Annotated in this window: 53 protein-coding genes and 1 tRNA gene (1 of these 54 running past the window's edge); 25 read left to right on the top strand and 29 right to left on the bottom strand. The window is 58.6% G+C overall.

The features are described 5' to 3' along the window. Together selB and CKW38_RS16430 are read left to right on the top strand one after the other, a co-directional pair. Positions 1-602, top strand: partial view of a selenocysteine-specific translation elongation factor gene (selB, locus tag CKW38_RS16435; protein WP_095113274.1) — the 3' portion only. The gene continues 1,315 nt to the left of window position 1, outside the view; 602 of the gene's 1,917 nt are visible here — the last part of the coding sequence; its start codon lies off the left edge, out of view; its stop codon occupies positions 600-602. A gap of 6 nt (positions 603-608) precedes the next feature. Continuing rightward, positions 609-704 (top strand) — tRNA-Sec (locus tag CKW38_RS16430). 276 nt (positions 705-980) lie between these two features. Here the strand turns inward: CKW38_RS16430 and CKW38_RS16425 are convergent. The 3 genes from CKW38_RS16425 to CKW38_RS16415 all read right to left on the bottom strand — a co-directional run bounded on the left by CKW38_RS16425 (position 981) and on the right by CKW38_RS16415 (position 3,954). Beyond that, the gene (locus CKW38_RS16425; protein WP_095113273.1) at positions 981-1,340 is read right to left on the bottom strand and encodes a DUF6124 family protein; all 360 of its coding nucleotides are present in this window, start codon (positions 1,338-1,340) and stop codon (positions 981-983) included. 471 nt (positions 1,341-1,811) lie between these two features. Continuing rightward, positions 1,812-3,560 carry a phosphoethanolamine transferase CptA gene (locus tag CKW38_RS16420; protein ID WP_007914842.1) on the bottom strand — a complete coding sequence of 583 codons (1,749 nt, stop codon included), beginning with the start codon at positions 3,558-3,560 and terminating at the stop codon, positions 1,812-1,814. Between the two features lie 211 nt (positions 3,561-3,771). Further along, the gene (locus tag CKW38_RS16415; RefSeq protein ID WP_007914840.1) at positions 3,772-3,954 is read right to left on the bottom strand and encodes a DUF6026 family protein; all 183 of its coding nucleotides are present in this window, start codon (positions 3,952-3,954) and stop codon (positions 3,772-3,774) included. Between the two features lie 272 nt (positions 3,955-4,226). Here CKW38_RS16415 and gnd point away from each other — a divergent pair, with 272 nt between their 5' ends. Genes gnd through CKW38_RS16400 form a run of 3 tightly spaced genes read left to right on the top strand, consistent with a single transcriptional unit; the run spans position 4,227 to position 7,545 of the window. Continuing rightward, a complete protein-coding gene (gene gnd, locus CKW38_RS16410) occupies positions 4,227-5,207 on the top strand; it encodes a phosphogluconate dehydrogenase (NAD(+)-dependent, decarboxylating) (protein ID WP_007914838.1) in 981 nt (326 codons plus the stop codon). Further along, complete coding sequence (zwf, locus tag CKW38_RS16405; RefSeq protein ID WP_095113272.1) at positions 5,204-6,727, top strand: glucose-6-phosphate dehydrogenase; 1,524 nt, start codon at positions 5,204-5,206, stop codon at positions 6,725-6,727. The genes gnd and zwf overlap by 4 nt, the downstream gene beginning before the upstream one ends. Continuing rightward, a complete protein-coding gene (locus CKW38_RS16400) occupies positions 6,724-7,545 on the top strand; it encodes an HAD family hydrolase (protein WP_095113271.1) in 822 nt (273 codons plus the stop codon). Before zwf ends, CKW38_RS16400 begins: the two co-directional genes overlap by 4 nt. 124 nt (positions 7,546-7,669) lie before the next feature. On the opposite strand, the gene nhaB is transcribed toward CKW38_RS16400, so the two are convergent. The 4 genes from nhaB to CKW38_RS16380 form a co-directional block, all read right to left on the bottom strand. Further along, the gene (gene nhaB, locus CKW38_RS16395) at positions 7,670-9,172 is read right to left on the bottom strand and encodes a sodium/proton antiporter NhaB (protein ID WP_095113270.1); all 1,503 of its coding nucleotides are present in this window, start codon (positions 9,170-9,172) and stop codon (positions 7,670-7,672) included. Between the two features lie 173 nt (positions 9,173-9,345). Continuing rightward, positions 9,346-10,272, bottom strand: coding sequence for a hypothetical protein (locus tag CKW38_RS16390; RefSeq protein WP_095113269.1), 927 nt, complete (start codon positions 10,270-10,272; stop codon positions 9,346-9,348). A gap of 125 nt (positions 10,273-10,397) precedes the next feature. Beyond that, positions 10,398-11,699, bottom strand: a complete 1,302-nt coding sequence (locus tag CKW38_RS16385; RefSeq protein ID WP_007914822.1) for a hypothetical protein — start codon at positions 11,697-11,699, stop codon at positions 10,398-10,400. A 279-nt stretch (positions 11,700-11,978) separates the two neighbouring features. Continuing rightward, positions 11,979-12,245 (bottom strand): hypothetical protein, encoded by a 267-nt coding sequence (locus CKW38_RS16380; RefSeq protein ID WP_007914821.1) that lies wholly within the window; start codon positions 12,243-12,245, stop codon positions 11,979-11,981. 354 nt (positions 12,246-12,599) lie between these two features. Between CKW38_RS16380 and CKW38_RS16375 the strand changes: the two genes are divergently transcribed. After that, on the top strand, positions 12,600-13,925 hold the full coding sequence (locus CKW38_RS16375) for a sigma-54 dependent transcriptional regulator (RefSeq protein WP_007914820.1): 1,326 nt from the start codon (positions 12,600-12,602) through the stop codon (positions 13,923-13,925). A gap of 99 nt (positions 13,926-14,024) precedes the next feature. Here CKW38_RS16375 and CKW38_RS16370 read toward each other — a convergent pair whose 3' ends face one another. From CKW38_RS16370 to CKW38_RS16330, 9 genes are all read right to left on the bottom strand, one after another. Next, positions 14,025-15,329 carry a transporter gene (locus CKW38_RS16370; RefSeq protein WP_095113268.1) on the bottom strand — a complete coding sequence of 435 codons (1,305 nt, stop codon included), beginning with the start codon at positions 15,327-15,329 and terminating at the stop codon, positions 14,025-14,027. Positions 15,330-15,374: 45 nt separating this feature from the next. Beyond that, positions 15,375-16,124 carry a hypothetical protein gene (locus CKW38_RS16365; RefSeq protein ID WP_007914817.1) on the bottom strand — a complete coding sequence of 250 codons (750 nt, stop codon included), beginning with the start codon at positions 16,122-16,124 and terminating at the stop codon, positions 15,375-15,377. Positions 16,125-16,168: 44 nt separating this feature from the next. Further along, positions 16,169-16,849, bottom strand: a complete 681-nt coding sequence (locus tag CKW38_RS16360) for a C39 family peptidase (protein ID WP_007914815.1) — start codon at positions 16,847-16,849, stop codon at positions 16,169-16,171. Positions 16,850-16,912: 63 nt separating this feature from the next. Further along, positions 16,913-17,914, bottom strand: a complete 1,002-nt coding sequence (locus tag CKW38_RS16355; RefSeq protein ID WP_007914813.1) for a hypothetical protein — start codon at positions 17,912-17,914, stop codon at positions 16,913-16,915. A 74-nt stretch (positions 17,915-17,988) separates the two neighbouring features. Further along, on the bottom strand, positions 17,989-18,564 hold the full coding sequence (locus CKW38_RS16350; RefSeq protein WP_007914811.1) for a hypothetical protein: 576 nt from the start codon (positions 18,562-18,564) through the stop codon (positions 17,989-17,991). Position 18,565: 1 nt separating this feature from the next. Continuing rightward, a complete protein-coding gene (locus tag CKW38_RS16345; RefSeq protein ID WP_007914809.1) occupies positions 18,566-19,018 on the bottom strand; it encodes a hypothetical protein in 453 nt (150 codons plus the stop codon). Between the two features lie 357 nt (positions 19,019-19,375). Beyond that, positions 19,376-19,900: an AAA family ATPase gene (locus CKW38_RS16340; protein ID WP_095113267.1), complete on the bottom strand. Its 525-nt coding sequence runs from the start codon at positions 19,898-19,900 to the stop codon at positions 19,376-19,378. Continuing rightward, entirely contained in the window at positions 19,897-20,460 is a 564-nt protein-coding gene (gene pnuC, locus CKW38_RS16335) for a nicotinamide riboside transporter PnuC (protein WP_007914804.1), read from the bottom strand. The genes CKW38_RS16340 and pnuC overlap by 4 nt, the downstream gene beginning before the upstream one ends. Before the next feature lie 254 nt (positions 20,461-20,714). Continuing rightward, positions 20,715-22,349, bottom strand: a complete 1,635-nt coding sequence (locus CKW38_RS16330; protein ID WP_095113266.1) for a methyl-accepting chemotaxis protein — start codon at positions 22,347-22,349, stop codon at positions 20,715-20,717. A gap of 304 nt (positions 22,350-22,653) precedes the next feature. Here CKW38_RS16330 and CKW38_RS16325 point away from each other — a divergent pair, with 304 nt between their 5' ends. Both CKW38_RS16325 and CKW38_RS16320 read left to right on the top strand, forming a co-directional pair. Continuing rightward, positions 22,654-23,484, top strand: coding sequence for an undecaprenyl-diphosphate phosphatase (locus CKW38_RS16325; RefSeq protein WP_095113265.1), 831 nt, complete (start codon positions 22,654-22,656; stop codon positions 23,482-23,484). Continuing rightward, positions 23,481-23,909 carry a DUF1294 domain-containing protein gene (locus CKW38_RS16320; RefSeq protein WP_095113264.1) on the top strand — a complete coding sequence of 143 codons (429 nt, stop codon included), beginning with the start codon at positions 23,481-23,483 and terminating at the stop codon, positions 23,907-23,909. Before CKW38_RS16325 ends, CKW38_RS16320 begins: the two co-directional genes overlap by 4 nt. Positions 23,910-24,029: 120 nt before the next feature. Here CKW38_RS16320 and CKW38_RS16315 read toward each other — a convergent pair whose 3' ends face one another. Both CKW38_RS16315 and CKW38_RS16310 read right to left on the bottom strand, forming a co-directional pair. After that, positions 24,030-24,389 carry an MmcQ/YjbR family DNA-binding protein gene (locus tag CKW38_RS16315; RefSeq protein ID WP_007914790.1) on the bottom strand — a complete coding sequence of 120 codons (360 nt, stop codon included), beginning with the start codon at positions 24,387-24,389 and terminating at the stop codon, positions 24,030-24,032. Beyond that, the gene (locus CKW38_RS16310; protein WP_095113263.1) at positions 24,386-25,294 is read right to left on the bottom strand and encodes a LysR substrate-binding domain-containing protein; all 909 of its coding nucleotides are present in this window, start codon (positions 25,292-25,294) and stop codon (positions 24,386-24,388) included. Before CKW38_RS16310 ends, CKW38_RS16315 begins: the two co-directional genes overlap by 4 nt. 127 nt (positions 25,295-25,421) lie before the next feature. Here CKW38_RS16310 and CKW38_RS16305 point away from each other — a divergent pair, with 127 nt between their 5' ends. Together CKW38_RS16305 and CKW38_RS16300 are read left to right on the top strand one after the other, a co-directional pair. Then, positions 25,422-26,033 (top strand): FMN-dependent NADH-azoreductase, encoded by a 612-nt coding sequence (locus CKW38_RS16305; protein ID WP_007914786.1) that lies wholly within the window; start codon positions 25,422-25,424, stop codon positions 26,031-26,033. A 236-nt stretch (positions 26,034-26,269) separates the two neighbouring features. Next, on the top strand, positions 26,270-27,307 hold the full coding sequence (locus tag CKW38_RS16300) for a dienelactone hydrolase (RefSeq protein WP_095113262.1): 1,038 nt from the start codon (positions 26,270-26,272) through the stop codon (positions 27,305-27,307). Positions 27,308-27,427: 120 nt separating this feature from the next. On the opposite strand, the gene CKW38_RS16295 is transcribed toward CKW38_RS16300, so the two are convergent. Both CKW38_RS16295 and CKW38_RS16290 read right to left on the bottom strand, forming a co-directional pair. Beyond that, the gene (locus tag CKW38_RS16295; RefSeq protein WP_007914781.1) at positions 27,428-28,615 is read right to left on the bottom strand and encodes an MFS transporter; all 1,188 of its coding nucleotides are present in this window, start codon (positions 28,613-28,615) and stop codon (positions 27,428-27,430) included. Between the two features lie 261 nt (positions 28,616-28,876). Then, positions 28,877-30,463: an ABC-F family ATPase gene (locus tag CKW38_RS16290; protein WP_095113261.1), complete on the bottom strand. Its 1,587-nt coding sequence runs from the start codon at positions 30,461-30,463 to the stop codon at positions 28,877-28,879. A 378-nt stretch (positions 30,464-30,841) separates the two neighbouring features. On the opposite strand from CKW38_RS16290, the gene lpxO reads away from it, so the two are divergent. Continuing rightward, the gene (lpxO, locus tag CKW38_RS16285) at positions 30,842-31,741 is read left to right on the top strand and encodes a lipid A hydroxylase LpxO (protein ID WP_007914777.1); all 900 of its coding nucleotides are present in this window, start codon (positions 30,842-30,844) and stop codon (positions 31,739-31,741) included. 117 nt (positions 31,742-31,858) lie between these two features. Here the strand turns inward: lpxO and CKW38_RS16280 are convergent, their stop codons facing one another. After that, a complete protein-coding gene (locus tag CKW38_RS16280; protein ID WP_095113260.1) occupies positions 31,859-32,725 on the bottom strand; it encodes a Ku protein in 867 nt (288 codons plus the stop codon). Positions 32,726-32,914: 189 nt separating this feature from the next. On the opposite strand from CKW38_RS16280, the gene CKW38_RS16275 reads away from it, so the two are divergent. Next, positions 32,915-33,235 (top strand): hypothetical protein, encoded by a 321-nt coding sequence (locus CKW38_RS16275; protein ID WP_077572772.1) that lies wholly within the window; start codon positions 32,915-32,917, stop codon positions 33,233-33,235. Positions 33,236-33,287: 52 nt separating this feature from the next. Next, positions 33,288-34,442: a PQQ-dependent sugar dehydrogenase gene (locus CKW38_RS16270; protein WP_095113259.1), complete on the top strand. Its 1,155-nt coding sequence runs from the start codon at positions 33,288-33,290 to the stop codon at positions 34,440-34,442. A gap of 114 nt (positions 34,443-34,556) precedes the next feature. Here CKW38_RS16270 and CKW38_RS16265 read toward each other — a convergent pair whose 3' ends face one another. Further along, the gene (locus CKW38_RS16265; RefSeq protein ID WP_095113258.1) at positions 34,557-35,657 is read right to left on the bottom strand and encodes a peptidase C39 family protein; all 1,101 of its coding nucleotides are present in this window, start codon (positions 35,655-35,657) and stop codon (positions 34,557-34,559) included. A gap of 92 nt (positions 35,658-35,749) precedes the next feature. Between CKW38_RS16265 and CKW38_RS16260 the strand changes: the two genes are divergently transcribed. From CKW38_RS16260 to nudC, 4 genes are all read left to right on the top strand, one after another. Then, positions 35,750-37,324, top strand: a complete 1,575-nt coding sequence (locus CKW38_RS16260) for a RimK family protein (RefSeq protein WP_095113257.1) — start codon at positions 35,750-35,752, stop codon at positions 37,322-37,324. Positions 37,325-37,331: 7 nt separating this feature from the next. Then, positions 37,332-38,255 carry a magnesium transporter CorA family protein gene (locus CKW38_RS16255; protein ID WP_095113256.1) on the top strand — a complete coding sequence of 308 codons (924 nt, stop codon included), beginning with the start codon at positions 37,332-37,334 and terminating at the stop codon, positions 38,253-38,255. Positions 38,256-38,476: 221 nt separating this feature from the next. Continuing rightward, complete coding sequence (locus CKW38_RS16250; protein ID WP_007914761.1) at positions 38,477-39,289, top strand: crotonase/enoyl-CoA hydratase family protein; 813 nt, start codon at positions 38,477-38,479, stop codon at positions 39,287-39,289. Between the two features lie 6 nt (positions 39,290-39,295). Further along, the gene (nudC, locus tag CKW38_RS16245; protein ID WP_007914754.1) at positions 39,296-40,126 is read left to right on the top strand and encodes an NAD(+) diphosphatase; all 831 of its coding nucleotides are present in this window, start codon (positions 39,296-39,298) and stop codon (positions 40,124-40,126) included. Here the strand turns inward: nudC and CKW38_RS16240 are convergent. After that, positions 40,094-40,873, bottom strand: coding sequence for a TSUP family transporter (locus CKW38_RS16240; protein ID WP_007914752.1), 780 nt, complete (start codon positions 40,871-40,873; stop codon positions 40,094-40,096). The two genes, nudC and CKW38_RS16240, sit on opposite strands and share 33 nt — an antisense overlap. 360 nt (positions 40,874-41,233) lie before the next feature. Here CKW38_RS16240 and sfnG point away from each other — a divergent pair, with 360 nt between their 5' ends. After that, positions 41,234-42,316 (top strand): dimethylsulfone monooxygenase SfnG, encoded by a 1,083-nt coding sequence (gene sfnG, locus CKW38_RS16235; protein WP_007914750.1) that lies wholly within the window; start codon positions 41,234-41,236, stop codon positions 42,314-42,316. Between the two features lie 122 nt (positions 42,317-42,438). Here sfnG and CKW38_RS16230 read toward each other — a convergent pair whose 3' ends face one another. Next, entirely contained in the window at positions 42,439-42,918 is a 480-nt protein-coding gene (locus CKW38_RS16230) for a nuclear transport factor 2 family protein (RefSeq protein WP_007914738.1), read from the bottom strand. Positions 42,919-42,972: 54 nt separating this feature from the next. Then, positions 42,973-43,536: a TetR/AcrR family transcriptional regulator gene (locus CKW38_RS16225; protein WP_007914737.1), complete on the bottom strand. Its 564-nt coding sequence runs from the start codon at positions 43,534-43,536 to the stop codon at positions 42,973-42,975. A gap of 204 nt (positions 43,537-43,740) precedes the next feature. On the opposite strand from CKW38_RS16225, the gene pssA reads away from it, so the two are divergent. After that, positions 43,741-45,084, top strand: coding sequence for a CDP-diacylglycerol--serine O-phosphatidyltransferase (gene pssA, locus CKW38_RS16220; RefSeq protein WP_007949921.1), 1,344 nt, complete (start codon positions 43,741-43,743; stop codon positions 45,082-45,084). Between the two features lie 132 nt (positions 45,085-45,216). Here pssA and efeO (CKW38_RS16215) read toward each other — a convergent pair whose 3' ends face one another. From efeO (CKW38_RS16215) to efeU, 4 genes are read right to left on the bottom strand one after another with little or no spacing between them, the layout of a single operon-like run. Next, a complete protein-coding gene (gene efeO / locus CKW38_RS16215; RefSeq protein WP_095113255.1) occupies positions 45,217-46,041 on the bottom strand; it encodes an iron uptake system protein EfeO in 825 nt (274 codons plus the stop codon). A gap of 29 nt (positions 46,042-46,070) precedes the next feature. Continuing rightward, positions 46,071-47,369, bottom strand: a complete 1,299-nt coding sequence (efeB, locus tag CKW38_RS16210) for an iron uptake transporter deferrochelatase/peroxidase subunit (protein ID WP_095113254.1) — start codon at positions 47,367-47,369, stop codon at positions 46,071-46,073. Between the two features lie 18 nt (positions 47,370-47,387). Further along, positions 47,388-48,587 carry an iron uptake system protein EfeO gene (gene efeO / locus CKW38_RS16205; RefSeq protein WP_095113253.1) on the bottom strand — a complete coding sequence of 400 codons (1,200 nt, stop codon included), beginning with the start codon at positions 48,585-48,587 and terminating at the stop codon, positions 47,388-47,390. A gap of 8 nt (positions 48,588-48,595) precedes the next feature. Next, positions 48,596-49,435, bottom strand: coding sequence for an iron uptake transporter permease EfeU (gene efeU, locus CKW38_RS16200; RefSeq protein WP_007918853.1), 840 nt, complete (start codon positions 49,433-49,435; stop codon positions 48,596-48,598). A 290-nt stretch (positions 49,436-49,725) separates the two neighbouring features. Here efeU and CKW38_RS16195 point away from each other — a divergent pair, with 290 nt between their 5' ends. The 6 genes from CKW38_RS16195 to CKW38_RS16170 all read left to right on the top strand — a co-directional run bounded on the left by CKW38_RS16195 (position 49,726) and on the right by CKW38_RS16170 (position 56,711). Next, positions 49,726-50,742, top strand: coding sequence for an AraC family transcriptional regulator (locus CKW38_RS16195; protein ID WP_095113252.1), 1,017 nt, complete (start codon positions 49,726-49,728; stop codon positions 50,740-50,742). Between the two features lie 266 nt (positions 50,743-51,008). Continuing rightward, on the top strand, positions 51,009-52,673 hold the full coding sequence (locus tag CKW38_RS16190) for an AMP-binding protein (protein ID WP_095113251.1): 1,665 nt from the start codon (positions 51,009-51,011) through the stop codon (positions 52,671-52,673). 16 nt (positions 52,674-52,689) lie between these two features. Next, on the top strand, positions 52,690-53,451 hold the full coding sequence (locus CKW38_RS16185) for an SDR family NAD(P)-dependent oxidoreductase (RefSeq protein WP_095113250.1): 762 nt from the start codon (positions 52,690-52,692) through the stop codon (positions 53,449-53,451). Positions 53,452-53,463: 12 nt separating this feature from the next. Then, complete coding sequence (locus tag CKW38_RS16180; RefSeq protein WP_095113249.1) at positions 53,464-54,657, top strand: acetyl-CoA C-acyltransferase; 1,194 nt, start codon at positions 53,464-53,466, stop codon at positions 54,655-54,657. 137 nt (positions 54,658-54,794) lie between these two features. Continuing rightward, entirely contained in the window at positions 54,795-55,922 is a 1,128-nt protein-coding gene (locus tag CKW38_RS16175) for an acyl-CoA dehydrogenase (RefSeq protein WP_007918873.1), read from the top strand. Between the two features lie 15 nt (positions 55,923-55,937). Beyond that, entirely contained in the window at positions 55,938-56,711 is a 774-nt protein-coding gene (locus tag CKW38_RS16170) for an enoyl-CoA hydratase (protein WP_095113248.1), read from the top strand. Positions 56,712-57,149 lie beyond the last annotated feature (438 nt).

Here is a 57,149-nt window from a genome sequence, read left to right as displayed (position 1 = left end):
TCACTCTGCTGGAACAACTCGCGCAGTTCCATGAACTGGAGCCCGACCAGATGGGCCCGGATCGTGATCGCCTGCGCCGCTTCAGCGGTCTGGCACTGGAACGCTCGACGTTTGTCAGTTTGCTGGATGAATTGCTCACCGCCGGATCGATTCAGGCAAGCGGACCGTGGCTGCATTTGCCGGATCATCAGGTGCGCCTGAATGCCGAGGACGAAAACCTCTGGCTAGGAATGCAGCCGTTGTTCGAACAGGCCGGTTTCGACCCGCCATGGCTGCGCGACATCGCGAAAATGCTCGGTCAGGACGACGCCGTCGTACGCCTGCTGCTGCGCAAACTGGCGCGGCTCGGTCTGATGCATCAAGTGGTGCGCGACCTGTTCTTGAGTGACGTGCAACTGCGCCAAATGGCCAACGTGTTGCTCCAACTGGCCAGGGAAAATCCGCAGATCCAGGTGACAACCTTCCGTGATGCGCTAGGCTTGGGTCGCAAACGCTGCATTCAGTATCTGGAATATTTCGACCGCGTCGGCCTGACCCGACGCATAGGCGAATCCCGCCAGATCCGCCCCGACAACGCGCTGGCCCACGCCAACGCACAATGAGTTCAAGGAAGGCAATCGCGCCCGGTGGCGCGGCCGGGCTTCAAACCCGGTTGGGGACGGCATCCGTTCCCGGGCAGGTTCGACTCCGGCTGCCTTCCGCCAGTTTGCCAAGATCAAAAGATCGCAGCCTTCGGCAGCTCCTACATAGACCGGTGTAGGAGCTGCCGAAGGCTGCGATCTTTTGGTTCGGAATGCTTGAAAGACCTGGTCTGGCCCCGTTTAGTCACGATTCAAACGGGGCAACGGTTTTTATGTTGATCATTCCCACGCGCAGTAAAGGAATGCAGCCAGGGACGCTCTGCGTCCCATCCAGAGCCGAACGCGGAGCGTCCGTTGAGGCATTCCCACGCAGAGCGTGGGAACGATCATAGAGGCCCGCTACTGCGGCAACTGCAGATTATCCATCACTCGATTCACCGCCAGTTCACCCAGCATGATCAGTTGCGCGATACCCAGCAGCGTCCTGCGCTGTGACGCGGGTATGAGGTGGGCGAAGTCATGAGCGATGGTTCTGGCTGAGGCGAGTGTTTCGCTGGCATCGGCCAGCAGTTCCTCGTTTTTGAAGTCCGCAGTGACGGCGTACATCCGGCGGGTTTTGCGTGGCGGTGGGGTAGAGCCGGGTGGGCAGAGGTAGTGATCGAGCGCGCGTTCGGCGGCGTCGTTGAGCTTTTTTGAATCGAGGGATTCGTAGGGGGAGGCGAGGTCGGTTTCGGGTGGGTTGGGTGTTGGTTTAATCATCGGTAAAGCTCCTTGAGATATGGAGCCGTCATCCATCGCTGCTAAACGGATAGGGTGGCGGCTGTACGCGGGTTAGCAGACCAGGCTCAAGGATCCCGGCGCACCGAAGTGCCCCACGCATAGCCGCCATAACGTACTGGCGAAACTCGCGTGCCTTGAAAATTGCCGAGCTGCTAAACCCGATCGCTGATTCGTCAGCGACCGACCCACAATAGAACCCGCCCCCAAAGCGCACAAGCCGGCGGATTCTGGCGTAGCTGTAGGCAATGGCGCAAGGATGTGTAGCCTCGAAGGCGTGTCTGGAGGTGTCTTTTAAACACCGGAGTTTAAATGGCAACTACATCCAGCCATCGCTCAACCACATCACCGCCGTGTGGGCCAGTTGCTGCACATCGGCACCTTTGGTTTATGGCGATCAGTCCTTCGCTAGCAGTGGACATGAAAAAGGGACCGTTTCAGGCCCCTTCGGTGTTACTGCTCCGCCGCGTCGGCGACGGCGTTATCGGGTTTCTTCGGCTTCATCAGGCTGAAGTCGATCAGCGCGCGCTGCTCGGTCTGGTACGGGTCGCCGATCAGCAATGGCCGCGCCTTGAAGCTGTCGCTGACCAGACTCTTGCTGCGGTCGAGTTCATCGAAGCTCAAACCGGCCAGGTCGGCCCAGGTATGGATGAGGTGCGAGCTGCTGTACGGGCGATCCAGATCACCGGCAAAGTTCCAGTCGTGGCTGGCTTTCCACTTCGGCGAAGCCCAGGCCATGAACGGGATGGTGTACATCGGCGCGGTCGGTTTGTTTTCGTTGCGGCCCAAGGTCTTGTGGCCCACCGAGTCGAACACGTCTTCACCGTGGTCGGAGAGGTACAACAGGAAACCGTTCGGATCGGATTTGGCGTAATCCTTGATCAGACTCGAAACGACAAAGTCGTTGTACAGCACGGCGTTGTCGTAGCTGTTGTAGGTCGGTACCTGGTCGTCACGCACACCCGGTGGCACGCCGTTGCGATCCTGAAACTTGTCGAACGTTGGCGGATAGCGGTACTGGTAGCTCATGTGTGTGCCGAGCAAATGCACGACGATCAGCTTGCGCGGTGCCGCGTCAGCCAGCGCCTTGTTGAACGGCTCGATCACGTCGCCATCGTATTGCGCGGCGTTCTGGTTGCGGTTGTTGTTCAGGTACACCTGCTCGTCGGCCTGCTCGGAGAAGGTCGTGAGCATGGTGTTGCGCTTGGTCATGGTCTGCTGATTGGTGATCCAGAAGGTCTTGTAACCGGCCTGTTTCATCATGCTGACCAGCGACGGCGTCGACAGGTACAGATCCGGATGCTCTTCGTCAGCGAAGGTCAGCACCTGCTGCAACGCTTCGATGGTGTACGGGCGCGGGGTGACGACGTTGTCGAACACCGCCAGTTGATCCTTGAGCTTGTCCAGTTCCGGCGTGGTGTTGCGCTGATAGCCGTAGAGGCTCATGCGCTGACGGTTGGTCGATTCACCGATGACCAGTACCAGAGTCTTCGGCTGATCGGCCGAGGCGTCCTGAAGGTTTTTCAGTGGCGGGATCTTGCTCACGTTGTGCAGCATGCCCTGCATGTCGGCGAGGGTTTCCTGATAACGGTGATAAGCGACAACCATTTGCCAAGGCACTGCAGGCTCGATGCGGGTTTCGAATTTTTCGAAGCCTTGGGCGAAGGTGCCCATGCGCAGGGTCTGTTTGACCAGCGGGTAACCGACTACAGCGATCACGATCGCGGTTGCCGCCACCAGCGCACGACCTCGGGGCATGTACACCGGGCGCAGGCGTGTCCACAGGAAATAGGCGAACGCGGTATGGGCGAGGAACGCCGGCACCATCCACCAGGCAAAGTACTGGGTCATGTACTCGCCAGCTTCAGAGATGTTCGACTCGAACATGATGAAGATGACGCTCTGGGAGAATTCCTGCTCATAGATGAAGAAGTAGCCCAGGCTGGCCATCGAGCAGGCCCACAGCACCACGCCAATGATCGCGGCGAGCAGTTTGGTGCGTTTGGGGAACAGCAACATCGGCGCCAGCCAGATCGCGCTCATGACGAACGCCTGACGGAACCCGGTAAAGCCCGAGGTGCCAGTCAGCTGAATCAGCAGTTGGGTGATACCCGAGAAGTACCAGAAGAATACAAACAGCCAGAGAAAACCGGCCCAGTCGAAACCTGTCGCAGTCGTTTTGCTGCGTTTGAACAATGCCATTCGGCGCTCCAGCTCACTCGTTACAACCACCGCCGGAACATCCATGAAGCCGACGAACGGAAGCCGTACGCGCAGGTACGGCCAGAATGGGGCGGAGTATTACGAAGAGAATGTGAAAAGTTTGTGAGTTGCTGCCTTTGATCTATAGAGAAGCGGGCAGCGATGCATCATGTCGGGAACAGCGGCGGCCGTTCCCGAATCAGGCGGGGGATCAAGCGTGGGGATGACGCTGAACGACCGGCAAAGGTTGCGGTTGCACACCTTGGGTCAAGAGGCGCAGCTGCGCCAGCTCCTGCTTCAACTGGTCGCGTTCGTCTTTCAACTGACGCAATTCATCGCGACGGATTGTCACGTACAGGGTTTGTGGCGGCATTGCTGTGTGTACTGTGCCCATTGCTCACCTCGCAAATGGCGTGCATCAACTGTAGGTCGTCCCCATTTGGGGTACTGATCTACTATCGGCGCCGATTTTGATTTCTTTTGCCCGTGAATGGAACTTTTTTATTTTTCATGGTCGGTGTGTCTTCGCCACGTTTCGGGGCGTTATCAGTCTGATTCGGGCACAATGCCCGGAAACTTCATCGCAACGCTCTGGACTAACCTCCATCAGTCGCGTTGGGCTATAACCAATGACACACATTTATTTGTAGTAAGGAGCATCAGCACATGCAACTCGGGATTATTGGACTGGGCCGCATGGGCGGCAATATTGCGCGACGTCTGATGCTCAACGGTCACACCACCGTTGTTTACGACCGCAATACCGCTTTCATCGATAACCTGGTCGCCGAGGGCTCCACCGGCGTCGCCGACTTGCCGGCACTGGTTGCCGGCCTGGCCAAACCGCGTGCGGTCTGGGTCATGCTGCCGGCCGGCGCGCCAACCGAAGACACCATCAACACCCTGAGCACTTTGCTCGAAGCCGGCGATACCATCATCGACGGCGGCAACACCAACTATAAGGATGACATTCGTCGGGCCAAGACCCTGGCCGAAAAGGGCCTGCACTACATCGACGTCGGTACTTCCGGCGGCGTCTGGGGCCTGGAGCGCGGCTATTGCATGATGATCGGCGGCGACGCTGAAACCGTGCAGCGCCTCGACCCGTTGTTCGCCGCACTGGCGCCGGGCATGGGTGACATCCCGCGCACCAAGGATCGCAAGTCCGACGACCACCGCGCCGAACATGGCTACATTCATGCGGGGCCCGCCGGTGCTGGGCACTTTGTGAAGATGATTCACAACGGTATCGAGTACGGCATGATGGCCGCGTTCGCCGAGGGCTTCGACATCCTCAAGACCAAATCCAGCGAGCGCCTGCCGGAAGATCAGCGTTTTGATCTGAACGTGGCTGACATCGCCGAGGTCTGGCGTCGTGGCAGCGTGGTGTCCTCGTGGTTGCTCGACCTGACCGCTGATGCACTGGCCAGCGATCCGAAACTCGACGGCTTCTCCGGCTCTGTTGCCGACAGCGGCGAAGGTCAATGGACCATCGAAGCGGCCATGGAACAAGCGGTGCCGGTACCGGTGCTGTCGAACTCGCTGTTCTCGCGCTACCGCTCGCGCGGCCAGGGCACCTTTGGCGACAAGATTCTTTCGGCCCAGCGCTTCGGCTTCGGCGGCCACGTGGAGACACCGAAGAAATGACCCATACGATCCGCAGAAAATCCAAGGCAGAACCCGCACCACCGACCACGCTGTTTCTGTTCGGTGCCCACGGCGACCTGGTCAAGCGCTTGCTGATGCCGGCGCTGTACAACCTCAGTCGCGACGGCTTGCTTGACGAAAATCTGCGGATCGTTGGCGTTGACCACAACGCCATTACCGATGAGGCCTTCGCGCAGAAGCTCGAAGACTTCATCCGTACCGAAGTGGCGGCAAAAGTCGGCAAGGGCGATCAGATGCTGGATCCGGCCTTGTGGGCCAAGCTCGCCAAAGGTATCAGCTACGTCCAGGGCGACTTCCTGGACGACAGCACTTATTCCGCGCTGGCGGCGAAAATCGCCGACAGTGGCACCGGCAATGCGGTGTTCTACCTGGCCACCGCGCCGCGTTTCTTCAGTGAAGTAGTGCGCCGACTGGGCGCCGCGAAACTGCTCGAAGAAACCCCCGAAGCGTTCAGAAGAGTGGTGATCGAGAAGCCCTTCGGCTCCGATCTGCAAACTGCCGAAGCGTTGAACGCCTGTTTGCTCAAGGTGATGTCCGAGAAGCAGATCTATCGGATCGACCATTATCTGGGCAAGGAAACCGTGCAGAACATTCTGGTCAGCCGGTTCTCCAACAGCCTCTTCGAAGCCTTCTGGAACAATCACTACATCGACCACGTGCAGATCACTGCAGCTGAAACCGTCGGTGTCGAAACCCGTGGCAGCTTTTACGAGCACACCGGCGCCCTGCGTGACATGGTGCCCAATCACCTGTTCCAGTTGCTCGCCATGGTAGCCATGGAGCCGCCGGCGGCATTCGGCGCCGACGCGGTTCGCGGTGAGAAGGCCAAAGTGGTTGGCGCGATTCGTCCCTGGACAACTGAAGAGGCACGGGCCAACTCGGTTCGTGGCCAGTACAGCGCCGGCGAAGTCGATGGCAAGTCGCTGAACGGCTATCGCCAGGAGGCCAACGTTTCGCCTGACAGCAACACAGAAACCTACGTCGCACTCAAGGTGATGATCGACAACTGGCGCTGGGTCGGCGTGCCGTTCTACCTGCGCACCGGCAAACGCATGAGCGTGCGCGACACCGAGATCGTCATCTGCTTCAAACCGGCGCCGTACGCGCAATTCCGTGACACCGAAGTCGACGAATTACAGCCGACCTACCTGCGTATTCAGATCCAGCCGAACGAAGGCATGTGGTTCGACCTGCTGGCTAAACGGCCGGGGCCGGCGTTGAACATGGCCAACATCGAACTGGGTTTTGCCTACAAGGACTTTTTCGAGATGCAGCCGTCGACCGGTTACGAAACGCTGATCTACGACTGCCTGACCGGCGATCAGACGCTGTTCCAGCGTGCTGACAACATCGAGAATGGCTGGCGTGCGGTGCAACCGTTCCTTGATGCCTGGCAGCAGGATGCAAGTGTGCAGACCTACGCCGCCGGTGAAGACGGCCCGCAGGCTGCCGAAGATCTGCTGACTCGCGATGGTCGCGTCTGGCATGGCCTGGGATGAGTGAATTGCCGAAACAACCTGTCCGTTTTCTGCTCAGCGACATGGACGGCACACTGTTGCTGCCCGATCACAGTTTGAGTCAGCGCACCATTGACGCGGTGCGCTCGCTGCGCGAGGCCGGCGTGTTGTTCAGCCTCGCCACGGGCAGACCACCGAAGGCCATGTTGCAGCAGATCGAAGCCCTGGGCGTTGATCTGCCGACAGCGGCGTTCAACGGTGGAACCATCGTCAATCCGGATGGCAGTTTGCTGGTTGCGCATTACCTGCCGGCGACGACGGCGCTGATTGCCCTGGCAACGTTCGCCGATCAGCCTGATGTCGAAATCTGGGTGTTCAGCGGCGGTGACTGGCTGCTCAAGGATCCGCACGGGCCGATGGTGCCGCGCGAACAGCATGGCCTCGGTTATCCGCCGGTGGTGGTGGAGAGTTTCGAGCCCTATCTGGAGCGTATCGACAAGATTGTCGCGACCAGTAACAACACTGAACTGTTGATTGAACTGGAGGCGCGCCTGTTGCCCAAAGTCAATGGCATGGCACAAGTGTCACGCTCGCAACCGGTGTATCTCGATGTCACGGCGCTGGAGGCCAACAAAGGCACCGCACTGGCGACCCTGGCCGCGCATCTCGGGATTCCACTGGAACAGACAGCGGCCATCGGTGATGGCGGCAACGACCCGGCGATGTTTCATTGCGCGGGATTGTCGATTGCCATGGGGCAGGCGGAGGAGGCGGTAAAGCGTCAGGCTGACGTGGTCACCGCGCCGAACACCGAAGACGGCGTCGCCCAGGCCATCGAGAAATACATCCTCCCTCACTGAAAGCACGCAAAACCAAATGTAGGAGTGAGCCTGCTCGCGATAGCAATGCATCAGTCACCATTTCCTGGGCTGACACACCGCTATCGCGAGCAGGCTCACTCCTACAGTTTTTACGCGGTGTTGATCAGAGCCAGTAGCTCACCGCGTACCAGCCCAACAGGCCCATGACGAACGTGTACGGCAACGCCATCCACACCATCCGCCCGTACGACAAACGCACCAGCGGCGCAATCGCCGAGGTCAGCAGAAACAGGAATGCAGCCTGACCATTTGGCGTCGCCACGCTCGGCAGATTGGTACCGGTATTGATCGCGATCGCCAATGTCTCGAAATGCTCACGGCTCATGTGCCCGGCGAGGAACGCCTGTTTCACTTCGGTGATGTAGATCGTCGCGACAAACACGTTGTCACTGATCGCCGACAACAGGCCGTTGGCGATAAACAACATGCCCGGTTGTTGTTCGACCGGCAGCGCCAGCACCCACTGAATCAGCGGCGCAAACAACTGTTGATCGTGAATGACCGCCACCACCGCAAAAAACACCACCAGCAACGCCGTGAATGGCATGGCGTCCTTGAATGCGCTGCCCAGACGATGCTCGTCGGTGATACCGGTAAACGCGGTGATCAACACAATCACCATCAACCCGATCAAGCCGACTTCTGCGATGTGAAAGGCCAGGCAACCGATCAGGATCAGTGCGGCTGCACCTTGCACCAGCAGCGCAGCGCGTTGGCGAGCTGTGCGTTCGGCATTGTCTTCGGCGGCGTAGTTGGCCAGCACTGTGCGAACGTTGTCCGGCAGCAGTGTGCCGTAACCGAACCAGCGCAGTTTCTCCAGCAGCACGCAGGTGACCAGACCCGCCGCCAGCACTGGCAGCGAAACCGGGGCGACCTTCTGGAAGAACTCACCGAAGTGCCAACCCATTTCGTGGCCGATCAGCAGGTTCTGCGGTTCGCCCACCAGCGTGCAGACGCCGCCCAATGCCGTACCGACCGCACCGTGCATCAGCAGGCTGCGCAGGAAGGCGCGGAATTGTTCCAGATCGTCGTGATGCAGTTTTGGCAGGTTCTGGTCGTCAGCGAACTCACTGTCCTGGCGCGGATCATTGCCGGAGGCGACGCGGTGATAGACGGAATAGAAACCGACCGCTGCACTGATGATTACCGCGGTCACCGTCAGAGCATCGAGAAACGCCGAGAGAAACGCCGAAAGAAAGCAGAACATCAAGGCCAGTGCCGCTTTTGACCGCACGCCCAACAGCAGCCGCGAGAACAGAAACAGCAATAGATCCTTCATGAAATAGATGCCGGCCACCATAAACATCAGCAGCAGGATCACCGGGAAGTTGTGCACCAGCTCATCGTAAAGCGCCTGTGGCGTGGTCATCTTCAGCAGCAGTGCTTCGATCAACAACAAGCCACCAGGCATCAGCGGATAGCACTTGAGCGCCATCGCCAGGGTGAAGATGAATTCGATCACCAACAGCCAGCCGGCCGCTACCGGGCCAACCGTGAACAGCACCAGCGCATTGAGGATCAGAAAACCGACGATGGTCGCCTTGTACCAGCGTGGCGATTGCCCGAGAAAATTGTGCGCGAACGCCTGGGCCATTGAACCGGACATCGGTTGCTCCTTGTCTTTTAGAAGCGCGCAAGTTGCCGGATGTGGCGGGCAAGTTCAAGGTGTTACCGGATTTGACCGATGTCTTTTTTGCAAGCCTGGCATGTTTCACCCTGGAATGACAAAGGCCCACCGAGTCACGACTCGACGGGCCCTTGTCTGTCGCCGGAAAGCGTTTATCGCAATTTCGACGAAATCACCCTGATTGCCCACGGCGCCGAGAGCCGCCCTAGGTCGGATCGGAGTCTGAAGGTGTGAACCAAGTTTTCTTTCAGGTCTTCGATTTTTGCGGAGTAAACACCGTGTTCATTTGCAGCGAAGGGCACCAAGTCACGGTGATAGTCGACAATCCAGCCTGTTTCACCGGGGGTTGCCGTACCCACCAATGTCACTGATCGATCGGTTGTGGTTTCTTGATTGCCGATCAATTGGAAACTTTCATTGCCCAAGACAAATTGGATGCTGATCGGTGCAGGTTGCTTTATCAGGACCCGCCATGACGAGGAATGCTGCCCATTGGTTTCCCGAGCGATGAAGTTTTGGGTGCCTGTCTTGAGATCCTTGATGTTGGCGCTCCAATGCCCGTCTGTTCCGACATTCAGGAGGCTTAGCACTGTGCCGTTATTCACCAACTCCACTACTTTGCCAGGCGCGCCCTTGCCAATAAAATTCAGTTCATTTTGAAATGTAGTCTCACCGTTTCCGACGTGCCTACCGGCAGCATCGTAAACCGAGTCGATTGAGACCTTTTCGCTGACATCCACTTCAACAGTCCACGTCGCTGACACTTGACCATCGGAGGTTGCCACGCTGTATGCGTGAATACCCCGTGCCTGATCAAGCAGCAGGGCGCTGAAATCACCACGTTCGTCAACAGTCACGAGGTGGTGTGCGGGAATCCCATTGTCCAGCATCACTGCTAACTGATTCGGCTCCGCCGAACCGAAAAAAGACAGATTGCCGTTCGTGGTAGTGCCGTCAGGTGGGATGGAGATATCGTCACCATTGGTGATTGAGAGAATCCTCGGCGCTACAAGCTCGGTGCTTCCTGAGGACAGTTCAACCGATGTGCGATGTTTGGAAGGTGTCACTAGATCGTTCATATCAAAATTCCTTTTTCGGGTAGAGCACGCAATGTTCTGCGCGCCCTGCTATCTGATGCCCGATCAAGGTTGACGTCTACTGTCAGAAATTACAGGTACAAGGCCATTCCCGACGTACGGCTCGCCTATGAATTTAGATACCGCGCCACCATCGCCCGATAGTTGCCATCCAGCGAATAACCGCCGACAAGGATCGCGTCATCCGCTTGCACAGCCAGCGAATTGGCTGTGTCCAGGCTGCGCCCCAAGCGCGTGCGCAGCCAGCCTTTGCCGTCGCCAAAACTGTGATCCAGGCCGCCATCACTCGAGTAACGGGCGACGATAAAGTCCGCTTCGATTCCACCAATGGTTGCGCCGACCGCGATGATGCGGCCGTCCGCCATGCGTTGGGCGGCGCTCCATTGGCAGCCGCTGGGGCCGATCTCCAATAATTGTGGCTGGCCGCCATGGTTGTGCAGGTTAGGGCGACCGTTTGTGTGCGGGCTGAATGCCAGGCAGCGAATCGGGTCGCGACTGCTGCCGAAACAGTGCAGTGCCTCTGAGGTTTCGATCACCTGACTGACCTGAGCACTTTTACCGTGCGCCTTGAAGGCCATGAAGCCGTCCACGGCGAAACGCTCGTCGAGGCGGCCGTCGGGCAGGTAGCGCGCCAACAGACCTTCCTGCGGAAAATCGATGGAACCTGCCACCACAATCCGCCCGTCCCTTTGCAGTAGCAGGCTGCTGAGCCAGGTATTGAGCAGCAAGTGGCGAACCATAACGAAGCCACGGCCATTAAAGGTTTCATCCAGGCGGCCGTCGGGTTTGAGGCGAATCAGCATGCCGGCATGGTCGGCGAGTTCGAAGTGGTGATTGGCGATGAGCAGGATATGGCCATCGTCCTGAACGACGAAATCGCTGGCTTCGGCCCCCGGCACACCTGGCGGCAACCAGCTGTCACGGCTGCCCATGGACAAATCGCCCGGCAGGCGCACCACCTGGCGACCGTTGTCACCGAAGCGCACATCCGGTTTGCCCTGGGCATCGAACATAGCGAGGGCGGGCAGGGTGCGATAAGCGTTTTCATAATGCAGCCCGGCCAGCAGGATGCGCCCGTCGGGTAGCGTCTGAACTTTGCCGGCCGTGGCTTCAAAACCCGGGGCAAAGGTGTCGATCACGCTGCCGTTATCACCGAAGGTCAGATCGGCCGAGCCATCGGCCAGCATCCGCGCCAGGCCGAATCGGCTGCCGGTAGCGACGCCGACCTTTGCTGCGACCAGAACGCGCCCCTGCGCATCGAGGGCAATGTCCTCGGTCAGGCTGGAGACGCTGCCAGTGAAATACACTTGAGCGACGCCGGTGGCGGCAAATGTTCTGTCGAGTTGACCGGCTCGGCTCAATAAAGACGTCGATACCGCCGGCAGCGCAAAAGTGTTCAGAGTGGACATGCACGCATCTCCTTGCGAGTTGACCTGGACCGGAAACCGGATGGGTAACTGCATGAGCGGAACATTCAATCCCTGAACCGGGAGAAGTACAACTGTAAGAACTAACAGGTGGAGGGTCGCACTGTGCCAGAACAGTGTCTTTTTGAACCAATAGCAAGCCGCCCAAGCAGTTAAGCCTGAACACGTTGCAAATAGTTGTACAAAAGTACCGAGCGTTAAAAAGACTGCAACTAAGGGAAGAGGGCGGATGACCTGAACGTCATCCGCATTACCCGGTTGTTAGTGTGGCATCGACCAGGATTGCAGCAAGTGACCTTCTTTGCTGAGTTCAGCGCGCGCCTGCTGCAGCAGTTGCTCGAGTTGCGCCGGATCAGAGTAGGCGCTGCTCGGGATCTGTTTGCGACCGATACTGTTATTGGTCCGGTCAATCACGGTCAGGCTCAGTTCGCCATTGCCGTCTTGTGGCGCCCAGGCCACGCACTGGAAAGGTTTGAACGCGTGGTTGGCAATCAGAAGAGCTTCGTTGATACGGAGCGGGGCGGTCATGGGTTTTTCTCTCTGTCGTGCCCAATCAAGTGATGTGCCGTCGGTTGGGCTTACCGTTCGGCTGGTACTTGTACTGATGCACCGAACCCGCAGGCGGGTCACACATGAAACAAAGAAATTTCAACTTTCTTTCATGGCGTTGCTTTACAGACAGGTTTTTGAAAGCTCACTGAAAGGTTAAGGCAGAAATTAGTAGATAGCTGACTAACAACTTCTGTTCTTATAACGTGTTTGCTTGTACACCTATAAGCAATCGATACAAGGCCCTGTCAAAATCTTGCTAATGTTACAGTCGTGTCTGCCAAATGACTGTTTTTACAATCATTTCTAATAATTTGGCGCCAAGGAACAGTCATGAGCGAAGCGCCAGCGTTACGACGTTTATTGGTGGTCGATCCCTGCGACGATTGCCACCGCTTATTGCCCGGATTACGCGCCGTAGGTTGGGATGTTGATAGCTGCACTCTGGAAAATGCCGCCGATCGAAGTTGTGATGTCGGCTTGTTGCGATTGCAGCCGTTTCACCTCGAACGACCTGAAGCCGTCAAGGAACTGATCAGTCGCAGCGGCACCGAATGGATCGCCGTGCTCAATCAGGAAGTCCTGCGTTTACAAAACGTCGGTGACTTCGTCTGTGAATGGTTTTTCGATTTTCACACCTTGCCGTTCGACGTGTCGCGGGTGCAGGTTACCCTCGGCCGGGCATTCGGCATGGCGCGTTTGCGCGGGCAGGGCACGATTCATGTGGATCAGCCCGAACACGAATTGCTTGGCGACAGCAAACCGATCCGCGAACTGCGCAAATTGCTCAGCAAACTGGCGCCGACCGAATCGCCGGTATTGATCCGCGGTGAAAGCGGCACGGGTAAAGAACTGGTTGCACGCACGCTGCATCGGCAATCCCAGCGTCACAACAAACCGTTTGTGGCAATCAATTGCGGGGCAATTCCCGAGCACCTGATTCAGTCCGAGCTGTTCGGCCACGAGAAAGGTGCGTTTACCGGCGCCCATCAGCGCAAGATCGGGCGTATTGAAGCGGCCAATGGCGGCACATTGTTTTTGGATGAGATCGGTGATCTGCCGCTGGAACTGCAAGCCAATCTGTTGCGCTTCCTGCAGGAACGGCACATCGAACGTGTCGGAGGCAGTCAGCCGATCCCGGTGGATGTGCGCGTTCTGGCAGCGACCCACGTCGACCTAGAGGCGGCCATCGAGAAAAAGCGATTTCGTGAAGATCTGTATTACCGGCTCAACGTGTTGCAAGTGGTCACCGCGCCGCTGCGTGAACGTCACGGTGATCTGTCGATGCTGGCCAACCATTTTTCGCACTTCTACAGCCATGAAACCGGCCGACGCCCACGCAGCTTTAGTGAAGATGCGCTGATTGCCATGGGCAAGCATGACTGGCCGGGCAATGTCCGTGAATTGGCCAACCGTGTACGGCGTGGGCTGGTATTGGCCGAAGGCCGGCAGATCGAGGCCCGTGATCTGGGGTTGATCAGCCAGCATTCGATCGCTACGCCCATGGGCACGCTGGAAGACTACAAGACTCGCGCCGAGCGCCAGGCGCTGTGCGATGTGTTGAATCGGCACAGCGATAATCTCAGTGTGGCGGCTAAAGTCCTCGGCGTGTCCCGACCGACGTTTTATCGCCTGCTGCATAAACACCAGATTCGCTAGATACCTGAAGATCAAAAGATCGCAGCCTGCGGCAGCTCCTACATTGGATTTGTGTATTCCCTGTAGGAGCTGCCGCAGGCTGCGATCTTTTGCTTTTGCTTAGAAGTAGTACGGGAATTTCAGGCTGAAGGAAAAGTCCGGAGCGTCGTCGGTCAAACCGATCGACAAGTTCGGAACAATGGTCAGGTTGTCGGTGGCCGCAATGGTCATGCCGACGTTGAAGTAGCCGGCGTTGGCGTCGCTGGACACCACCGATTCCCAATCCCCGCCATCCTGTTTCAGCTTGCTCTTGCGTTGCACCAGATCAGACACCGAGAACGACATACTCATCTTCTCGTTCAGCGCAAACGCAATACCGGCGCCGATCTGGAAGCTGTCGCCGATCTTTACCTTGCCCGGGTTTTTCTGGTTGACCGTCGAACTGATGTCGTCAAACGACTCCTCCAGGTTGTGGGTGTAGGACAAGCTGCCGAACAGCACCGCCGGGTCGAACGTCTTGACCAGCGAGATGCCCGGCGTGATCGACCAGACGCCGTTGCCGGTGGGCAGGGTGTCAGGTACAAACAGATTGGAGTTGGCATTGGTCTGGCGCAGTTTGATCCCGAACGGATCCTTGCCGGTTGGCGCCTTGACCCGCAAGGTGACGACCGCGTCCGGTGTATTGACCGACTCGTCGAGGAATTTGTAAGCGATGCCGAAGTTGACGTCGCCAATGGTTGGATCCTTGGTGACGGTTTCTTCTGTGGTGACACCCGCCGCGCCCTCATTGCCGCCGCCCGACTGATAAGTCGATTCGCGATACACCACGGGCACGTTCAAGTCGAACTGCCAGCGGTTATCGAAGTTGTAGCGGCCCGTCAGGTCGAGGGTCCATGTGTCAGCCTTGATCCGGTCGAGGTTGATGTTGCCGAGAAAGATCGAATCGAGTGCGAGGAAGCCATTGAGAATCAGCTGACGGGTGTCATAGCGCGAGTAGGTGATGCCGGTTTCGACGCTGAACTTGCCGCCGCCGAAGAAGCCGCTGGCCTCGTCGTACAGGTTGGAAACGCTCTGCGCCGGTTGCGAATCGTCCGCCAGCGACTGCCCGTAAGAAGCGCCACTGCCCCCGGCGGCGCCTCCTGATGCTGCTGCCGCACCGGTGCCGGTGGCGACGCGATTGCCTTTCATGTCCGATGGCGATTTGGCCAGCCGTTTTGGCGGTGGGGCGGCGGGTTGCTCTTCAACCTGGCGGACTCGTTGTTCAAGTACCGCAAGGGCTTTTTGTTGTACTTCGTATCGTTGTTTCAGCTCCAGAAGTTCCTGTTTCAGGGCCTCTACATCTGCGTCCGGTGCTGCTTGAAGCATCGCCGCAGGGAGAAGAGTGCTCAAACACACTGCGGCACGCAGTGATACTGATCGATACATGAATAAGCCGTCCCTTTAAGCCCAATGATCGAGACTCAGCGTAGTTCAATATCCAATACTGCGTAGGGCCCCGAGTTGAGTCAGGTTGCAATCCAGTGCGCCGGCACTTCTGCCGTTATTATTGAGTACGACGTTAAGTTGAGTCAGGTTGTTGACCACATTGGCACTCCCGAGCAGACGGGTGTTTTGCAAGAGACCGCTCGAAGCGACCTGTTGCAGCGCCGTGCCTTGATTGCCGCTGGCTTGTATCGCCATTTGCACGCCACCCGTACCGGTTGCCGACACTGCGACATTGCCGGCGGCATTACTGCCGGAAATAGTCTGGCCGGCCATCAGAGCCTGGCCCTGTACGGGGGCGAGTGCTGGCGCCTGATTGGCTTCCTTGACGTTAATGGCGACGTTGTTGTTCGCCGTGTTGCCGTCACCCGCCGCGCGTACGCTCTGCGTCACGCCCGACGATGAGTTAAGGCCGGCACCACCGATAATCGATCCCGTGCCCAGTTCCGGCGTATTGCCGTTGCCCATCTCCTTGATGGTCGACACGTAAAATTCCGGTTTGATGGTGGTTTGTTGCACCTGCATGGATGCAGACGCCCCGATCAGATCGCCACTGGCGTTGCGCCAGGTACTGCTCATGACAATGCCGAAGCTGATAATCCGCCCCGGCATCACATACCGACCACGCAGCTCGGCGAGCTCCTGGTCCTTGATTTCTATGGGTTTGAATCCTGCATTGGCGTAGCCCGATGCGCTCGCTGCCAGGCAGGCGGCGGCCAGCCAGTATGAGGTTTTCATCTGCTGCTCCCGGGACATCCAGTCCCATTTTCTATAATCGGCGATTAAAAGAAGTCGCTCTGAATGAACCCGAAATCCATCAATTCAGCATCTTTGACAGGGTTGAAACCGTCGAGCTTGTTCTTGGCTGTCAAGGGCACCGGAGGGCTGCGCAAGGCGTTGACCTTGTCATATCCGGGACCGACGATGGCAAAGACAATGCCGTTCCAACCTTTGACAAAGTCGTCATGTTTGTAACGCTTATGGCCGAGAACCGGGTCTCCGATGTAAACCCAATCCTTGTCCGAACGCTGCAACACGACGAAATGCTTGTAGCCGCGAATTTCCATCAGTACCACCACCGGGATCGTTACCGCTTCGAGCTTTTCCGGTGGAATCTTGTAACCCCTGGCGCGCATGCCGATGCTTTCTATGTAGCGCTTCATGTCCAGCATGGAGAACCCTTGCGTACGAACAAGGTCCTGGTCAGCGTTGACCAGCATGCCTTTGATGATGTGCTCCTCATCGACGTCGAGCCAATAGGCCTGGCGTAATACCGTGGCCAGTGCAGCAGCGCCGCAGCTGAAATCGGTTTTTTGTTCGACGATGTCGGCAAACTTGCGCTCGCGGATGCTCTGCACGTTTTTGTAGACGAGCGTGCCACCCGGCAGGGCAGCCACGGGCATCTGACCGGCCTGAGTCAGGCCACAGACGAAAAGCAGAGTGAGGAGGGCAGTCTTACGCATGATCGATACGCCTTTGCGGACTGAGGAAAAGCCCCGTTGCCGGGGCTTTCGTTTCGATCGCGATTACAGGCAGGCTCTGCAGCCAGCAGCGATGGACAGCGAGTTGCTTTGTTGGTTGCCCACACCCGCCGAGACGTTGGCTCCGCCGTTGCCGGAGAAGTTGTTCATCGAGTTGGTCATGTTGGCATTGTTGACCACAGGGGCTTTCCAGCCATCTTTGGTCATCACCTGTTGGGTGGTTACGCCAGCCAGGCCAAAAGTACCGACGGCTTCGAACTTGGCTTTCTGGTCATCGTTGCCACCGTGGCCGCCGCCACGATTGCCATAACCGCCGTGGTCATCATCTTCGATGGTTGCAGTGCCTTTGGCTTTAAACACGCCAGCGGCCGCGTAGGTGCCAGTGAGGGTATCGGTTTTGTAGGTCTGCACGCCTTTGTTGTCGACAACCAGGCCAGTGGAAGACTGGTTGGCGGCAGCAGCGGCAGTGGCTACACGGCCACCGGATACGGCGATTGCGAGGTTGTTTTTCTGTTGGTTGAAGTTGCCTGCAGACACGTTGATGCCGATGTTGCCGGAACCATTGTTGCCTGCATTGTTGAGCGTAGCGTTATTGAAGGTGGACGAGTTTTTCACATAGTTGTTGTTGTTGACTTGAGTTGCACTCGAGGCAGCAACAGCGTTGCCGAAGATGAAGCTTTCATCGGCAGTAGCCAGCGCGGCGGCGTTGTCCTGCTGGTTGCCGTCGCCGGCTGCAACGTTGGCGCCCATGTTGCCGTTAGAGCCATTGAGCGAGTCGCTGGCATTGGCGTTGTTCAGAGTGCCCTGGTTTTTCACCACGTTGCCGTCGCTGTTTTGCGCGTCGAGTACAGCGGCGCCGGCGCCTGCGGTGATCTGCAGCAGTTGTTCAAGATTTGGACCTTGTGGCTGGCCGTGACCGTTGCCGTGTCCATTGCCATGCCCGTTACCATGACCGTTGTTGTCATCACGACCGCCTGCCTGTGCTGCGATTGCCATCACTGCTGCAAGTGCGAAAACCAGTGGTTTGAGAGCCATTGTAGGTTTCATGGTGTTTCTCCATCGTGCTTATTAGTTGGTTAAGTGTTGGTACTTTCTAATTGCACTGCTTTTTGTTGTTTGGGTCAGTCAGCGACCCGGATGCTCAGGGTGTTAGCCATTCGGTTCCCCACCCCGGCACTCTGGTTCACCTGGATTACCCCGCGGCTGCCGGTGAAGGCCTGATCACTTGTCGTGACCTGGCGACTGCCGGATGAGGTACCAGTTGCTCCTGAGCTCGGTAAAAGCGCCACGTTCTGTTGTGAAAGGGCACTGTCGTCAACGCTCTGCGGGGCAGCACTGATGCTGACGCGCGTGACGTTGGCCATCTGGTTGTTGGCCCCGGCACCCTGGTTCACACCAAGGATGCCGTTGCCATTGCTGAAAGAGGTGCCGCCGATGGTTGCGCTGGCGTCCATCGAGCGAGAGGCAGGCGTATCGATTTTCTGCATGACGCTGGTGCTGGCATGGGATCCGGTGCCGATCGCCACAGCCTTGACGTTGGCCTGTTGCATTTGATCGCCAGCCGCCTGGTTGACGTTGAAGTTGCCGCGGTACTGAACCCCGGAATCCTGAATGTTGGCGTTGTTCACTGAAGCGGGATCGGCAGCCATGACAGTGGTGCAACCGAGCAAGGCGAGCAGAAGGAGTGAACGATTCATTTCATTGGCCTCCGGCCATGCGGGTCAATGGCGCGAGGCCGGAACTCATGGCGCGGTTGATCGTGCCGGAAATCGCGCCACCGGAACCGCCACCGTGGCCAGCACTCATGCCGGGCATGCCGTTGGGATTGGTGAGGGTATTGAGGCCTGGCATGTTGGCGCCGGCTTGGACATTGTTGGTGGTGCGGAACGCGCTGCCGCTGGCGACGCCGGCGAAGTCGCCATCGCTCAATTCGGTGCTGTTCATAGTGGAATTGATGCGTGCGGACGGGTTGGCATTGACGGTGGTCGGGTAGGGGTCTTTGCCACCGTTGCGACCGATCGGGATAGGCTGAACATCGCGATCGAGAACAATCACGCCGTTACCTTCTGCCTGCACGTTGAAGCTGATCAACGTACTGGCTGCTGATCCGATCAGCAGAAGGCAGGTCAAACCTTTTTGGATATTCCCCACGGCTGCAATTCCTTCTTCAGTGGGCTGGCCCTAGTCAGCGTTGTGAAGGAGAGAGCGAAAGCTGTGCCGCTTTTTAAAAGCGTTGTAATTTCAAAGGGTTGGAAAATAAATGCGCACGTCTGACACACAGGCTGTTTCAGGCTTGATACACGCACTGGTGCGCCGACCTGTCCATCGGCTGAACAAAGCTCTGGAACAAGGGTTTGCCGCGGTGTGTATCAGCCGCGTAACAACTCGGATGACAAAGCAGTGAACAGTGCTGAAACGGGCACTTTGCAACTCACGGAGTGTTTCAGGAACGGACACTTTGCCCCCAAAACAGGGGGGAGTCGTGGGGCAGTTGACCCTTTGACCGGGTCACTGCCTCAGCAATTGCTCGACGGCGGCAAATGCCTGAGTCTGGCGTTCGGCCCAATTGCCCTGAATGATCTGAAAACGCTGGTGATGGTTTTCCAGCCAGTTTCGCGTGGACTGGTAAAACGCCATTCGCTCGTGCAGATCCGGTTGGCAGCGCTGACCGTCATCAGTCCAGTCGACCTGTTCCGGGGACAAAAGAAGGTGCAGATCGTAATGCCGTGCCAACAGCTCGGATTCCAGCCAGGCCGGGCAGTCACCGAACAGCGTCTGGCTCCATAGCATATTGCTCAACAAGTGAGTGTCGAGAATCAGCAACGAAGGCTGCTGCGCTCGCGCCTGGTCCTCCCATTGCATTTGGCCCTGAGCGATTTCCGGGATGTCAGCCAGACAGGTATCGCGGGGATTGAGCTCGATAAAGCGGCGCACGTACTCATCCACCCGCACGCCGCCAAAGCGTTGTTGCAGGCCCGCCGCCAGCCAGCTCTTGCCGGTGGATTCGGGCCCGGTCAGGACCACGACCTTCATGTGCGCAACGCCGGGTCGGCGCGCCATTCGCGAAAGCCTTGAATCGCCAGCAAGGTGAACAGCCCGTACAGCGCAGCGGTCAGGTACAGCCCCTTATAGATGAACAAGCCGACAAAGATCACATCGAGCACAAACCACAGCGCCCAGCATTGCAGGCGTTTCTGCGCCATCCACAGTTGTGCCACCAGGCTGAAACCGGTCAGCGCGGCATCGAGCCACGGTTGCGCGGCGTCGGTCCAATGGGCCATGGCCGCGCCGAGCAACAGGCTGCCGATCGCGCCAACGCCTAAGCCGACCAGGATCGAACGTTGATCAAGGCGCGTGACCTCACGACCGTCATGCATCGTCCCGGCGCGGGTCCATTGCCACCAGCCATAGACTTGCAGCGCGGCGTAGATCACTTGCAGCAACATGTCCGAGTACAGCTTCACTTCAAAGAAGATCCAGCTGTAGAGCAAGACCATGACCAGCCCGATCGGCCAGCACCACGGATTCTGTTTGACCGTCAGCCACACGGCGATCACGCCAAGGGCGGCGGCAAACAGTTCAAGCCCGGACATGGCGGTTCCTTGGGGGAAATTGAGGAGGGGGCGGATTGTACTGCATTGGGCCAAACCCCTCACCCTAACCCTCTCCCAGAGGAGAGGGGACTGACCGAGTTGGATGTTCGAGATACGCCGACCTGATCTTTCTGCGTTGAATCCATAATCGACTCGATTTTTCAGGTCGACGTATAGATTGAGACACCTCGGTCGGCCCCCTCTCCTCGGGGAGAGGGCCGGGGTGAGGGGTGGGCTCACCAGAGTTACACGGGTCAGACGCGGAACTGGCGCAGCAGGGCGTTGAGTTGTTCGCTCAATTGGCCGAGGCGCAGGCTGGCCGCACTCGATTGCTCGGCCGCGATCGCTGTGCTGTGCGAGAGGCCGGCCGCTTGCGTGACGTTCTGATTGATGTCCTCGACCACATGCGCCTGTTGCAGCGTGGCGCTGGCAATCGACGCATTCAGACCATTGAGATTGCGCAACGCCTGGCCAATGGCATTCAGACTCGCCCCCGCCAGCCCGGCTTGCTCGATGGTCAGTTGCGATGCCTTGCTGCTGTCACCGATCACCTTCACGGCCGCCTCGGAATGGTTCTGCAAGCGTTCGATCATCGACTGGATTTCCGCTGTCGACTTCTGCGTGCGCTGTGCCAACAAGCGCACTTCATCGGCGACCACGGCAAACCCGCGACCCTGCTCACCGGCCCGGGCCGCTTCGATTGCAGCGTTGAGCGCGAGCAGGTTGGTTTGCTCGGCAATTGAGCGAATCACCTCCAGTACACTGCCGATCTGTGTGCTTTCGGCGGCGAGGGTGCGAATTACTTCAACCGCTTGATCGATGGTGCCGGACAGCTTGTCGATCTGCTGCAAGCTGCCATCGATGTTGATCTGGCCCTGTTGCGCCTGTGCTTCGGCATCGCGCATTTCGGCGGCGGCGTGCTCGGCGTTCTTCGCCACATCCTGCACACCGTAGGTCACTTCGTTGATCGCCGTCGCCACCAGTTCCATCTGCTGCGACTGCTGCTGGCTACGCTGTTGCGCCTGCGAAGCGTCGTTGCCCAGTTCGCTGGACGACTGGCCCAAGGCGCTGGCCGACACCTGCAAATCACCGATCACCCGCCGCAGTTTGGCGGTAAAGGCATTGAAGTGATGCGCAAGCTCGGTGACTTCATCCTTGCCATGGGTATCGAGACTGCGGGTCAGGTCGCTTTCACCGCTGGCAATGTTGGCCATGGCGTTCACGGTTTCCTGTAGTGGACGGACGATGCTGCGCGCGATCAGGATCACCAGCAACGCCATGATCAGCGCAATCGCCAGGCCGATAACCGTGGCTTTGATCACCTGACCCTGGAACTCCGCCTGTACGTCATCGACGTAAACCCCGGAGCCAAGCACCCAGCCCCACGGTTCGAACAGTTTGACGTAGGAAGTTTTGGCCACCGGCTCACTGGCGCCCGGTTTTGGCCAACGGTAGTCGACCATGCCGGCGCCTTTGGATCGGGCGATGGCGACCATTTCGTTGAACACCGCGAAGCCGTCCGGATCGCGGATCGCCGAAAGGTTCTGGCCTTCGAGTTTCGGGTTGGTCGGGTGCATGACCATCACGGGGGTGAGGTCGTTGATCCAGAAGTAATCGCTCTGGTCATAGCGCAAGCCGCGAATTGCCGTCAGCGCCTGTTTCTGCGCGGCGTCCTTGCTCAGGGTGCCGGCGGTTTCGAGGTCGTGGTAATAGGTCAGCAGGCCGCTGGCCGTCTGCACCACGTGCTGGGTTTTCTGGGCCTTGGCGTGATAGAGATCGTCGTGGATCTGCTTGAGCATCAACATGCCCAAGGTCAGCAACATGACCACCGCCACAATCAAGATGAGCCACAAGCGTCGGCTGATCGACACACTGCGCAAGCTGTTCATAACGCTGTCACTCCGGATTCTTTTTCTTGTAATAAACGACCGCCAGCATCCAACCACGATTTTGTGAGCGGGCATACGCGACCCAAGTCGTATAACGCGGCAGCGCTATTAAGGCTTGTCTGTTAGGATTTCGGCCCCGCGCGTGAAAACCTGAATCCAAATTGATATTTCACGGAATTTTGACCGTTTCGTGTGGATCCTGTGCGCGCGGAATCGGTACAGCCACAACCAGCTACGCTGATCGCAGTGAACGTAAAAAAATACTATCGGGGCATGCCAGCGCGCATCGCTCTTTGGGGGATTGATGGATCTTTGGACGGCCTTGCAGGCACTGATACTAGGAGTTGTAGAAGGGCTGACGGAGTTTTTGCCCATTTCCAGTACCGGACACCAGATCATTGTGGCCGACTTGCTCGAGTTCGGCGGCGAACGGGCCATGGCGTTCAATATCATCATCCAGCTCGGCGCGATCCTCGCGGTGGTCTGGGAGTTTCGACGCAAGATTCTCGACGTGGTCATCGGCTTGCCGACCCAGCCCAGCGCACGGCGTTTCACCGCCAACCTGCTGATCGCATTTCTGCCTGCCGTGGTGTTGGGCGTGATCTTTGCCGACCTCATTCACGAATATCTGTTTAACCCGATTACCGTCGCGGCCGCGCTGGTCGTGGGCGGCATCATCATGTTGTGGGCGGAAAAACGTCAACATGAAGTGCATGCGGAAACGGTCGATGAGATCACCTGGAAAGACGCCCTCAAAGTCGGCTTTGCGCAGTGTCTGGCCATGATCCCTGGTACCTCGCGCTCCGGCTCGACGATCATTGGCGGTTTGCTGTTCGGCCTGTCGCGCAAGACCGCTACCGAGTTCTCGTTCTTCCTTGCGATGCCGACCATGGTCGGTGCGGCGGTTTACTCGGGCTACAAGTATCGCGACCTGTTTGTCCCGGCGGATTTTCCGGTGTTCGCCATCGGTTTTGTCACCGCATTCATCTTCGCCATGATCGCCGTGCGCGGTTTGCTCAAGTTCATCGCCAGCCACAGCTATGCGGCATTCGCCTGGTATCGGATCGTGTTTGGTCTGGTGATTCTGGCGACGTGGCAGTTTGGCTGGATCGATTGGGCGGCGGCCAAGCCATGAGTGACTCCCGCGCACGCCGGCCCGAAGGGCGACCTTCGGGCGGCAACATTCAGCATCTGAAATTGAAACTGCTGGTTCTGCTGATCGTCTGCGCGCTGCCCCTGTTCGGCTCGTTGTCGATGTGGCTGCGCGGGATTTCGCTGGTCCCGCTGGCCGCTTACGGGATCGTCAGCGTGCTGGCGTTCTCCATGTATTGGGCGGACAAGCGCAAGGCGCGCGCTGATGCCTGGCGCACACCGGAGAACATCCTGCATGCGGTAGAGCTGGCGGGCGGCTGGCCGGGCGCGTTGATTGCTCAGCAGGTGTTCCGGCACAAGACGCGCAAAGTGTCGTTTCAGATTTTGTTCTGGGTGATTGTGCTGCTGCATCAGGTGTTCTGGATCGACCAGCTGTTTCTCGGCTCGAACTTGCTGGCGCTGTTCTGACAGCCCACACAAATCCCCCTGTAGGAGCTGCCGAAGGCTGCGATCTTTTGATCTTGCTTTTTAAAAGATCAAAGTCAAAAGATCGCAGCCTTCGGCAGCTCCTACACAGGGGGATTGGGGTTACAGCAACAAACCGATTTGGGTTTTCTTCGGCAACTTGCTTACCACCAGTTGATGCGAACGCTGCAACAACTCCTTCAGTTCCTCGGCAGCCAACGGGTAGGGCGGATGCATGATGATCCACTGCGCCCGCGCCAGATACGGCGCCGGATGAATCCCCGGGCGGTCGCAATGACCGAGAAACAGATCCTTGTCGACCTTGAATGCCAACGAATCTCCACGCAGCCCCTGCAAGGCAAACATCTTGTTGCCGGCAATCGAAAACACCCGCACGCCACCCCATTTGTAATCTTCCCGAGCACCCGGCAATGCCAGGCAGAACGCCGCGACGTCGGCTTCGCTCATTTTTCCCTTGCTCATAACAACCGCTCCCCACAGGCATTGAACGACTCGACCAGATGATCGATCCATGCGCGCACCGCCGGCATCACCCCGCGTCGATGCGGATACACCGCTTGCAGCCAGCCGCCGGGCAGTGACCACTCGGGCAGCATCTGCACCAGCGTGCCGTTTTCCAGTTCCGCCTCGCAATACATCATCGGCAACAGGGTAAAGCCCTGACCGGCCAGCACGCAGGCCTTGCGTACGACAAAGTCATCGATGCCCAGGCGGGCTTCCATGTTCAGTTCGAAACTGTGGCCCTGCTGATCGAGCAAACGCACATGCACCATGCGATCGGCCTCCAGCGCCCCCAACACCGGCAGATTTTTCAGATCTTGCGGATGATTGATCGTCTGGCCTTGTAAAAACGCCGGGCTGGCGACCACGACCATTTGTGCCTGACGCAAACGCCGGGTCACCAGCAGCGGATCCTCATCACCGTGTTCACGCACGCGCAATGCGACATCAAAACCTTCGCCGACCAGATCGACCCGACGATTGAGCAGGACGACTTCCAGTTGCACCTGAGGAAATTTGCCGAGGAATTCGCTGATGACCCACGGCAACATTTCCCGGGCCAGACCGGTGGGGCAGGAAACGCGCAGGCGACCGCGCGGCTCACTGGACATGCTCGCCACCGCCTCATCGGCCATTTCCGCTTCCAGCAACATCGCCTGGCAGTGACGCAGATAACGTTCGCCAACGGCGGTGAGATTGAGTTGCCGGGTGGTGCGTTGCAGCAAACGCGCACCGAGGCGTTCTTCCAGTTCGGCAATACGCCGCGACAGCCGTGACTTGGGAATCCCGAGCAATCGCCCGGCCGCAGCAAAACCGCCAGCCTCGACGACTTTGGCGAAATAGTAGAGATCGTTGAGGTCTTGCATAGGGAAATCCAACTGTTCTATCAGTGGGACAAACTATCGCATTTCAGGCAGCTAATCATCCATTGGTTTCTTGCGTAGGATTGTCTCCATTCCGTCGCCACCGGCGATTCCTTCCAGGAGATTCCACATGAAACTGCTGCATATCGATTCGAGCATTCTGGGCGACAATTCGGCTTCCCGTCAGTTGAGCAGCGAAGTCGTCAAAGCCTGGCAAGCCGCCGAGCCAAGCGCAGTCGTGACTTACCGCGATCTGGCCGCCGACGCTATCAGCCACTTCTCGTCGACCACCCTGGTCGCCGCTGGCACTACTGCTGAGCTGCGTAACGCCGCACAACAGCACGAAGCCGAACTGAGCGCTTCGACCCTGGCCGAGTTCATCGCCGCCGACGCCGTTGTTATCGCGGCTCCGATGTACAACTTCACCGTACCGACCCAACTCAAGGCGTGGATCGATCGCGTAGCAGTCGCCGGTCAGACCTTCCGTTACACCGAAGCCGGCCCTGAAGGCCTGTGCGGCGGCAAGAAAGTCGTGATCGTCTCCACTGCCGGCGGCATCCACGCCGGCCAAGCCAGCGGCATCGCTCACGAAGAATATCTGAAGCTGGTACTGGGCTTCCTTGGCATCACCGATATCGAAATCGTCCGTGCCGAAGGCCTGGCGTATGGCGAAGAAGTGCGCAACAACGCCATGACCGCTGCTCAGGCGAAGATCAGCGAGCAACTGTTCGCCGCCGCGTAAGGCTCGCGTAAAGAACAGCTGATGTTCAGGTAACACCCAAAAAACTCTGTATTCTGGTTCCGCAAGGGGCGAATACGGAGTTTTTTGTTTCTGACTGTTACATAATCTGGCCCGGGTTATGCAGTCACACAATCAGCGTCTGAATGCATTGTCGTACCGGAACACCTAATCCCCGGGGGTTCTGGCCCGCAACGCAACGGAACTTTCGATTGAGTAACAACAGGGTGGGGCATCCCATGATGCGTCTTTGTGCAGCGTTACTGATTTGCCTGCTCGGCGGCCTGAATTCAGTGCAGGCTGCGCCTGGGCGACACCCGGTGTGGAGCGTCGGCTACCACGAAATGACCTTTCTGGATCCGCTGGATCTGCAACCGATGCGCGCGATCGCCTTTTATCCCTCCAGCGACCGCGAACACATGAGCCTGCTCGAGGGTTATTCGGTCGAGGCTGGCGAAGACACCAAAGTCGCCATCGGCCGCTTCCCGATGCTGATGCTCTCCCATGGCAACACCGGCACGCCGCTGGCGCTGCATGACCTCGCGACCTCACTGGCACGCAAAGGCTTTGTCGTGGTGGCGGTGATTCACCCCGGCGACAACTCCAAAGACCACAGCCGATTGGGCACCCTGAGCAATCTCTATGGTCGGCCAATCCAGATTTCCGAAGCGATTACCGCCACGCTTGGCGACCGCATGCTCGCGCCGTACGTCAATGCCGATCAGGTCGGAGTGATTGGCTATTCGGCGGGCGGCGAAACGGCGTTGATCCTGTCGGGGGCGCAACCGGATCTTGATCGCCTGCGTCGTTATTGCCAGGAGCGTCCAGATGATCGTGATGCCTGCAACACGCAGGGTGAATTGATCGTTGATCGAGATGACCTGCAACCGGTCGCGGATCCGCGCGTTCATGCCTTGCTGCTGATGGCGCCGCTGAGCTTGAAGTTCGGCCGTCACACCTTGGCCGATGTGCATGTGCCGGTGCTGCTCTACAGCGGTGATGGCGACAAACTGGTCGCCTTCGACAAGAACGCGGCGGCGCTGGCGCGCAAACTGCCGACGGCGCCGGATTTCAAATTACTCGCCGGGGCAGGGCACTTCGTCTTTATGGCGCCGTGCAATGAAGAGCAGATTCGCGCGATGCCGGCGTTGTGTACCGATGCTGATGGCGTGGATCGCGAGGATATCCATCGCAACCTGATCTCCGAGGCTGGACGGTTCTTCTCGCACACGCTGGGCAGACCAACCCGGGCCGGTATGCAAACCGCAGATCAATAACCCCGCAAATCCCCTGTAGGAGTGAGCCTGCTCGCGATAGCGGTTCATCAGAAAAGATTATGTCGACTGACACACCGCTATCGCGAGCAGGCTCGCTCCTACAGGGGGCTGCGTCGGACTTCAGGTCGTTGCCCGGCGCTGGAGCAGCAAAGTCAGCCCCAGCCCAATCACCGACAACAGTGCCGCACTAAAGAAAATCCACGAATATCCCAGCTTCAACGCCACCGCGCCCATCAACGGCCCGGCAATCGCCAGCGCCAGATCGAAGAACACCGCGTAAGCGCCCAGCCCGGAACCACGGCTGGAGCTGGGCACTTGCTTGATCGCCTCTACACCCAACGCCGGGTACACCAGCGACAAGCCAAACCCGGCCAATCCCGCGCCGATCAAGGCAAAAGCGCTGGACGGCGCCAGCCACAACAGCACCAGCCCGACGGTTTCTATAGTCATACAAGCAATGGCGGACCTGAACCCGCCGAAGCGACTGATCGCCGAGATAAACATCAGGCGCGACAGGATGAAGCACACGCCGAACACCGTCAGGCAGTACGCTGCGCCGGTCCAGCCACGGTTCAGGTAATACAAAGTGATGAAGGTGGTCAGCGTGCCGTAGCCGATCGAGGCCAGGGTCAGGCTGGCGCCATACGGGGCAATCCGTCCGAATACCGCCCAGAACGGCAGCCGTTCGCCGCGTATCACCGGCACCGAGGGTTTGTTGCGGATCAGTAGCAGCGCGCCTGCCGCCAGTACCGCCAGCGCGATGCCGAGGCTGGTAAAGCCGTAATCGGCGACCATCACCACACCCAGCGGCGCGCCAATGGCAATCGCGCCATAGGACGCGATACCGTTCCAGCCAATGGATTTCGCCGTGTGTTCGACACCCACTTGGCCCATGCACCAACTGATGGTGCCGACGCCGATCAAGCCCTGCGCGATACCGAGGAGCAAACGGCCGATGATCAGGATGATCAGGCTCGCCAGCGCAAAGTCCTGCAGCAGTGTGGAAAGCAACGTCAGCAAGCCGCTGAGGACAATCCCCCACAAGCCATAAATGATCGCCCGTTTGGTTCCGAGCGTATCCGACATGCGCCCGGCCATCGGCCGGCTGAGCAGGGTGGCCAGGTATTGCGAGCCAATCACTAGACCGGCAATCACCGCGCTGAAACCCAATTGTTCATGCACATAACCCGGCAACACCGCAATCGGCAGACCGATGCAGAGGAACGCAATAAAGGTATAGAAAACGATGGAGACGATCTGCAGGGTGATCGCCATGGAGCTTTGCGGTGGCAGTTGCTGCGCAGACATGAGGACTCGTTCGCGGGCGGCGGTGGGAGAGCTCGCATCATGGCGTGGGCTTGAAATAAAAGAAAGCAGGCTAACTACTTTCCCTGAGGATCGATGTTGCTGCTGATGGCCCTATCGCGAGCAGGCTCACTCCTACATTTGAAATGCGTACCCTTGTAGGAGTGAGCCTGCTCGCGATGGTATCTGAACCAATGAATTTCTGACCGAACACATGCAAAAAGCCCCGTCACATGGACAGGGCTTTTCAGTTTCAGCTGCTGTTTAGAACACCACACCCTGACTACGCAGGTAGTCATCGTAAGTGCCGCTGAAGTCGGTTACGCCATTCGGGCTCAGCTCGATGATGCGCGTGGCCAGGGACGATACGAACTCACGGTCGTGGCTGACGAAGATCAGCGTGCCCGGATAGTTTTCCAGCGCCAGGTTCAGCGCCTCGATCGATTCCATGTCCAAGTGGTTGGTGGGTTCGTCCATGATCAGCACGTTCGGCTTTTGCAGAATCAGCTTGCCGAACAGCATGCGACCTTGCTCACCACCGGAAATCACTTTGACCGACTTGAGGATTTCGTCGTTGGAGAACAGCATGCGGCCCAAAGTACCGCGAATCATCTGCTCGCCCTGAGTCCACTGACCCATCCAGTCGAACAGGGTGACGTCGTCTTCGAAGTCGTGCGCGTGGTCCTGAGCGTAGTAGCCCAGTTCCGCAGCGTCGGTCCACTTGATGCTGCCGGCATCCGGGGTCAGTTCGTTGACCAGGGTGCGCAGCAGGGTGGTTTTACCGATACCGTTCGGGCCGATGATCGCCACGCGCTCGCCGGCTTCAACCTGGAAGCTGAAGTCTTTGAACAGTGGTTTGCCGTCAAAGCCTTTGGCCATTTTTTCGACGATGACCGCCTGGCGGTGCAGCTTTTTGTTCTGATCGAAGCGGATGAACGGGCTCACGCGGCTCGAAGGCTTGACCTCGGCCAGCTGGATCTTGTCGATCGCCTTGGCGCGGGAAGTAGCCTGTTTGGCTTTCGAGGCGTTGGCCGAGAAGCGGCTGACGAACGATTGCAGCTCGGAAATCTGTGCTTTCTTCTTGGCGTTGTCCGACAGCAGTTGCTCGCGGGACTGGGTCGCCACGGTCATGTACTCGTCGTAGTTGCCCGGGAACAGACGCAGCTCGCCGTAATCCAGGTCAGCCATGTGCGTGCACACGCTGTTCAGGAAGTGACGGTCGTGAGAGATGATGATCATCAGGCTGTTACGCTGGGTCAGAACGTTTTCCAGCCAGCGAATGGTGTTGATGTCCAGGTGGTTGGTCGGTTCGTCGAGCAACAGCACTTCCGGATCGGAAAACAGTGCCTGCGCCAGCAATACGCGCAGTTTCCAGCCTGGCGAGACTTCGCTCATCGGGCCGAAGTGCTGCTCGATGCCGATACCCAGGCCCAGCAACAGTTCACCGGCACGGGATTCGGCAGTGTAGCCGTCCATTTCGGCGAATTCGGTTTCCAGCTCGGCCACGGCCATGCCGTCTTCTTCGCTCATTTCCGGCAGCGAGTAGATACGATCGCGCTCGGCTTTGACCTTCCACAGCTCTTCGTGACCCATGATCACAGTGTCGATCACGGTGAATTCTTCGTAAGCGAACTGGTCCTGGCGCAATTTACCCAGACGCACGTTCGGCTCGAGCATGACCTGACCGCCGGACGGGTCGAGGTCGCCGCCGAGGATTTTCATGAAGGTCGACTTGCCGCAACCGTTGGCGCCGATCAGGCCATAGCGGTTGCCCGCGCCGAATTTGACCGAAACGTTTTCGAAGAGCGGCTTGGCGCCGAACTGCATCGTGATGTTAGCTGTAGAGATCAAGAGTTATTCCTGCGAAGCATTCTGAGTAGCGAGGGTGCGGCTGCAGCGCTTGGCCCGAGTCGAAGTGCGCTGAAGCGGGAGAGTCCCGTCATCAACCAAGGGGGGCGCGTAAAGTTTGGCGGCGATTGTACTGGTCTGGCTCTCTAAACGATAGGGCGATCACGCCACGATTGCCGATTGGCGTCATCGCGGGACAGTTTTTCACAGTTGAAGATTCACTATCGGTTACAAACTGTGGCTAAAATGCCACCTTTCACCGAGCGTCCGGTAACGGCGCGGGCCAAGGACGTGCCATTTGTAATCAGACCACTGCATAAGACGCTGAGCCTCAGGCCGCCAGGCGCGCAGTTTGTTCACTTCTGACGTGTGACGATTTCCGTGAAACTCATCATTGCTGCTATTTATGTCATTTCCATTGCATACGTTCATTTGCGTGGGCGTGTGCGCCACAAGCTCGGTCGACAACTAAGCGACCACTCGACGTTTCTGGCGCCGATCAACTGCTTTCTTTATCTGTTTTCGAAGAAGCCGAACCAGCCGTACCTGGACCCGAGCGAGTTTCCTGACTTGAGCCCGTTGCAGGCACACTGGGAGGAAATCCGCGAAGAAGGGCAGAATTTGCTGCGTGCCGGCGAGATCAAGCGCTCTAACCAGTACGACGATGTCGGGTTCAACTCGTTCTTCAAAAGCGGCTGGAAGCGTTTCTACCTGAAGTGGTACGGCGAAAGCCATCCGTCGGCGATGAAGCTGTGTCCGCGCACCACCGAACTGGTGCAAAGCATTGGTTCGATCAAAGCCGCGATGTTCGCCGAGCTGCCACCGGGCTCGAAACTGGTGCGTCACCGTGACCCGTATGCCGGCTCGTATCGTTATCACCTGGGCCTGGACACGCCGAACGACGCCGGTTGCTACATCAACGTCGACGGTGAGAGCTACCACTGGCGTGACGGCGAAGCGGTGATGTTCGACGAGACGTTTATTCATTACGCCGAAAATACCACCGACAAGAACCGCATCATCCTGTTCTGCGACATTGAGCGCCCGATGAAGTACCGCTGGGCCGCCGCGTTCAACGCTTGGTTCAGCCGTACGGTGATGTCGGCTGCCGGCGCGCCGAACGATGCAGGCGACCGCACCGGCGGGATCAACCGCTTGTTTACGCGGATCTACAAGATTCGTCTGCGTGGCAAAGAACTGAAAAAGCGCAATCGCAAGCGTTACTACATGGAGAAGTGGGCGATCTTCGGTGGTTTGCTGGCGATCTTCATTCTGATCTGAGTTCCAGGCAGACGCTGCTGACGCCATCGCGAGCAGGCTCACTCCTACATTTGAAATGCGTTCCCCTGTAGGAGTGAGCCTGCTATCGATGACGGTCTCAAGGGCAACCAATCACTATCAGGAAGCCTTCTTGGTCTTCTTCGCCGGCGCAGATTTCGCCGTTTTCTCTGCTTTCGCTTTTGGCTTCGCCACCGCTTTCCCACCCAGACTGCGTTTAAGCAGCTCGGTCAAATCGATAACATCGGCTGTCTTGCGCTCTTCCTCGCCGCCCACCGACTCAACATCCTCGATCTTGCCTTCATGGGCCTTTTTCTCGACCAGAGCCATGATCTTGTCTTCGAACTCATCCTTGTAATCCTCGGGCTTCCAGTCCGCGCTCATGTCCTGCACCAACCGTTTGGCCATGTCCAGTTCACCCTTGGCCAGTTGCGGCTTGGTCACTTCGCTGCCTAGCTCCAGCTCATCGAGGCTGCGCACCTCTTGCGGCCAGCGTAACTTCACCAGCACCAAGGCAGAATCCAGCGGCATCAACGCCGCGAGGTACTGGCGCGTATGCAGCACCACGCGGGCGAGGGCGACCTTGTTGGTTTTGCTCAGGGTTTCACGCAGCAATGCGTAAACTTTGCCGCCGCGTTTGTCGGGTGCCAGGTAGTAGGGCGTGTCGATGTTCTGCAGGGGAATCTGTTCGGCATCGACAAAGGAAAAGATGTCGATGGTCTGCGTCGATACGGGATGCGCCGAGCGAATCTCTTCCTCGCTCAGCACCACATACCGGCCCTTTTCATAGGCCACACCTTTGACGATGTGCTCCTTGGTGACTTCTTTGCCGGTGACCTTGTTGACCCGTTTATAACCGACAGGATCCATGCTGCGGTTGTCGAGCCAATCGAAATCGACGCCCTGCGACGAGGTCGCCGAGACCAATGCGACAGGGATGTGCACCAGTCCGAAACTGATTGCGCCTTTCCAGATTGCCCGAGCCATGGTGAGTTCTCCGAGTGATGATCGGATGACCTGCGGCTGTGACTGAAAGTTTCCCCGAAATGCGCGGGTTTACAGGGACTCGGTCAAGCCGTGTTACATGTTGTTTAAGGCTTGCGGGTTAACAAATCCGAACCCTGAGCGTAGCGTGGACTCGAAGGCTCTATCCCCGGCCCATCGAGAGGCAGCGTCATGAACCGAATTCTGCTTGGCATCGTCGTCCTGACCCTCAGTGGTGGTCTGGTTCATGCCGACGTCCTGTTGGCGCAAAGCCCCACCGGCAATAGCAATAACCCCTACAACAGTCCGATCCGCCGGGCCAATCCGAACAGCATGCAGGGCACTCAGCCCAGCGCTCCACCCATTCGGGGACCGAGCACTGTACCGACGCCGCGCCAGCCTACGGTCGAGAACCGAGGCATTGGTAATGGCCAGCCGATCCGCTCGGTGCCGAGCACGCCGCCCACGTTCATTCCCAACCCACCTTCGCGCAGCGGAGACAGCAACCGTTGAGCGGCAGAACTGAGGTTCTGCCGGCCCTGCAAACGAACAAAAGGAATCGTGCATGTTGCGTAAAACCGTTCTAGCCACACTGTGTGCCGGCGCGCTGATCAGCGCGGCGGCCTTTGCCGCCGCCCCCAAAGAGCTGCAAAGCGAGCAGGGCACCCTCGAAGTCACGACCATCACCGCAGGCCTTGAGCATCCTTGGGCACTGGCGTTTTTACCGGATCGCCAAGGCATGCTGGTCACCGAGCGTCCGGGTAATCTGCGCGTGGTGGCCGCCGACGGCAAACTGTCGGCGCCGATCTCCGGTGTGCCGCAGGTCTGGGCCAAGGGGCAGGGCGGGTTACTCGATGTCGCGCTGTCACCGGACTTCAAACAGGATCGTCTGGTCTATCTGTCCTATGCCGAAGGTGGCGGTGCCGGCGACAAGGCCGGCACCGCTGTGGGGCGAGGACGGCTCTCGGATGACTTGAAGACGCTGAAGGATTTCAAAGTGATCTTCCGCCAGGAACCGAAGCTTTCGGTCGGCAATCACTTCGGCTCACGGCTGGTGTTTGATCGCGACGGTTATTTGTTCATTACCCTGGGTGAGAACAACGACCGGCCGACCGCGCAGGATCTCGACAAGCTGCAAGGCAAGGTCGTGCGCATCTACCCGGACGGCAAGGTGCCGGATGACAACCCGTTTGTTGGTCAGTCCGGCGTACGCCCCGAGATCTGGGCCTACGGCCTGCGCAACCCGCAGGGTGCGGCACTCAATCCATGGACCGGCACGCTATGGGAAAACGAGCACGGCCCGCGCGGTGGCGATGAGGTGAACATCATCGAGCGCGGCAAGAACTACGGCTGGCCGCTGGCGACCCACGGCATCAATTACTCGATGCAGCCGATCCCGGAAGCTCAGGGCAAAACCGCAGAAGGCACCGTGGCACCGCACCATGTCTGGGAGAAGTCGCCAGGCGTTACCGGTATGGCGTTTTACGATGCCGATCGTTTCAAGCCGTGGCAACACAATGCGTTTATCGGCGCGCTGGTGACTCAGGAGCTGATCCGCTTGCAGTTCGATGGTGACAAGGTTGTGCACGAGGAGCGTTTGCTAGGTGAACTGAATCAGCGGATTCGCGATGTGCGGCAAGGGCCGGATGGTTATCTGTATGTGCTGACCGATGAAGAGAAAGGTTCACTGTACAAAATCGGCCTGAAGCCCGAACTTTAAAGAAGATTCCCCCTGTAGGAGCTGTCGAGTGCAACGAGGCTGCGATCTTTTGATCTTGTTTTCAAGATCAAGATCAAAAGATCGCAGCCTGCGGCAGCTCCTGCATGTGGAGGTTTACGTTTCGCGGGAATACAGCACTACTGCAGCACGCAATTTACCCCGGCCAAACCGGCACATTTTCTCGAACTCCCCATGACTCACCGGCACATGCTGGCAATCCATGGGCTGTCGATGCTGGCTGTGGTCAACATCCGGGTCATGCAGGTAAACGAAGTCTTCGTCGCAATCGGTCACGATCACCCAGTGCGGCGATTTGGAGCGGGTCAGTCGATAGCTGCTGATCAACACCAACGGCTGTCCACCGGCATCCAGCAGTCGCGGCAGATCCAGCAATGCACCGATCACGCACTCGACATCGGTCTCTTGCAATTGCGCCGTAAACTCTTCGTGGACCAGGCGCATGACGTCTTTTTTATGCGCGTCACGCACACCGTCGAGGAACAGCGGCCCACTCATGCTCAGCGCCATACGCACGCGAAATCCCCGACGCCACGCCGCCAGTGCCAATCCCTGCGGGCTGCAACCGCCATGGCCGGAGGTCATGAACACCGTCGTTGCTTCCCGCCAGACCTGCAACTCTTCCCGACGCTCCAGCAAACGCTCCGATTGCAATGCGCCCATGGCCATCAACAGACACGCCGGGCCACAGGTGAAATCGGTGGTTTGCGGGTAGTAAGGCACCTTGATGCTGCGTGAATCACGGTGCTGGAGAATGCGTTTCTCCAGACGCAGCGCATCGGCGTGGTCTTCGTAGTAATCGTGAATCAGGGCAAAACGCCGGTAGCCATTGCGCTCGTACAGCGCGATGGCCGCAGGGTTGTCGAGGCGCACTTCCAGGCGCAGGTACGCGCAGTCATGTTCCAGGGCCATCGCTTCAATGCGCTGCAGCAATGCCTTGCCCAGGCCCGTGCCGCGCGCCTCGACGGCGATGGCGATGGAATACAGCCGCGCGAGCGAAGTGCCGCGATGAAACAACACCAACGCATAACCCAACAATTGACCGTCGTACTCCGCCACCAGCAACTGCCCGTGAGCACGGGTGATCATCCACTGAAAGCTGCGACTGGTGAGCCGGTCCGTGGTGAAACATTGCATTTCCAGTGCCAGCAACGCCGGCAAGTCTTCAACTACCGCCAAACGAAAAACAGCCTTCATATGACCACCGTAAAAGTTGCGTAACGAAACGAGACTTTCAAAAAACTTCGTGCTTAATAGAAAAGGTCTTGTTCTCCAACGGATCAATCTCTATGTCAGCGGTACAGGGTCATTGGCGCGAAGTATCCGAGCAAAGTTTGCCGGCGGCAACTTATTTAAAATCAGCGATTAAAACATCCAGTCAGGTTTTGATTATTGTCGAGCGCAAGGAAGACTGGGCCTCATATTTCCCCAGCGAAGACATCCTGACGGCGCAGGAATACCTCGAGCACAGCTGTGACAGCGAGCCGGGCAAGCGCGTGCAGGTGATCAATCTGTGCCGCAGCTACAAGTACCTGGGCCACGGTTACTACTGCTCGTTGCTCGCCGAGGCGCGGGGGCACAAGGTGATTCCGTCGGTGCGAACCATCAGCGAACTGACAAAAAAATCACTGTACGGTCTGGCATTGGACGATCTCGATAAAACCCTTGAGAAAGCCCTCAGTCATCATCTCTACAGTGATACCGAAGGCTTTACTCTGACCCTGTATTTTGGCCGGACCCATATCGAGCCATTACAGGATCTGGCCCGGCAGTTGTTTGAAGTGTTTCCCTGTCCGATTCTGTTAGTTGAGTTTCGCCGAACTAACGGATGGCATATTGAAGGCATCAAGTCCGGTGCCTTGCACAAGTTGCGCGACGATCAGGAAGATCAGTTTGCCAATGCGCTGGACGGTTTCAGCCGTAAAGTCTGGCGAATGCCGCGCTCGCCACAAGTAGCGCGCTACGACCTGGCGATTCTGCATGATCCGCAGGAGGCGTTGCCGCCGTCCAACGCCAAGGCACTGGCGAACTTCGTCCGGGTCGGCAAAACCATGGGCATCGACGTTGAACTGATTGAACGCAAGGATTACGCACGTCTCGCCGAGTACGACGGTTTGCTGATCCGTGAAACCACCAGCGTCGACAACCACACTTATCGCTTCGCCAAGAAGGCCGAAAGTGAAGGGCTGGTGGTCATGGATGACCCAACGTCGATATTGCGCTGCACCAACAAGGTTTACCTGACCGATCTGCTCAACAGCCATCAACTGGGCATGCCCGCCACCGAAATCCTCTACAAGGAGCGACCCGAAGACTTCGAGCGGGTAGGCGAGCGCCTCGGCTTTCCGCTGGTGCTGAAGATTCCCGACGGCTGTTTTTCCCGCGGCGTGATCAAGGTCGAAAGTCAGCAAGCGCTGCTTGAGGCGACCGCCGAATTGTTTGAGCACTCGGTGTTGCTGCTGGCTCAGGAGTTTTTCTACACCGAGTACGACTGGCGCATCGGCGTGCTCAATCGCAAACCGATCTTCGCCTGCCAATACTTCATGTCCAAGGGCCACTGGCAAATCTACAACCACAAGGCCAAAGGTCAGGACGTCAACGGCGAATGCCGCACGATGGCGATCCACGAGGCGCCGCGTGCGGTGGTGGAGCTGGCAGTGAAGACCGCCAATCTGATTGGCGACGGCCTCTACGGTGTCGATCTGAAGCAGGCCGGCGACAAAGTGGTGGTGATCGAAGTCAACGACAACCCCAACCTCGACGCCGGCATCGAAGACGCCTATTTGCACGACGATCTGTACTCACTGGTGCTGGAAGAGTTCGTGCGCCGCCTGGAACTCAAGCGTCGCGGCCAGGCCTGGTGAGGCGCCGATGATCAACAGCTTCGCACTGAGCCACGGCGCCCTGCAGCGGGTCGAGCGACTGGACGCCGAGGTGATGCTGTTCAGCAACCCCGATGCCGCCGAGCGCGACTTGCTGCACAGTCATTTCAAGGTCGATGAACACGCATTGGCGTCAGCGCTGGACCCGGATGAGGTGTCGCGCATCGAGTTTCATCCCGACCATTTGTTTCTGATCTGGAAACGCCCGGAAAACTACTCCGGTGGCGGCAGCCTGGCATTTGAAGTGTCGTCCTGCGGATTGCTGTTTGCCCCCGGACAACTGCTGGTGATCGCCACCGACGACACGCCGCTGCACGGCCTCGGCACTCGCCAGCCGTTGAACACGCCGCTGGATGTGTTGCTTGATTTGCTGTTCAGCAATATCCATCACTACCTCGGGCACCTGAAGGTGATCAAACTGGTCGCCCGCGAACTGCAGCAGAAATTCAACCACTCGATGCAGAACCAGCATCTAGTGCAGATGTTCAACCTCAGCGAAAGCCTGATCTATTACATCAACGCGCTGCACAGCAACGGCGCGGTCCTCACGCGCCTGCGCAATCATGCCGAGAAACAGCATTTCGGCAGTGAAGCGCTCGGCCTGATTGACGATCTGATCATTGAGAACAATCAGTGCTACAAGCAGGCGGAAATCTACTCCACGGTGTTTTCCGGACTGATCGATGCGCGCGGCAATCTGATGAACAACAGCATGAACAACCTGCTGCGCAAGCTGACGTTGATCAACGTGGTGTTTCTGCCGTTGAACCTGATTGCGAGCATTGGTGGCATGTCGGAGTTCAGCATGATGACGGCGGGGACGCCGTGGTGGATTTCCTATCCGGTGTTTCTGGCGGTGATGTTGTTGGGAGCGGGGGGGATGATGTTTGGGTTGCGGCGTTTGGCTCGATGAGTGGGGGTTGTGCAATAACCCGGGTAGGAGCTGCCGAAGGTTCGGGCCGCGATCGGACGATCTTTTGATCTTGGCTCTTAAAAACAAAATCAAAAGATCGCAGCCTTCGGCAGCTCCTACAGGGGAGAACGCGCACTGCAGTCCCGCATTTGGCCGAACCGCCGCCGTGATGCCTTGTTATAGTTCGGGCCTCATTTTCTGCCCGGTAAAGGATCACTGCCATGACTCAATACTCCGCCTTCAACGTCGAACTGGCCGACAACATCGCCCATGTGCAGATCAATCGCCCGGAAAAGATCAATTCGATGAACGCGGCGTTCTGGAGCGAGATCGTCGAGATCTTCCAGTGGGTCGACGACACCGACGAAGTGCGCGTGGTGGTGCTCAGCGGCAACGGTAAACATTTCTCCTCCGGCATCGACCTGATGATGCTCGCCGGCGTCGCCAATGAACTGGGCAAGGACGTCGGCCGTAACGCGCGCCTGCTGCGTAAAAAAATTCTGACCCTGCAAGCCTCGTTCAACGCCGTCGACAACTGCCGTAAACCGGTGCTTGCGGCCATTCAAGGTTATTGCCTGGGCGGCGCCATCGATCTGATCGCCGCGTGCGACATGCGCTATGCCGCCGAAGACGCACAATTCTCGATCAAGGAAATCGATATCGGCATGGCCGCCGATGTTGGCACTTTGCAACGGTTGCCACGGATCATCGGTGACGGCATGCTGCGTGAACTGGCTTACACCGGTCGCACTTTTGGCGCCGAAGAGGCGCGCAGCATCGGTCTGGTCAATCGCGTCTACAGCGACAAGGACGCGCTGCTCGAAGGTGTGCTGGACATCGCCCGCGAGATCGCTTCGAAATCGCCGATCGCGGTCACCGGCACCAAGGAAATGATCAGCTACATGCGCGACCATCGCATCGACGACGGCCTCGAATACGTTGCCACCTGGAATGCCGCCATGCTGCAATCCACCGACTTGCGCGTGGCCATGGCTGCCCATATGAGCAAACAGAAACCCGAATTCCTGGACTGAGAAACCATGACATCTCGCTGGACCACTGCAGTACTGGACACCGATCAACCGGGCGGCTGGGCCGTGGCGCGCAGCCCGGAAGGCTTTTTGTTCGACGACAACGGCGCGTTGTTCCCTCGGGAATGGCTCAAGCGTCAGGACTTGTCAGTTCTCACCGAGCATGGCATTGGCCATCTCGATGGCGAGCCGGTGTATTTGCTGGAACTGCGCAGTGCCAGCGAAGTGTCGGGTTGCAACTGGAAAGGCCTGCGGGCGTTCATGCTCGACGGCGATCACACCATCTACAAGGTGCTTGGGTATGCCGCGCAGATCGGCACCTGGGCCCGTGAGCACCGTTTCTGCGGCAACTGCGGGCAGGCCATGACGCAGGTGCCGCGTGAGCGGGCGATGTATTGCCAGCCGTGCGATTTGCGCAGTTATCCGCGGATTTCGCCGAGCATGATCGTGCTGATCACCCGTGGCGACGAAATCCTGTTGGCGCGCTCACCGCGTTTCGTCACCGGGGTTTACAGCACGCTGGCGGGGTTCGCCGAGCCGGGCGAGTCCGCCGAGGATTGCCTGATTCGGGAAGTGCGCGAAGAAGTGCAGATCGAGGTGAAGAACATTCAGTACATGGGCAGTCAGTGCTGGCCGTTCCCGCATTCGATGATGCTCGGCTTCCATGCCGAATACGCCGGTGGCGAAATTGTCTGTCAGGAAGACGAGATCGAAGACGCCCAGTGGTTCAACGTGCACGACTTGCCGCCGTTGCCAGCGTCCAAGTCGATTGCCCGTTACCTGATCGACGTCTACGTGGCGCGGCGTTTAGGCCACGCTGAACCAGTGCTGCCAGGCTAGGCGTACGGTCAAACCCAGCACCACGGTGATGAACACCGGGCGAATGAATTTAGCGCCACCGCTGATTGCGGTGCGCGCGCCAAAGAACGCGCCGACCATCACCGACAGGCCCATGCTCAGGCCGATGATCCAGTCCACCTGCCCGGAAAACACGAACACCGACAGCGCCGCAATGTTGCTGACGAAGTTCATGCTGCGCGCCACGCCGCTGGCCTTGACCAGATCGATTGGGTAGAGCAGCAGGCTGCTTACTGTCCAGAATGCGCCAGTACCGGGGCCGGCCACACCGTCGTAGAAACCGAGGCTGAAGCCTTGGGTCGATTGCCATTTCTTTTTGATCGGGGCGTCGCTGTCCAGTGGCGCTTTTGGCGTGCCGCCGAACAACAGATACAGGCCGCAAGCGAAGACGATTACCGGAAGCATCTTGTTCAGCCATTCGGCCGGCAGGTAATGGGCGACGACGGCTCCGGTCAATGCGCCAACCAGTGTGCCGACGATGGCGTGGGTCCACTGTCGCGGGTGGAACAATTTGCGTTTGTAGAAGGTGAAACTGGCGGTGGCCGAACCGAACGTCGAGCTGAGTTTGTTCGTGCCGAGCACCAGATGCGGCGGCAGGCCAGCGGTCAGCAGGGCAGGCGTGGTCAACAGACCGCCACCGCCGGCGATGGCATCGATGAAACCGGCAATGAAAGCGACAAGGGCCAGGATGGCGAGGGTGGTGAGGTCAACGCTGAGTTCGAAAGGCATGGAATCGGCTTATTCGGCAGGGAGCAGAACGTGAGCTGCGGGGAGGGCGGTCATGTTACTCATTTCCAAGTGTTGCGGCGACCCATCTGACGCCATCGCTGGCAAGCCAGCTCCCACAGGTTTTTGCGTTGCACTGAGGATCATTGTTCACCCCGATCCTTGTGGGAGCTGGCTTGCCAGCGATGAGGGCAGTCGAGCCAACAAATAAACCAACTGTTGCCCACACAACAACCTGCCAACAAATCCCCCTTCCACAAAACATCAACCCCATCCCGAAACCCAACAAAACCGGACATTCCAAGGCTGGCACGCTTGCTGCTCTATGACTCCCATCTCCGAAAATGTCCCGAGGACACGCCAATGAGTCAGCAAGCCGTAAAATTTGCCTACTGGGTGCCGAACGTCAGCGGTGGGCTGGTGGTCAGCAAGATCGAACAGCGCACCGATTGGGGCATCGACTACAACCGCAAACTGGCGCAGCTCGCCGAGACGGCCGGGTTCGAATACGCGCTGACGCAGATCCGTTTCACCGCCGGGTATGGTGCGGAGTTCCAGCATGAATCCGTGGCGTTCAGCCACGCGTTACTCGCGGCCACCAGCAAACTCAAGGTGATCGCCGCGATTCTGCCCGGCCCATGGCAACCCGCGTTGGCGGCCAAGCAACTGGCAACCATCGACCAACTCACCAATGGCCGTATCGCGGTGAATATCGTCAGTGGCTGGTTCAAAGGCGAGTTCCAGGCCATCGGCGAGCATTGGCTGGAGCATGATGAGCGTTATCGCCGTTCCGAGGAGTTCATTCGCTCATTGCGCGGCGTGTGGAGTCAGGACAACTTCAGCTTTCGCGGCGACTTCTACCGCTTCGACAATTACAGCCTGAAGCCGAAACCGCTGGGCCGTCCGGAGATCTTCCAGGGCGGCAGTTCCCGTGCGGCGCGCGACATGGCCGCGCGCGTTTCGGACTGGTATTTCACCAACGGCAACAGCGTTGAGGGGATCAAGGCGCAGGTTGACGATATTCGTGCCAAAGCAGCGGCGAACAATCATTCGGTGAAGGTTGGTGTGAATGCCTTTGTCATCGCCCGTGACACCGAAGAAGAGGCCAGAGCCGTACTGGCGCAGATCATCGATCAGGCCGATCCAGAGGCAGTGAATGCTTTTGGCGACGCGGCGAAGCAGGCGGGCAGGGCGTCGCCGGAAGGTGAGGGCAACTGGGCGAAATCGACGTTTGAGGATCTGGTGCAGTACAACGATGGCTTCAAAACCAATCTGATTGGTACGCCGCTGCAGATTGCCGAGCGGATTGTCGCGTTGAAAGCGGTGGGTGTGGATCTGGTGCTGGCGGGGTTTCTGCACTTTCAGGAAGAAGTCGAATATTTCGGCCGGCGGGTGTTGCCGCTGGTGCGTGAACTGGAGGCCGAGAAGACCGCCGCCGTCGCTTGAACCCCACACATCCCCTGTAGGAGTGAGCCTGCTCGCGATGGCGTCTGAACATTCAACTTATATGTTGACTGACACACCGCTATCGCGAGCAGGCTCACTCCTACATTTGGAGCTGTGTTGGCTTACAGGTCGAGGTCGGACAGGCCTGGGTGATCATCCGGGCGCCGGCCCAGTGGCCAGTGGAACTTGCGTTCGCTCTCCTTGATCGGCATGTCGTTGATGCACGCGTAGCGCTGGAACATCAGGCCTTGCTCGTCGAATTCCCAGTTTTCATTGCCATAAGAGCGGAACCAGTTACCCGAGTCATCGTGCCATTCATAGGCGTAACGCACGGCGATGCGAGTATCCGAGTAAGCCCAGAGTTCCTTGATCAAACGGTAATCCAGCTCTTTCGCCCATTTACGGGTGAGGAAGGCCTTGGCTTCTTCGCGGTTGTTGGCGAACTCCGCGCGGTTACGCCACTTGGTGTCGAGGGTATAGGCCAGCGATACCCGTTCCGGGTCGCGGGAGTTCCAGCCATCCTCGGCCAGACGAACTTTCTCGATCGCCGATTCACGGTTGAAGGGCGGCAATGGCGGACGTACCTGGGCTGCAGTAGACATATCAGTCTCCCGATCTAATTAATAATTGAACAACAAGTCCGGCTTATTAAGGCGTTACAGGTCCAATAACTTTCGCGCCATGCATTGCGCATTATCGGCGGCACTGTGATCACCCATCACAAGCGCTACGGTAATGGCACCGTCAATCAGGATCAGCAACTGTTTGGCCAGCAGTTGCGGGTCCTCGGCGCCATGTTCGGTACACAGCTCGCACACGTAGTCGAGCAGCTTCTGTTTGTGTTCTTTGGCGACCAGGCGCACCGGGTCCTGTGGATCGCCGGTCTCGCCGCTGGTGTTGATGAAGGCGCAGCCACGGAAACCTTCCGAGGCGAACCAGCTCTTGAGCACCGTGAACAGGTTAAGCAGGCGATCGGCCGGGGTTTCGGCCTGATCGACAGCGCTGCGGTACCAGTGCATCCAGCGCACGTCGCGACGCTGCAAGGCGGCGACGGTCAGCGCGTCTTTGTCGGCAAAGTAGCGGTAGATGCTTTTTCTGGAGACGCCGGCGGTTTTCACCAGAAGGTCCATGCTGGTGGCAGCGATGCCACTTTTATAGATCAACTTTTCGGTGACATCCAGGATGATGTCGCGTGTGTCGTTGCTAGTGATTTCGTTCATGTGGCGAACAGTAGAACGATTGTTCTCCTTTGGCAATGGTTTTTTAAAATCAAAAGATCGCAGCCTTCGGCAGCTCCTACATTGGCCCGTGTAGGAGCTGCCGAAGGCTGCGATCTTTTGATCTCATTACGGGCACTAACAAGACCCGAAGGATGCGATGGTGTAAGCTCTCGGGTTCTTCGGATTCGACCCATTGCGAGCCCTATGCCGTTGCTTTTCAAACGCTCCTTGCTGCCCAAATTGCGCAGCTTCCCGCTGACCGCCGAGGCCGTGACCATTCTGTCCGGCGCCGCTGAATTTCGTCGTTGCCTGCTCGAGAAAATCGCTGCAGCGACCCAGCGCATCTACATCGTTGCGCTGTATCTGCAGCAAGACGAAGCCGGTCAGGAAATTCTCGATGCACTCCACGCCGCCAAGCTCAAGCGTCCCGAGCTGGAAATCGCCGTGGTGGTCGACTGGTTGCGCGCTCAGCGCGGGCTGATCGGCGCCGGCAAGCAGCCGGGCAATTCGGCGTGGTATCAGGAAATGACCCGCACGCACCAGAGCGAAGTGCCGGTTTATGGCGTTCCGGTGCAGACCCGCGAGTTGTTTGGTGTGCTGCATTTGAAAGGCTTCGTGATCGACGACTGCGTGGTCTACAGCGGCGCGAGCCTGAACAACGTTTACCTGCACAAGTTCGACAAATACCGTTTCGACCGCTACCACGTACTGCAAAGCCACGAGCTGGCGGACTCGATGCATCACTTGGTCAAGCACGGCCTGATCGAATCGAAAGCGGTGCATCGCCTCGATCTGCCGAACCTGCCGACCACGCGTAGCTTGCGCAATGACATCGGTGATCTGCGTAGCCGCCTCAAATATGCAACGTACGACACGGCCACCGGCAGCACCGCCAGAGACAGTCTGTCCGTTACCCCGTTGCTCGGCGTCGGCAAGAACAACCCGCTGAACCGGGCGATTCTCGAACTGATCGCCAGCGCGCAAAAACAGCTGACCATCTGCACGCCATACTTCAATCTGCCGCTGGGGGTGATTCGCGAGATCAACCGCGCATTGGCCCGTGGCGTGAAAATCGACATCGTCGTCGGCGACAAAACCGCCAACGACTTCTACATCCCGCCGAGCGAGCCGTTCAAGGTGATCGCAGCGTTGCCGTATCTGTACGAGATCAGCCTGCGGCGCTTTGCCAAGCGCCATCAGCGCAACATCGACAGCGGTCAGTTGAACCTGCACCTGTGGCGCGACGGCGATAACACCTATCACCTCAAGGGCATGTGGATCGATCAGCGTTATACGCTGCTCACCGGTAACAACCTGAATCCACGGGCGTTCCGCCTGGATCTTGAGAACGCGTTGTTGATTGATGACCCGAAGGGCGAGTGGCTGGAGCCGCGAGCGAAGGAACTGGAGGAGATTTTCCGCCATACCACGCGGATCGACAGCTTTCAGAGTCTGGAGACGCTGCCGGAATACCCGGCCGGGGTGGCCAAGTTTCTCAAGCGCGTGAGTCGGGTGCGGATTGAGCGGTTGCTCTACCGGATTTTGTAAGGCTGCTGAAAATGCCATCGCTGGCAAGCCAGCTCCCACAGGTTCTATGGCGTACACAATATTTGTGAATGACCGAGAACACTGTGGGAGCTGGATTGCCAGCGATGGGGCCCGCTTAGACGCTACAAAAAATCAATTCAGACCCAACTTGCCACGCAACGTGGACAGGTCTTCCGCCAGTGTATTCACCGGCCCGACCAGCGCCTTACGGTCGTTATCCTTCACCTTGTCATAAGTCTCGAAACCACCGTCCTTGGTCTTGTACTTGGCCAGAATCTTGTCGACCGTGGCAAAGTTCTTGTCGACCTTCGCTACGAAAGCCTTGTCCTGCTTTTCGATCTGCGGACGGAACAGATCAACGATTTTCTTCGCGCCGTCGATGTTGCCCTGGAAGTCGTAGAGGTCCGTGTGGCTGTAGCGGTCTTCTTCGCCGGAGATCTTGGTCGCGGCCACTTCTTCCAGCAACGCAGCAGCACCACCGACGACTTTCTCAGGCGGGAAGGTCAGGCCGGCGACGCGGGTTTGCAGGTCTTTGACGTCGCTATTGAGCTTGTCCGCCAGTTCGTTCAGGCCTTGGGTGCTTTTCTCCGAAAACAGTGAGTATTCGATGCGGTGGAAACCGGTGAAGTCATCGGCCTTCACGCCTTTCTCGTGGTCGTCGACGCGGGAGTCGATGGACGCATCGAGGTCACTGAACAGTTCGGCAATCGGCTCGATCGACTCGTAGTAAACGCGGGTCGGTGCGTAGAGCTTTTGCGCGGTGGCCAGGTCACCTTTCTTCACGGCGTCGGTGAATTGTTGGGTGTGGCTACCCAGTTCATCCAATTGCTCGGTGACGTAAATCTTGTAGTCCGAAACCGGCCCGACCAGATCCAGCGGTGCCGTGGCGGCGAACGCCGACAGCGGGGTGTTGAGCAAACCTAGGGTCAGCAATAACGCGAGTGGCGTCTTTTTCATGGGGGCGGCTCCAGTGTTGAGATGTTGTTTCAGGCAGCGGTTTTCGGTTGTGTGGCGTTGAGCAGCGAGCGGCCGATGAAGTCCTTGTCGCCCGTGACACCCGGCAGGGTGAAAAAGTACCCGCCGCCGACCGGTTTGAGGTATTCCTCCAGCGGCTCACCGTTGAGGCGGGTCTGCACGGTGATGAAGCCTTTTTCCAGGTTGGCCTGGTAACAGATGAACAGCAGGCCCATGTCGAGCTGGCCGTTCTTGTTCACGCCATTCGAATAGTTGAACGGCCGGCGCAGGATCAGATTGGCCTGGGTTTCAGCCGTACGCGGATTAGCCAGGCGAATGTGCGCGTCGAGCTTGGTCAGCTTGCCGGCCGGGTCTTTGCTGTAATCCGGTACTTCGGTCTCATGCTGCGCACCCATCGGCGCGCCGGTGGTCTTGACCCGGCCGATGATGCTTTCCTGTTCCTGCAACGGCGTACGGTCCCAGCGCTCGACAAAGTTGCGGATGATCCGCACCGCTTGGTAACTGCCATGGGCAGCCCAGGCCGGTTCATCGCTGCCCGGTTGCACCCAGACCAGACGATCCATGGCTTTGCTGTCGTTGGAGTCGGGGTTGGCCGAGCCATCACGGAAACCGAGGAAGTTGCGCGCCGATTGCGCCGGCACCCCCGGTTTCGCCGGGGCTTGCGGCGGCACGCTGCCTTCCTGTTTCCAGCGCACCAGCAACAGGTCGGGGAGGTTTTTGACGATGTCGCGCAGGGCGTGAATGTTGGTGTCGGCGGTGTTCGAGCAGAACTGCAAACTCAGATCGCCATGGCAGCAATCGGCGTCCAGCGCATCGTTGGGAAACCCGACCATGCGCATCAGGCGTTTGGGTTTGGCGTCGGCCAGACCGAAGCGCTCGTCGAACAGCGATTCACCGACGGACACGGTGATGGTCAGGTTGTCCGGCGTGACGTTCGGGCCGAGGATGCCAGAATCCGGCGGCGGCAGTTTCGGATCGATCTGTGCGACCGGGCCACCCTTCATCAGAAAGGCAATGCGCTCGTTGAGCGTGCGGAACAGCCGCTCCAGATCTTCGCGATCACTGGCCAACACATCGAATGACACCAGCATGCCCGACGCCGGACGCGGAGTGACGATGCCGGCCTGGTGCACGCCGTGGAAATCGTGGCGGTCTTCGGTCTTGTCGCTGCTCGGTGCTTCGGTGACCTGCGCCGGCGCGGCGGCCATGGCCGGGCAGCTCAGGGCGGACCCGGCGAGGGCGACACCGGCGGCGCCCATGCCCATCAAGACACGGCGGCGTTGCAGGTTGAGCGTTTCTAAATCTTTCATCGGGAATTCTTCTTCTGCTTACAGGCCGGAGAGGCCGAGGGCGGGATCGATGCCATCCAGTGCGTCGGCCAGAGCCTGAGCCTTGTCGGCGATCTGCTTGCGTTGTGCGCCGCTGACGGAGTCGTAGCTGGCGTAGCCGTCCTTGATCTTGTAGCTATTGAGTTCGCTGTCGAAGTCGGCCAGTGCCTTGTCGATTTTCGGCAGCAGGTCGGCGGCAGACTTGGTCAGCATCGGCCGCAGCAGATCGACGACTTTGCGCGCGGTCTGTGCGTTGGCGGCGAAACCGTTGAGGTCGCTGTGGCTGTAGCGTTCTTCTTCGCCACTGGCGGCGCGTACGTCGGCCAAGGTGTTGAGGTTGCGCACGATGATGTTGACCAGTTGCTCCGGTGGCAGCGACTGCGCGAGCAATTGCTGTTTGAGCGCGGTGACGTCGCTGAGCAGGCGCTGGGCCACGGGTGTCAGCTCGTCGAGTTTGCGTTGCTGGAACAGCGCGTATTCGAGGCGGTGGAAACCAACGAAGGCCGGATCCTGCTCGCGTTTCTCGAAGTAATCGGCGCGGGCGTTGATGCTGTTGTCGAGTTCGGCCAGGCGTTGCGCGGCCGGGGCCAGACGTTGATAAGCCGCACGCGCGGGCAGGTACAGCGCCTGGGCCTGGCTGAGATCACCGCTTTCAATCGCTCCATTGAGCGCCGTGACGGCTTTGATCAGCGCGCTGCTCTGGCTGGCCAGGTACACACGGAATTCCGACAGCGGCCCGACGAAGGCGACCATCGACGGTTTGGCTTTGGCCGCAGCATCGGAGGCAGCCGTCGGCGTCACATGCAGTGTGCCGCGAGGATTACTCAGCAACCCGCAGGTGATTGCGTAATCGCCCGGTTGCAGATTGGCGTTGATCACCTGGCTCAGGCCCGGCGCGATGTTTTCGCGTTCTTCAACGACGAGTACGCCGTCAAGGATTTCCCATTCCACCGCCCGGTCGGAGCGGTTGACGATGCGGAAACTGGCGCGGCCAGCCGGCACCGTCAGCGCATTCGGCTCGCAACTGCCCGGATGAATGTTCACCACCACTTCATCGTGGTTGTGCTGACGCTTGGCCGCAGCCATTTTCGAGGCGTAATAAAACAGACCACCGGCGGCGATCATCACCACCACTGAACCGGCCACCGCCCAACGCAAGGCGCGAGGAGGGGAGGCCTGAGGAGTATTAGGCTTTGACATGGATGCCCTTATTGGCTGGAAACGGAAGACGATTGCGTGGAGGGCTTGGGCGCGGGAAGGAAGAACATCACCAGCGCCACCAGCAGATAAAGCAGATAGGCACCGAGGGTGCTGACGGTCGGCGCATCCTGATAACCGAACATGCCGGCCAGCACCGAGCCCAACGGGCCATCCATCGGTAGCGTCGCGCTGAAGTCGAAGAGCACGGTCTGCAGGTGATTCCACAGCCCGGCTTCATGCAGGGCCTGCACCGAGTTGGCGAGAATCCCGGCAGCGACCACCAGAATGAACAGGCCGGTCCACTTGAAGAACGCCGAAAGATTGAGGCGCATGCTGCCGCTGTAGATCAGGAACCCGACGATGATCGCCAGAATCAGCCCGAGCAGGGCACCGATCGGCGCGCCCGGGCCTTCGCTCTGCTGGAAAACCGCGAGCAGGAAGAACACCGTTTCCAGACCTTCACGGGCGACTGCGAAAAACACCATGGCGATCAACGCGATCACTTGATGTCTGGAAGATGTCAACGCGTGATCGAGCGAGGCTTGCAGCGAATGTTTGATCGAACGCGCGACCTTGCGCATCCAGAAGACCATGGAGCTGAGAATGCCCACGGCCACCAGCCCGACGATGCCTTCGAACAGTTCCTGCTGTTTTTGCGGGAATTCAGCGCTGACCAGTTCCAGGCCACCACCGACCAGCAGGGCGAGGGCGGCAGCGAGAAACACGCCGATCCACACGGCAGGCATCCATTGACCACGGCCAGTCTGTTGCAGGTAGCTGGCGATAATGCCAACGATCAGCGCGGCTTCAATGCCTTCGCGCAGCATGATCAGAAAGGGAACGAGCATTCGGCATCCAAGAGGTCATTTCTAGAGGTTACAAGTTGTAACATAATGAAAGTCATTCTCACATGACATTGATTGACATAAACCTGAACAGTTGCTGAACGACCTCAATTTTTGCCTCGCATTGATCCCTGTAGGAGTGAGCCTGCTCGCGATAGCGGTGTGTCAGAACATTCAGCGCTAAATGACACGACGCCATCGCGAGCAGGCTCACTCCTACAGGGGATTCGTGTTGAATTCGTGTCCTGCGGTAATATGCCTGCCACCCAAAACAACAAGGTTTATCGCGCTCCATGTCGGAAAAAGACACCATCGCCGTTCAACTGGTGCGTGAAGCGCTGCTGCAAAGTTGTGCCCCGGGCGTGGCCATGGAAGAAGTCTTGAACAAGGTCGGGATTGATCCGCTGCTGCTGCAAACCGAGCACGGCCGGGTGCCGGCCTCGCAGTACGCGAAACTCTGGCGGTTATTGGCGCGCCGTGGCGATGACGAGTTTTTCGGCATGGACGCGCGCAAGCTCAAGTCCGGCAGCCTTGAATTCCTCTGTCGCAGCGCGATGGCGCAACCGACGCTGGCAGCGGGTTTGAGCACGGGTTTGAGCTTTCTGTCGCTGATGCTTGAGCGCATGCCGGCGCAACTGGTGCACCAGCAAAGTCTGGCGGAAATCGTTCTGCTGGAGGATGAGCCCGAACCGCGCCGCGCCTTCACTTATTTCACTTATTGGATGATCGTCCACGGTGTGGCCTGCTGGCTGGCCGGGCGGCGGATTCCGATTCTGGCGATTGAACTGCGCTGCCCCGAACCGAATTTCACCGATGACTATCGGGTGATGTTTTCGGAAAACCTGCGTTTTGATCGGCCGCGAACCCGGATGATTTTCTCTGCCGATTGCCTCGACCTGCCGATCAAACGCACGGCCGAGGAGTTGAAGCGTTTTCTCGCCCACGCTCCGGCCAATATTCTGGTGAAGTACCGCGACCCGGAAAGCCTTGCCAGTAGGATCAAGCAGGATTTGCGGCAACTGCCGGCTGAACAATGGCCGGAAACCGAGGCGCTGGCGCAACAATTGTGCATGTCAGCCTCGACGTTGCGCCGGCGACTGGCTGAAGAAGGGCAGACCTATCAGGGCCTCAAGGACAGTGTGCGCAAGGAGCTGGCGATCATTTGGCTGGCGGAGCCTTCGATCAGTTTTGTCGAGATTGCCAGCCGCTTGGGCTTTGCTGATGCGAGTTCGTTTTACAAGGCGTTTCGCAAGTGGTCGGGTTCGAATCCGGGCCATTACCGCACGTTGATCCTGAACGAGGTTGTCTGATCCAACACATCCCGCCGCTTGATCGTCCCCACGATCTGCGTGGGAATGCCTCAAGGGACGCTCCGCGTTCCAGCTCTGGAGCGGACGCAGAGCGTCCAAGGCTGCATTCCCACGCAGAGCGTGGGAACGATCAGTGTGGTAGCAGTATTGGCCAAACCAGTCAGCCACATTGATGGCTTTGACCATTGCCGCCGCTGCCCCACAGCGCGACTATCTCCCTGTTGTTTACGCTTCCCAGCCTAATAAAAAACAGAGGGATTCTGGCAATGCGCGATTACTTGTCTGCCACCGCACAGTTCAACTATCAGCACACCGTGGATGCCGCGCTTAGCGGTACGCTTGAGGCGCTCAACGCCTGCGTCGAATGTTGCGACCGCCACGCCTTGCCTGGGCGCATTGCGCTGTTCTGGGAAGGCCGCGACGGTGCCAGTGCGACGTACACGTTCAACGATCTGCAGGACAAAGCCGCGCGTTTCGCCAATTTCCTTCTCGCCCAAGGCGTGCAGAAGGGCGACAAGGTCGCCGGGCTGCTGCCGCGCAACGTCGAATTGCTCATCACCGTGTTGGCCACCTGGCGCATCGGCGCGGTGTATCAGCCGCTGTTCACCGCGTTCGGCCCTAAAGCCCTCGAACATCGCCTGAACAACTCCGGCGCCAAAGTCGTTGTTACTGACGCGGTCAACCGGCCGAAACTCGCTGAAGTCGCCGATTGCCCGACGCTCGTTACCGTCGGCGGGGCCAAAGGCCAGGGCATCGTCCGTGGCGATTTCAGTTTCTGGGCCGAACTGGCCAACTATTCCAGCGTCTGCGAACCGGTGCTGCTGAGCGGCGAAGACCCGTTTCTGCTGATGTTCACCTCGGGCACCACCGGTCCGTCGAAAGCGCTGTCGGTGCCACTCAAAGCCATCGTTGCCTTCCAGAGTTACACCCGTGATGCCGTCGATCTGCGTCCGGAAGACTCGTTCTGGAACGTCGCCGATCCGGGCTGGGCCTACGGCATCTACTTCGGCGTCACCGGGCCGTTGTCGATGGGCCACCCGATCACCTTCTACGATGGCCCGTTCACCCTCGAAAGCACCTGCCGGGTGATCAACAAGTACGGCATCACCAACCTCACCGGATCGCCAACCGCTTATCGCTTGCTGATTGCCGGCGGTGACGAGTTCGCCAAGTCGATCAAAGGCAAATTACGCATCGTCAGCAGCGCCGGTGAGCCGCTGAACCCGGAAGTGATTCGTTGGTTCGCCGACAACCTCGACGTGGTCATCCACGACCATTACGGCCAGACCGAACTGGGCATGGTCCTGTGCAATCACCACGGTCTCGACCACGCGGTTCATGTCGGCGCCGCCGGTTTCGCTTCGCCGGGCCATCGCATCGTCGTGCTCGACGATCAGTACAACGAACTCGGCGTCGGCCAGCCGGGCATTCTTGCCATCGACCGGCCGCAATCACCGATGTGCTGGTTCGGTGGCTACGAAGGCGCGCCGACCAAAGCCTTCGTCGGCGATTACTACCTCAGCGGCGACACCGTGGAATGGAACCCGGACGGCAGCATCAGCTTCGTCGGCCGCAGTGACGACGTGATCACCACCTCCGGCTACCGCGTAGGCCCGTTCGACGTGGAAAGTGCACTGATTGAACACCCGGCCGTGGTCGAGGCGGCGGTGGTCGGCAAACCCGATCCGGAGCGCACCGAACTGGTCAAAGCTTTCGTGGTGCTGAGTGCGCAATACCGTGCGGCTCCGGAGTTGGCCGAAGAGCTGCGTCAACATGTGCGCAAGCGTCTGGCCGCGCATTCGTACCCGCGTGAAATCGAATTTGTCAGCGAATTGCCCAAGACCCCAAGTGGCAAATTGCAGCGCTTTATCTTGCGCAACCAGGAAATCGCCAAAGCTCAAGAGGCTGCGGCGCATAACGTTTCAGCTTGAATCAGGAAATACAGTCATGCAGATCGAGAACAAGATTTTTATCGTCACCGGCGGCGCATCGGGCCTCGGTGCGGCCACCGCTGAATTGTTGGTCAGTGCCGGCGCCAAAGTGATGCTGGTGGACATGAACGCCGAAGCCGTGGCCGCTCAGGCTCAGCGTCTGGGCGCACAAAGCGTTGTCGCCGACATCAGCAACGAAGCCGCCGCTGAAGCTGCCGTGCAGGCGACGGTAAAAGCCTTTGGCAGCCTCAACGGTCTGGTCAACTGCGCCGGCATCGTCCGTGGCGAGAAGATCCTCGGCAAGAACGGCCCGCATGCGCTGAGCAGTTTTGCCCAAGTGATCAACGTCAACCTGATCGGCAGCTTCAACATGTTGCGTCTGGCCGCTGCGGCGATTGCCGAATCCGAGGCGAACGCAGACGGCGAGCGCGGTGTGATCATCAACACCGCCTCGGTCGCGGCATTCGACGGTCAGATCGGCCAAGCGGCGTACTCGGCCTCCAAAGGCGCGATCGCCAGCCTGACGCTGCCAGCCGCCCGCGAACTGGCGCGTTTCGGCATTCGCGTGATGACCATCGCCCCGGGCATTTTCGAAACACCGATGATGGCCGGCATGACCCCGGAAGTCCGCGATTCGCTGGCCGCCGGCGTGCCGTTCCCGCCGCGTCTGGGCAAGCCTGCCGAGTACGCCGCGCTGGTTCGGCATATCATCGAAAACAGCATGCTCAACGGCGAGGTGATCCGTCTCGACGGTGCCTTGCGCATGGCCGCCAAGTAAGGAGGAATTGTCATGACTATTTCCAACGATCCGATTGTTATCGTCAGCGCTGTGCGCACGCCAATGGGTGGATTTCAGGGCGAACTGAAAAGCCTCACCGCGCCGCAACTCGGTGCTGCGGCGATCAAGGCTGCGGTTGAGCGCGCCGGTGTCGCCAGCGATGCAGTCGATGAAGTGCTGTTTGGTTGCGTATTGCCTGCGGGCCTCGGTCAGGCGCCTGCGCGTCAGGCTGCGTTGGGCGCCGGCCTGGATAAATCGACCCGTTGCACCACCGTCAACAAGATGTGCGGCTCGGGCATGGAAACCACCATTCTCGCCCATGACATGCTGGTCGCTGGCAGTGCCGATGTGGTGATTGCCGGTGGCATGGAAAGCATGTCCAACTCGCCGTATCTGCTGGATCGCGCGCGCGCCGGTTATCGCATGGGCCATGGCCGTGTGCTCGATTCGATGTTCCTCGACGGCCTCGAAGACGCCTACGACAAGGGTCGTCTGATGGGCACCTTCGCCGAGGATTGCGCCGAAACCAATAGCTTCAGCCGTGAGGCGCAGGACGCTTTTGCCATCGCCTCGACCACCCGCGCGCAGCAGGCGATCAAGGACGGCAGCTTCAAGGACGAAATCGTCCCGCTGACCGTGACCGTCGGCAAAGAACAGGTGCTGATCAGTAACGACGAACAACCGCCAAAAGCCAAACTGGACAAGATTGCCTCGCTGAAACCGGCGTTTCGCGAAGGCGGCACGGTGACGGCGGCGAACTCCAGCTCGATTTCTGACGGTGCGGCGGCACTGGTGCTGATGCGTCAGTCGCAGGCGCAGAAACTCGGACTGAAAACGTTGGCAGTGATCCATGGCCACGCCGCGTTCGCCGATACCCCGGGCCTGTTCCCGGTGGCGCCAATTGGTGCGATCAAGAAGCTGATCAAGAAAACCGGTTGGTCGCTGGGTGATGTCGATCTGTTTGAGGTCAACGAGGCGTTTGCCGTGGTTGGCATGGCGGCGATGACACACCTGGAAATCCCGCATGACAAGTTGAATGTGCATGGCGGTGCTTGTGCGCTGGGCCATCCGATCGGCGCGTCGGGTGCGCGGATTCTGGTGACGTTGCTGTCGGCCCTGCGCCAGAGAAAGCAGAAACGCGGTATCGCGGCGATCTGCATCGGCGGCGGCGAAGCCACGGCCATGGCCGTGGAATGCGTCTACTAAACGCACTAATCCTGTAGGAGCTGACGAGTGCAACGAGGCTGCGATCTTTTGATCTTGTTTTTAGATCAAGAGCAAAAGATCGCAGCCTGCGGCAGCTCCTACAGGGGACCGCGTGTAACCCGGATTAAGGATTCACCATGATTCCCAACGAAGACCAAACCCAGATCCGCGACATGGCCCGGCAGTTTGCCGAGGAACGCCTGAAACCGTTCGCCGCCGAGTGGGATCGCGAGCACCGTTTTCCCAAGGAAGCCATCGGTGAGATGGCTGAGCTGGGCTTCTTCGGCATGCTCGTGCCGGAGCAGTGGGGCGGTTGCGACACCGGCTACCTGGCCTACGCCATGGCCCTGGAAGAAATCGCCGCCGGTGACGGTGCCTGCTCGACGATCATGAGCGTACACAACTCGGTCGGCTGCGTGCCGATTCTCAAGTTCGGTAACGACGATCAGCGTGAACGCTTCCTCAAACCGTTGGCCAGCGGCGCCATGCTCGGCGCCTTTGCACTGACCGAACCGCAGGCCGGTTCCGATGCCAGCAGCCTGAAAACCCGCGCACGGCTGGAAGGCGATCACTACGTACTGAACGGCTGCAAACAGTTCATCACCTCCGGGCAGAACGCCGGGATCGTGATTGTGTTTGCGGTGACCGATCCGAGTGCCGGCAAACGCGGCATCACTGCGTTTATAGTGCCGACCGATTCGCCGGGCTACAAAGTCGCTCGCGTCGAAGACAAGCTCGGTCAACACGCGTCCGACACCTGCCAGATTCTCTTCGAAGACGTCAAAGTGCCGGTGGCCAACCGTTTGGGCGAGGAGGGCGAGGGCTACAAAATCGCCCTGGCCAACCTTGAAGGCGGCCGCGTCGGCATCGCCTCGCAATCGGTGGGCATGGCCCGCGCCGCGTTTGAAGCGGCGCGTGATTACGCCCGTGAGCGCGACACCTTCGGCAAACCAATTATTGAGCATCAAGCCGTGGCATTCCGCTTGGCCGACATGGCCACGCAGATCGCCGTCGCCCGGCAGATGGTGCATTACGCCGCTGCTCTGCGCGACAGCGGTCAACCGGCACTGGTCGAGGCGTCGATGGCCAAACTGTTCGCTTCGGAAATGGCCGAGAAGGTCTGTTCGATGGCGTTGCAAACCCTCGGTGGTTACGGTTACCTCAACGACTTCCCACTGGAACGCATCTACCGTGACGTGCGTGTCTGCCAGATCTACGAAGGCACCAGCGATATTCAGCGCATGGTCATTTCGCGCAATCTTTGACAAGGAATTTTAATCATGACTTACGAAACCATTCTGCTCGAAACCCATGGCCGCGTTGGCCTGATCACCCTGAACCGCCCGCAGGCGCTGAACGCGCTGAATGCGCAACTGGTCAGCGAAGTGAATCAGGCCCTTGATGCGCTGGAAGCCGATGCGAACATTGGTTGCATTGTCCTCACTGGCTCGAAAAAGGCCTTTGCCGCCGGCGCCGATATCAAGGAAATGGCCGAGCTGACCTACCCGCAGATCTACATGGACGACCTGTTCAGCGACAGCGATCGCGTGGCCAACCGCCGTAAGCCGATCATCGCGGCGGTCAACGGTTTCTCCCTCGGCGGTGGCTGTGAGCTGGCGCTGATGTGCGATTTCATTCTGGCAGGCGACAACGCAAAGTTCGGTCAACCGGAAATCAATCTCGGTGTGTTGCCGGGCATGGGCGGCACCCAGCGCCTGACTCGCGCCGTCGGCAAGGCGAAAGCCATGGAAATGTGCCTGAGCGGACGTTTGATCGATGCAGTGGAGGCTGAGCGTTGCGGGATTGTCGCGCGGATTGTGCCGAGCGATGAGTTGCTCGACGAAGCGCTGAAAGTGGCGGCGGTGATTGCCAGCAAGTCGCTGCCGATTGCGATGATGATCAAAGAGAGCGTGAATCGTGCCTTTGAAGTGAACCTGACCGAGGGCGTGCGCTTTGAACGTCGGGTGTTCCATGCAGCGTTTGCCACGCAGGATCAGAAGGAAGGGATGGCGGCGTTTATTGCCAAGCGTGAGGCCGACTTCAAGGGTAAGTAACGCGACTAAAGCGAAAAGCCCCTCACCCTAACCCTCTCCCGGAGGGAGAGGGGACTGATTGGGGGATATTTCAGATTTACGCCGACCTGGGTGCTCATCACCGAATCCGTAATCGACTCAGTCTTTCAGGTCGACGTATAACGCCAGACACCTCGGTCGGCTCCCTCTCCCAGAGGAAGAGGGAGTGATTGGGGGATGCTTGGAAGGTACGCCGACCTGAAAGAGTTTTACCGAATCCCTGATTGACCTGGCTTACCGAATCGATAATCGACTCGGTCTTTCAGGTCGACGTATGACGCCAGACACCTCGGTTGATCTGGCTTAATGATTCTGGACACCCCTAAAGGGCGGTAATCTACGCCCAACGACGAGGTGTAGTTTGACCAGACGATATTTTTCGACAGATTTCAAGCGGGATGCGGCTTGCCTGGTTTTGGA

This window comes from Pseudomonas sp. Irchel 3H7 (assembly GCF_900187605.1).
GTDB lineage: Bacteria > Pseudomonadota > Gammaproteobacteria > Pseudomonadales > Pseudomonadaceae > Aquipseudomonas.
Note: the sequence above shows the minus strand (reverse complement) of the source record. Positions and strands in the feature narration are given on the sequence as shown.

Coding starts and splice junctions, on each gene's coding strand:
- CKW38_RS16225 (WP_007914737.1), bottom strand. CDS start 43,536: ATGAACGAAATCACTAGCAACGACACACGCGACATCATCCTGGATGTC.
- CKW38_RS16380 (WP_007914821.1), bottom strand. CDS start 12,245: ATGACCGCCCCGCTCCGTATCAACGAAGCTCTTCTGATTGCCAACCAC.
- CKW38_RS16315 (WP_007914790.1), bottom strand. CDS start 24,389: ATGAGCAAGGGAAAAATGAGCGAAGCCGACGTCGCGGCGTTCTGCCTG.
- CKW38_RS16320 (WP_095113264.1), top strand. CDS start 23,481: ATGAGTGACTCCCGCGCACGCCGGCCCGAAGGGCGACCTTCGGGCGGC.
- sfnG (WP_007914750.1), top strand. CDS start 41,234: ATGAGTCAGCAAGCCGTAAAATTTGCCTACTGGGTGCCGAACGTCAGC.
- CKW38_RS16255 (WP_095113256.1), top strand. CDS start 37,332: ATGATCAACAGCTTCGCACTGAGCCACGGCGCCCTGCAGCGGGTCGAG.
- CKW38_RS16190 (WP_095113251.1), top strand. CDS start 51,009: ATGCGCGATTACTTGTCTGCCACCGCACAGTTCAACTATCAGCACACC.
- CKW38_RS16280 (WP_095113260.1), bottom strand. CDS start 32,725: ATGGCTCGGGCAATCTGGAAAGGCGCAATCAGTTTCGGACTGGTGCAC.
- CKW38_RS16350 (WP_007914811.1), bottom strand. CDS start 18,564: ATGAATCGTTCACTCCTTCTGCTCGCCTTGCTCGGTTGCACCACTGTC.
- CKW38_RS16180 (WP_095113249.1), top strand. CDS start 53,464: ATGACTATTTCCAACGATCCGATTGTTATCGTCAGCGCTGTGCGCACG.
- efeO (WP_095113253.1), bottom strand. CDS start 48,587: ATGTCAAAGCCTAATACTCCTCAGGCCTCCCCTCCTCGCGCCTTGCGT.
- gnd (WP_007914838.1), top strand. CDS start 4,227: ATGCAACTCGGGATTATTGGACTGGGCCGCATGGGCGGCAATATTGCG.
- CKW38_RS16360 (WP_007914815.1), bottom strand. CDS start 16,849: ATGCGTAAGACTGCCCTCCTCACTCTGCTTTTCGTCTGTGGCCTGACT.
- CKW38_RS16170 (WP_095113248.1), top strand. CDS start 55,938: ATGACTTACGAAACCATTCTGCTCGAAACCCATGGCCGCGTTGGCCTG.
- CKW38_RS16195 (WP_095113252.1), top strand. CDS start 49,726: ATGTCGGAAAAAGACACCATCGCCGTTCAACTGGTGCGTGAAGCGCTG.
- zwf (WP_095113272.1), top strand. CDS start 5,204: ATGACCCATACGATCCGCAGAAAATCCAAGGCAGAACCCGCACCACCG.
- CKW38_RS16400 (WP_095113271.1), top strand. CDS start 6,724: ATGAGTGAATTGCCGAAACAACCTGTCCGTTTTCTGCTCAGCGACATG.
- CKW38_RS16300 (WP_095113262.1), top strand. CDS start 26,270: ATGATGCGTCTTTGTGCAGCGTTACTGATTTGCCTGCTCGGCGGCCTG.
- CKW38_RS16425 (WP_095113273.1), bottom strand. CDS start 1,340: ATGATTAAACCAACACCCAACCCACCCGAAACCGACCTCGCCTCCCCC.
- CKW38_RS16385 (WP_007914822.1), bottom strand. CDS start 11,699: ATGTCCACTCTGAACACTTTTGCGCTGCCGGCGGTATCGACGTCTTTA.
- CKW38_RS16420 (WP_007914842.1), bottom strand. CDS start 3,560: ATGGCATTGTTCAAACGCAGCAAAACGACTGCGACAGGTTTCGACTGG.
- nhaB (WP_095113270.1), bottom strand. CDS start 9,172: ATGTCCGGTTCAATGGCCCAGGCGTTCGCGCACAATTTTCTCGGGCAA.
- CKW38_RS16305 (WP_007914786.1), top strand. CDS start 25,422: ATGAAACTGCTGCATATCGATTCGAGCATTCTGGGCGACAATTCGGCT.
- efeO (WP_095113255.1), bottom strand. CDS start 46,041: ATGAAAAAGACGCCACTCGCGTTATTGCTGACCCTAGGTTTGCTCAAC.
- CKW38_RS16370 (WP_095113268.1), bottom strand. CDS start 15,329: ATGTATCGATCAGTATCACTGCGTGCCGCAGTGTGTTTGAGCACTCTT.
- CKW38_RS16415 (WP_007914840.1), bottom strand. CDS start 3,954: ATGGGCACAGTACACACAGCAATGCCGCCACAAACCCTGTACGTGACA.
- CKW38_RS16330 (WP_095113266.1), bottom strand. CDS start 22,349: ATGAACAGCTTGCGCAGTGTGTCGATCAGCCGACGCTTGTGGCTCATC.
- CKW38_RS16365 (WP_007914817.1), bottom strand. CDS start 16,124: ATGAAAACCTCATACTGGCTGGCCGCCGCCTGCCTGGCAGCGAGCGCA.
- pnuC (WP_007914804.1), bottom strand. CDS start 20,460: ATGTCCGGGCTTGAACTGTTTGCCGCCGCCCTTGGCGTGATCGCCGTG.
- CKW38_RS16275 (WP_077572772.1), top strand. CDS start 32,915: ATGAACCGAATTCTGCTTGGCATCGTCGTCCTGACCCTCAGTGGTGGT.
- CKW38_RS16310 (WP_095113263.1), bottom strand. CDS start 25,294: ATGCAAGACCTCAACGATCTCTACTATTTCGCCAAAGTCGTCGAGGCT.
- CKW38_RS16175 (WP_007918873.1), top strand. CDS start 54,795: ATGATTCCCAACGAAGACCAAACCCAGATCCGCGACATGGCCCGGCAG.
- efeU (WP_007918853.1), bottom strand. CDS start 49,435: ATGCTCGTTCCCTTTCTGATCATGCTGCGCGAAGGCATTGAAGCCGCG.
- efeB (WP_095113254.1), bottom strand. CDS start 47,369: ATGAAAGATTTAGAAACGCTCAACCTGCAACGCCGCCGTGTCTTGATG.
- CKW38_RS16185 (WP_095113250.1), top strand. CDS start 52,690: ATGCAGATCGAGAACAAGATTTTTATCGTCACCGGCGGCGCATCGGGC.
- CKW38_RS16250 (WP_007914761.1), top strand. CDS start 38,477: ATGACTCAATACTCCGCCTTCAACGTCGAACTGGCCGACAACATCGCC.
- CKW38_RS16375 (WP_007914820.1), top strand. CDS start 12,600: ATGAGCGAAGCGCCAGCGTTACGACGTTTATTGGTGGTCGATCCCTGC.
- CKW38_RS16340 (WP_095113267.1), bottom strand. CDS start 19,900: ATGAAGGTCGTGGTCCTGACCGGGCCCGAATCCACCGGCAAGAGCTGG.
- pssA (WP_007949921.1), top strand. CDS start 43,741: ATGCCGTTGCTTTTCAAACGCTCCTTGCTGCCCAAATTGCGCAGCTTC.
- CKW38_RS16390 (WP_095113269.1), bottom strand. CDS start 10,272: ATGAACGATCTAGTGACACCTTCCAAACATCGCACATCGGTTGAACTG.
- CKW38_RS16355 (WP_007914813.1), bottom strand. CDS start 17,914: ATGAAACCTACAATGGCTCTCAAACCACTGGTTTTCGCACTTGCAGCA.
- CKW38_RS16295 (WP_007914781.1), bottom strand. CDS start 28,615: ATGTCTGCGCAGCAACTGCCACCGCAAAGCTCCATGGCGATCACCCTG.
- CKW38_RS16260 (WP_095113257.1), top strand. CDS start 35,750: ATGTCAGCGGTACAGGGTCATTGGCGCGAAGTATCCGAGCAAAGTTTG.
- CKW38_RS16265 (WP_095113258.1), bottom strand. CDS start 35,657: ATGAAGGCTGTTTTTCGTTTGGCGGTAGTTGAAGACTTGCCGGCGTTG.
- CKW38_RS16270 (WP_095113259.1), top strand. CDS start 33,288: ATGTTGCGTAAAACCGTTCTAGCCACACTGTGTGCCGGCGCGCTGATC.
- CKW38_RS16240 (WP_007914752.1), bottom strand. CDS start 40,873: ATGCCTTTCGAACTCAGCGTTGACCTCACCACCCTCGCCATCCTGGCC.
- CKW38_RS16325 (WP_095113265.1), top strand. CDS start 22,654: ATGGATCTTTGGACGGCCTTGCAGGCACTGATACTAGGAGTTGTAGAA.
- nudC (WP_007914754.1), top strand. CDS start 39,296: ATGACATCTCGCTGGACCACTGCAGTACTGGACACCGATCAACCGGGC.
- CKW38_RS16230 (WP_007914738.1), bottom strand. CDS start 42,918: ATGTCTACTGCAGCCCAGGTACGTCCGCCATTGCCGCCCTTCAACCGT.